This window comes from Pseudomonas sp. AC463 (genome assembly GCF_979253585.1).
Genome location: NZ_CEEDDZ010000005.1, coordinates 229033 through 285715 on the forward strand (window position 1 = coordinate 229033; position 56683 = coordinate 285715).

The following is a 56683-nucleotide window of genomic DNA, read 5'->3' on the forward strand; positions in this document are numbered from 1 at the left end:
GCCGCGCGTGCGCCGGGGTTGCCCGGGCTGGCTGTTTATCAGCGATGAGCTGCGCATCAATCGCCATGCCCAAGCCAATGCACAGACCAAGGCCCAGGCCGTGATCGACCTGCAGCAGCAACTGGGCAAAAAAGGTATCGACCTGCAAGTGGTGGTAGTGCCCGACAAGAGCCGCATTGCCGCCGCCCAACGCTGTGGCCTGTACCGCCCGGCGGTGCTCGACAGCCGCATCCAGGACTGGACCGCCGCCTTGCAAGCTGCCGGCGTCTCCGCCCTCGACCTGACCGACACCCTCAAGCCCCTGGGCGGCGAGGCGTACCTGCGCACCGACACCCACTGGAGCGAAATCGGCGCCAACGCCGGGGCCCAGGCCCTGGCACAGCGCATTGCGCAACGGGGTATCAAGGCCACGCCGGAGCAGACCTTCGAGATCACCCAAGCGCCGCTCGCCGTGCGCCCGGGCGACCTGGTGCGCCTGGCCGGCCTTGATTGGCTGTCGCCGAAATTGCAGCCGCCCGGCGAGTCCGTTGCGGCCAGCACTGCCCATGAAACCGGCGGCGTCACCAGCAACGCCGATGACCTGTTTGGCGACGCCGGCTTGCCCAACGTGGCGCTGATCGGTACGTCGTTCTCGCGTAATTCGAACTTTGTGGGCTTCCTGCAAAAGGCCCTGAACGCGCCGGTGGGTAATTTCAGCAAGGACGGTGGTGAGTTTTCTGGCGCGGCCAAGGCCTACTTCGAGAGCCCGGCGTTCAAGCAAACCCCGCCCAAGTTGTTGATTTGGGAGATTCCTGAGCGGGACCTGCAAACGCCATATGATGCGATCACGATTGGTCAGTAATTTGACGATTTGCCGCCTGTCTAAAAAATAGGCGGCAATTCCATCAAAATAATGACACCTCGCTTTTGCTGTCACAGAATGCGACAACAACAGACGCCTATAAAAGACTGCGGTAAGCCTTCTCCTTGCCGACCCTTCACGTCTTTGAGCTGCGTCGTGCGGAGTTCAGGCAATGAGCCTCACTGATGAGCTTTTTGAGTTATTCGGCAAGAACGTGACCCGCGACCCCCAGGGGTTGAATGCCCGGATGCATTTTTTCGGCAGCATTCCCGTCGACGACGGCACCCCCATCCAGCCGCAGCCCCCCAGTGCCAATGAACAGTCCCAGCCGGTGGACAAGGCGGCGCCGCGCCCTAAAGTGGTGGCGCTGGTGTCGATCAATGGCGGCGTGGGCCGCAGCACCCTGGCCACGGCGTTGAGCAGCGGCTTGCAGCGCCAGGGCGAATCGGTGTTGGCGGTGGAGCTGGATCCGCAAAACGCTTTGCGGCATCACTTCAGTGTCGGCCAGGACGTGCCGGGTCTGGGCCGCACCAGCCTTGAGAATGCGCAATGGGAGCACATCCAGCAGCCCGGTTTCGCCGGCTGCCAGGTGATCACCTTTGGCGACACCGATATCCAGCAACAAGAGAGCCTGCAGCGCTGGCTCCAGCGTCAGCCCGACTGGCTGGCGCAGCGCCTGTCCGCCTTGGGCCTGAGCGCGGGCCACACGGTGATCATCGACACCCCGGCCGGTAACAACGTCTATTTCCATCAGGCCTTGAGCGTCGCCGATGTGGTGCTGGTGGTGGCCCAGGCCGACGCCGCGTCTCTGGGCACCCTGGACCAACTGGATGTGCTGTTGGTGCCGCACCTTGACCGCGAACACCCGCCGCGTGTGCATTTTGTGATCAACCAATTGGACGAGAGCAATGCCTTCAACCTGGACATGGTTGAGGCCTTCAAGCAGCGTTTGGGCAGTGCTCCGCTGGAAGTGCATCACGACATGGCCATCAGTGAGGCCCTGGCCTTTGGCACCGACCCGTTGGACAACCGCGCGATGAGCCTGGCGGCAGACGATATCAATGACCTGTGCCGGTTGCTGAAGGCGCCGAGAAAGCTCTGTTAGGGCGCGGTTTATACGCTGAACGCCAGATGCTTATGCACAATCGGTTGGACGGGGGTGTCACCAAACGGCCATTTTGTGGAGCGGTTCTCATCACCACGCAACTGCTTGTTTTTCGTGTGTTTTATTTTGTGGTCGAAAAATGATCAGTGTGGCTTTCGGCCTGTAACGCAGACGGCTACAGGCTCTGTAAAGATTCCATCAACAGAGTTATCCACAGGCTTGGGTGCGACAATGTTGCCCTTTAATCGCGCTCGGCAAGCACCATCAAGTTGCGCGGCGTCAATGCCGGTTCGCAGAAGCTGCCCACCTCGACCCTGTAGCCCTTTTCGGCAAGAAACAATGCCCGATCCAGCACCAGCCATAGCTCCAGCGGGCGCCGAAATAGACCACGCAGCAATTCCAGGTTTCTGACCTCGGCCAACCGCTGCCAGCCCAACGCTTCCAGCGCCGCCCAATCCTGTTCACCTGTGGACAACCCTTTGCGGCTCGCCAGTTCCTGGCAGTAGACAGCGAAGGGCTTTTCCAGCCATCCGGCAGGCAGGGATGGCGTGGGCAGATATTCGTCGCAGCCGCGCAGTTGCCGTTGCAGGTGATCGAAACCCAGGCGGCGAGCCATGGAGGTGTCCCGTTGCAGACGCACGCGGTGGCCGGCGGTCACGGTTTCGCTGAGGGGCAGGCCGAGGTCATCGACGGACAGCTGCAAGCGTGAGGCGTGACCGGCAGTGGACATTGCCTGGTAGGTGTCGGCGTTGATCCGGTTGTAGCAGCACGGCGCCAGCGCCAGTTGCTTGCAGCCGGCGGCGCTGGCCAGTTGCAGCAGGCGCACATGCAGGTCGCCGCAGGCATGCAGGGCGACTGGCGTGTGTTCGGGGCTGATCGCCACATCCGCCATCACGTCCTGCAAGCGATGGGTGGCGGGCAGGTGGTGATGCTCGCTCAAGGCCTGGCCGGCAGCGACCAGCGCCGGGTCGTATTCCAGGCAGGTCAATTGTTGCCCGGGTTGCAGCAGGCGGCGGCCGAGGTGGCCCTTGCCGGCGCACCAGTCCAGCCAGTGCCCGGGCGGTTGCGCAAACTGCAGCGCGGCGCCGAAGGCTTCGATCTGCTGCCATTTGCGCCCGGGCACATCCACGTTCAGGCGATGGCGCGCGGGTGCCAGTGGTTGCGTGGGTAACTTATCCACAGCACTGAGATGCAACGCCTGGGCGGCCAGCTGTGGAAAAGGCGCGGGGGCCTGTAGTTCATGGGGTGTGTTGTGACTGGCTTCGGCTTCGGCCAACGAGCGTTGGCGCAGCCAGTGGGCGAGTTCAGGGTGTGCGCTTTCCCAGGGCAACTGCCGATGGGTAAAGGGCCGCGGTCGCCACAGCCCTTGGTGTTCGATCAGAAACGCATCCAGCGCCTGAAAGTGCGCCTCAACGTCCCTGACATTCATCGACGCGCAGCCAGCGTTCCAGCAGTTTGAAGCCGCGCACCAGGATGTAAGCCATCAACAGGTAGAACAGGCCGGCCGCGAAGAAGATCTCCACCGGCAGGTAGGTGCGCGCAATGATGGTCCGCGCCATGCCGGTCAGTTCCAGCAAGGTCACGGTACTGGCCAGGGCGCTGGCCTTGAGCATCAGGATCACTTCGTTGCTGTAGGCCGGCAGGCCGATGCGCGAGGCGCGCGGCAGGATGATGTAGAACAGGGTTTTGGGCTTGGACATGCCCAGGGCGCGCGCGGCCTCGATTTCACCCGGCGGGATGGCCTGGATCGCGCCGCGCAGGATCTCGGCGATGTAGGCGGCGGTGTGCAGGGTCATGGTGGCGGTGGCGCACCAGAACGGATCGCGCAGGTACGGCCACATAAAGCTGTTACGCACCGCGTCGAACTGCGCCAGGCCGTAGTAGACCAAAAACAACTGCACCAGCAGCGGCGTGCCACGGAAAAAGAAGATGTAGGCGTAGGGCAGGGCGCTGACGTACCAGCGGCGCGACGAGCGCGCGATGCCCAGCGGGATTGCCAGCAGCAGGCCGGCGATCACCGCGATGACCACCAGTTCCAGAGTCAGGGTCGCGCCCTGGGCCAGTTTCGGCAGCCATTTGATGATTACGGCCCAGTTCAGGCCCAGGTCGAAATGCGCCAGCCAGCTGTAGTCGCCGCTCATTGGGTGCTCCTTGCAAAGCCGCGGGCGGCGCGTTTTTCCAGGAAGTGCATGCTGGTCATCGCCAGGACCGTGAGGCCCAGGTACATGAAGGCCGCGACCATAAAGAAGGTGAACGGCTGCTTGGTGACCGTCACGCCGATCTGCGCGTGGCGCATGATTTCTTCCAGGCCGATCACCGACACCAGCGCGGTGTCTTTCATCAGGATCATGAACAGGTTGCCCAGGCCCGGCAGGGCGATGCGCCACATTTGCGGCATGATCAGCCGGGTGAAGATGCGAAACTTCGACAGGCCCAACGCCACACCGGCTTCACGGTGGCCCTTGGGAATGGCGAGGATCGCGCCACGAAAGACTTCCGTGGCATAGGCGCCAAAGCACAGGCCCAGGGCGATTACCCCGGCGGCAAAGGCGCTTAGAGAAAGGTCGGGGTTACCAAAAAACTCCCCCAGTGCACGCATCAGGTTGACGGTGCCGAAATAAATCAACAGGACCCACAGCAGCTCGGGAATCCCGCGCACGATGGTCGAGTAAGCGCCGCCAAGCCATTGCAACGGCTTGTACGGTGAGGTCTTGGCCAAGGCGCCGGCAAGGCCGAGCACCAGCCCCAGGCACAGGGCCGTGAGCGCCAGTTTGACGGTCATCAGCGCGCCGGCGGCGAGCGCCGGGCCGAATCCGTAGAGATCGAAATTCATGGTGTTTTCATATCGCGGCAGGCATTGCTGAAAGCCGGCGCGCTCAAGCGAGCGCGCCGGTCAGGCCGTTCAGATCATTCGATGCTGAACGGGAAGTACTTGTCGTTGATCTTCTTGTAGGTGCCGTCTGCCTTGATCTCTGCCAGGGCTTTGTTCAGGCGCTCGCGCAGCGGGTCGCCCTTGCGTACGGCGATACCGATCTTGTCGCTCTCTACAACCGGGTCACCCTTGAACTCGTAGGCGGAACCGTCTTTGCTCTTGAGCCATTCGTACTGCACGTACTTGTCGGCGAGGATGCCGTCCAGGCGCCCGGAGGTCAGGTCGAGGTAGGCGTTTTCCTGGGTGTCATACAGCTTGGCTTCGGTTTCCGGCAGCTTGTCTTCCAGGTAGGTGCCGGCCAGCGTCGCGCGTTGTGCACCGATGACCTTGCCTTTCAGGTAGGCGGCGTCGGGCTTGAAGTCGGCGGTGGCTTTTGGCGCGATGAACTGCAGCTTGTTGGAGTAGTACGGGTCGGTGAAGTCGACGGCCTGCTTGCGCTCGTCGGTGATCGACAGCGAGGACACCAGGAAGTCGAACTTCTTGGCGTTCAGGGCCGGGATGATGCCGTCCCAGTCGGACACATACACTTCGCACTTCTCGACTTTCATCTTGGCGCACAGGGCGTCGCCGATGTCTTTGTCGAAGCCCACCACGTTGCCGCTGGCGTCTTTATTGTTAAAGGGCGGGTAGGCCGCTTCGATCCCCATCTTCAAGGTTTCTGCCATGGCCGTGGCGCTGAACGCCATCGAGACGGCCGCGGCCAGAAGGAATTTTTTATAGTTCTGCATGCATGTTGCTCCGTTAGCGGTTGCTGGACATGAATTGTTTGCAGCGCGCCGAAAGCGGGTTTTCAAACACCTGCTGTGGCGATCCTTGCTCTTCGACCAGGCCCTGGTGCAGGAACACCACTTCACTGGACACCTGGCGGGCGAAGCCCATTTCATGGGTGACCAGCAGCATGGTGCGGCCTTCTTCGGCCAGCGCGCGGATCACATTAAGTACTTCCTGAACCATTTCCGGGTCAAGCGCGGAAGTGGGCTCGTCGAACAGGATGACCTTGGGCTGCATCGCCAGGGTGCGCGCAATGGCCGCCCGTTGTTGCTGGCCGCCGGACAATTGCGCGGGGTAGGCGTGGCGTTTGTCGCCGATGCCGACCTTGGCCAGCAGGGCTTCGGCCACTTCTATCGCCTCGGCCTTGCTCTGGCCGAGCACGCGGCGTGGCGCCTCGATGATGTTGTCGAGGATGCTCATGTGCGGCCACAGGTTAAAGTTTTGAAACACAAAACCGATTTCGCTGCGCAGGCGATTGATCTGCTTGCCGTCGGCGGCCATCAGTTCGCCGTTTTTTGCGGCCTTGAGCTTGAGTTCTTCGCCGGCTACCAGGATCTGGCCCTGATGTGGGTTTTCCAGCAGGTTGATGCAACGCAGGAACGTGGACTTGCCGGAACCGGAGGAACCCAGGATCGAGATCACGTCGCCGTCACGGGCGGTCAGCGAGATACCTTTAAGTACCTCCAGCTCACCATAGCGTTTATGCAAGTTGCGGATTTCAAGCGCGGGCGCGGCCTCGGCCATGGGGGGTCCTCATTGTGTTCGTTGCATGCTTGCTGTTGGGCCGCCTTCCTGGCGAGGCGCCAAGCTAGCATAGCGTCTTGATGGCAGCCAACAGCGCGGCCGGCGGTAAACGGGCGGTGTGCGGCAGGGTGTCGCATCGGCACAGTAGCGTGTCGCGCCATCAACAACCGAACAGCCGTTTGAACCCGAGAAACCGTAGGCTTCGCGTAAAAAAGGGCGCGATGGTGCCAGCTTTGGCCGGGTGTTGGAAGGGTTAAACGGGCAAACGGTACCTATCAGCCCTTTTATGGAGCGTCACGCACTTTTTGTGTGTGTTTTTGGTGCGCTCATCCGTCTTGAAAGTGGGTCGCACGGTAACGCTATAGCGGAATGCCATTGTTCTCAATGACTTGCGATTGTTGTCTAAACGTCCTACAGGCCGCGTCAATCGCGGCTCTGTAACATTTTGGCGCAAATCTTGCGTAAAAAATAAACAACGCCCCGTTGGTTTCTTTTCACGAGAAAGCTCCCAGGCCGGGCGGACCGTTTTCGCAATTCCTCGTAAAGGTGTGTCAATGAGTAGTACGCAAAGCTCCAATGACCTCGAACAGGGGCTCAAACCGCGTCACGTCACCATGCTGTCGATTGCCGGCGTTATCGGTGCCGGTTTGTTTGTTGGCTCCGGCCACGCGATTGCTGCCGCCGGCCCGGCCGTACTGCTGGCTTACGCCGCTGCGGGCACGCTGGTGGTGTTGGTGATGCGCATGCTGGCCGAAATGGCCGTGGCATCGCCGGACACCGGTTCGTTCTCCACCTACGCCGACCGCGCAATCGGCCACTGGGCCGGTTTCACCATCGGCTGGCTGTACTGGTGGTTCTGGGTGCTGGTGATTCCGCTGGAAGCCAACGCCGCTGCGACCATCCTGCATGCCTGGTTCCCGGATGTGGCCATCTGGGCGTTTACCCTGATCATCACCTTGCTGCTGACCGCGACCAACCTGTTCAGCGTGAAGAACTACGGTGAGTTCGAGTTCTGGTTTGCGTTGATCAAAGTCGTGGCGATCGTGGGCTTCGTGATCCTCGGCCTGGCCGCGATTTTCGGCTTCCTGCCGACCAGCCAGGTCAGCGGCGTTTCGCACCTGTTCGACACCCAGGGCTTTATGCCCAACGGCATGGGCGCGGTATTGGCCGCGATCCTGACCACCATGTTCTCGTTCATGGGCACCGAGATCGTCACCATTGCGGCGGCGGAATCGAAGAACCCGGGCCAGCAAATCACCAAGGCCACCAACTCGGTAATCTGGCGGATTGGTTTGTTCTACCTGCTGTCGATCTTCATCGTCGTGTCCCTGGTGCCATGGAACGATCCTACCCTGGCCGCGGTAGGTTCCTACCAGACCGTGCTGGAACGCATGGGCATCCCGAACGCCAAGCTGATCGTTGATCTGGTGGTATTGGTAGCCGTGACCAGCTGCCTGAACTCGGCGCTCTACACCGCTTCGCGCATGCTGTTCTCCCTCGGCCGTCGCGGTGACGCACCCGCTGTGGCCAAGCGCACCAACAAGAGCGGCACGCCTTACTGGGCGGTGTTGCTGTCGACTGGCGCAGCGTTCCTGGCGGTCTTCGCCAACTACGTGGCCCCGGCGGCGGTGTTTGAGTTCCTGCTGGCCAGCTCCGGCGCTATCGCGTTGCTGGTGTATCTGGTGATTGCGGTATCGCAACTGCGCATGCGCCAGAAGCGTACGGCGGCGGGCGAGAAGATTGTCTTCAAGATGTGGCTGTTCCCCGGCCTGACCTACGCGGTGATGGTGTTTATCGTCGGTACATTGACCATCATGCTGTTCCAGGAAGCGCACCGGGTCGAGATTATCGCGACTGGCGTGCTGAGCTTGCTGGTGGTGCTGGCGGGGTTGTATGTGTCGAGCCGTCGCAAGGCGCAGAGAGCGGGTGCTGCAGTCCTTAACTGACGGAACACGGTAAAAAAATGTGGGAGGGGGCTTGCCCCCGATTGCGGTGTGTCAGCGCCAGATGTGCTGGCTGATCCACCGCAATCGGGGGCAAGCCCCCTCCTACATTTGGTTCTATGTCAGTCTTCGGAGTTGGCCAGTGCCTGGGACGCTGCAACATAGTCCGCCTGGAACGCTGGCGATTCGATCCACGCCAGCGCCGCTGCTTCATCATCGCTGTCCGTGGCCCACTGCCGATACTCGATCAGGGCGGCCAGGATAAAGTCCGTGGCTTGCTCTTCGCCTTCCTGTTCCAGCACCAATGCCAACAGCGGGTGCTCCAGGAACGCCGCGCACAACGCCTGTTGGCTGGTTTCGCCGGCGGTGCGCATTTCGACGAACAGCTCGGTCAGGTCCACCGACTCCAGGTCAATACGGCTGTCATCGTCGGCGAACGCATCCGGCTTGCTGGCGACGGCGCGCTGAGTACGGTTCTGCTTGGCCTTGGCCTTCGCCCGGTGGGCACGTTTTTGCTGTTTGTTCGGCGAAGCCATGGGCTCACGTCCTTGGGTCAGGATCTGGATGGGGTATTGAAGCGCAGGTTGGGGGAAATCCCAAGGGTATCCGCTGCTAATTGGCCGTTTTGAAGCCATGCCAGTGCAATTGGCCATAGCCGATCCTGATATTCACTACGAAAAAACGCGAAATGCCCTACCTGTGTTTCACCAATATCCTCGGGGGCGATCCGTAGATGAGTGCGCTCGCAGCCGTCGAAATAGCCTAACAGCCGTTCAATCGCGGCCACGGTGCCGAAAGGGTCATCGGTGATGCTGATCGCGAGCATTTGCGCGTTTACGCGACTGAATGGCAACTCAGCCAGCGTGCGTGCGCTGGGTCGCGTCTCGTATCGGGCTGTCGGCGTGCTCCAGTCGCGCACCACGCCTGCTGGCGTGTCTTCCAGCCAGCCCAGGCGCTTGCCGGGGAAATACCCGCACAGTGCCGTCACCAGCGGCATCACCACATGCCATTTGGCAAACATCCGCCAGCGCCCGCTCGCCTCGTAGTCGCGCCAGTAGGCGAACTGCGCGCCCACTGTGACGATCCGTCGGATCAGCGCGCCGGATGCGCCCAGCCCCGCCGCGCACCCACCAAAGCTATGGCCGACCACGTCAATCGGCTGGCCTGGAAACTCCCGCTGCGCACGCTGCACGATCGCCTCGAAATCCAGCGTGCCCCAATCCGACCACGAGGCCTTGAACCCGCGCATTGAACCGCTGCGCGACTCGCCGATGCCGCGATAGTCGTAGGTGATCACGTCAAGGCCGTTGGCAAACAGGTAGTCGGCGAAGCGCGCGTAGTGGCGACAGCGTACGGAGGTGGCGGCGTTGATGATCACCACGGGGCGGTCGAGGTCGGTGCGCAGGTGGCGCCAGGTGAAGCCTCTTATCGCGTGGTTGTCGGCGGCGCGTTCGCTGAAGGGTTCGGGCGTGGGCCGGGTCGGCAGGTTCATGGTCAACTGAGTCCTTGCGCTTTTTTATGGGTGGCCCTGGAGGCGCACGCGCTTTTTTATAAGAAATCGAAACTAACAAATTTAGCCGACCGCATGTGCGTAGATTTTCACGATGCTCGACCTTATCGGCCTGGATGCTTAGGCTTACGAACCTTTGATCGATCTGAGCCAGTCCATGACCCGCGACACCCTTGAACATAACCAGATCGCTATCTACTTCAGCGCTGTCGTCTTGGCGGCCGTCTTCGGCATGCTGGCGCCCGCAGTGGCGCATACGTTCAGTGCACTGGTCACACCGGCTATCGCAGTGCTGATGTACGCAATGTTTCTGCAAATCCCGTTTCTGGACCTGCGCCAGGCCTTCGATAACAAGCGTTTCCTGTCGGCGTTGCTGCTGGCCAATTTCATCCTGGTGCCATTGCTGGTGTGGGTACTCACCCGTGGCCTGGTGGAGCGCCCGGCGTTGCTGGTGGGGGCTTTGCTGGTGTTGCTCACGCCGTGTATCGACTACGTGGTGGTGTTTACTCATATCGGCAAGGGCGATTCGCGGTTGATGCTGGCGGCGACGCCGTTGCTGTTGCTGCTGCAGTTGATGCTGTTGCCGGTGTACCTGGGGTTGATGCTGGGCGCGCAGTCCGAGGTGGTGGTGGAGGCGCGGCCGTTTGTCGAGGCGTTTCTGTTGCTGATTGTGGCGCCGATGGTGCTGGCGGTTTTGACCACATCCCTGGCGCGACGCTCAAGGATTGCCAGCGCATGGAACGACGCCTGGGCGTGGCTGCCGGTGCCGGCCATGGCGCTGGTGTTGTTTGTGGTGATCGCCTCGCAGATCACTTCGGTGGTGCGTGATTTCAACCTGCTGTTACCGGTCATTCCGGTGTATATCGGCTTCCTGTTGCTGGCGCCGCTGATGGGCGTGTTGGCCGCGCGGCTGTTCGCGCTGCCGGCATTGACGGCGCGGGCGGTGACGTTCAGCGCGGCGACGCGTAACTCGTTGGTAGTGCTGCCCCTGGCCCTGGCTTTGCCGGAAGATGTGCGCGGGTTGGCGGCGACCGCCGTGATCCTGCAAACCCTGGTCGAGCTGGTGGGCGAGTTGATCTACGTGCGGCTGATTCCGAAGTGGGTGTGGCCCGCAGGTCGGTAAAAGCGCGGATGTTCAGGTTTGTTCAGGCGTTATTCAGGGTCGCGCTCGGCACCATGAGTCGGCGCTCCCCACCTGACAGGTCTACCGATGGATCAACGCAGCCGTTTTCGCCTGGAGTCCCTGGGCATTTTCCTGTTTGCCTTGTTGCTGTTTACCTTGGGAATCTGGGATCAGCAGCCCCAAGGATTTGACGGCCGCTGGGCGCTGTTCCTGCAGGAAATGTTTCGCCATGGTGCGAGTTTTTTCCCCACCACCTACGGGCAGCCCTACGCGGATTACCCCGGTACCGCGACGTTCCTGAGTTTCATATGTGCCCGCCTGTTTGGCGCGCCTAACCATCTGGCCAATATCTTGCCCACGGCGCTGGCGTCCGCCGGGGTGGTGGCGCTGATCTATCGGTTGCTGGTTCCTTATGAGCGCCGCTGGGCACTGCTCACGGTGTTGCTCACGTTGCTCACTACTCAGCTGCTCGAAAAGTCGCGCTCGGTGTGCCTGGACCAGATGGTGGCGCTGCTCTGCGTCGGCAGTTTTTACCTGCTGCACAGTGGCCAGCAGCTCGGCTCGCGGCTGCGCCAGCTTGCGGTGTTCCCGTTGTTTGTCGTGGGCTTTGCGATTCGCGGGCCGCTGGGGTTGATTGAGGTCTGCGGCGTGGTGTGTGTGTATTGGGCGCTGGGCCGGCCTGGGGAGCGCGTCAAGCAGGTATTGATCCACGGCATCGTCGGCTTGATGTTATTGGCCGCCTGTTGGTGGCTGCTGGTAAAGCTGGCGCGCATCACTGGCGGTGATGGGTTTGCTGATGAGGTGTTCAAGATGCAAGTCGGCGGTCGCCTCGACGAAACCGGCGAGCCGTTCTATTTCTACCTCCAGCTGAGTCTGTACCGCTACTTTCCCGTGGTGCCGCTGGCGTTGGCCACCATGGTTACGCTGCGTCATCGCTGGGCTGAGCGCTTCGACGACACCGTGCAGCTTGTAGTGCGGCTCGGTGCCTGCGGCTTGATGATCCTGCTCGGGTTGTCGGTGCCGCACTTCAAACGCGCCTATTACATCCTGCCCATGGTGCCGATGTTTGCCGCCGTCGCCGCCTATGGGCTGCTCCAGGCGAAAAACTGGTTCGTCGGCGTGCGCCGATGCTACGAGGGGCTTGTCGCGGCGCTACCGGCGTTGTGTGTGGTTGTAGTCTTTGTCTGTCGGCATGGTTGGCAGAAACACGGTTACTGGCCTGGCGTTTCGTTGCCGCTGTTGATTGGCGCGCTGGTGGTGCTGCAAGTGGCGGCGTTGGTTGCCTGGCGCAAGGCAGGGCGGCTGGTATGGCTCAGCCTGGTCGCGCTGGCAGCGCAGTGGTTGCTGCTGATAGTGGTTGTGGAGCCGGGCAAGGACTTGCAGTTCGACACCCGGCAGTTTGTCGGCCAGGTAGAGGCGCTCCGCGTAGCACAGCCCGGGCCGCTGGTGTTTGTGAACCTCGGCCGGGACACCTGGGCCGTGCGCTACATGATGAATCTGGATCACGATGAGCAGCCGCTGTTTGTCAGCGCTGCCGAGGTTGCAGGGCTGGGCGTAGTGCCCCGACCGGCATGGGTCATCGTGTCGCGAAAGGAAACCGCGCTGCTGAAGGGAACGCCCCTGGAACATCTGGCTCCAAGCTTTGAAGGGCGTTTGAACGACAACCCAATGATGGTTTTTTTGCTGAATTGAATCAGCAACTTGCTGTATGTTCCCCGGCCAAGTGACCGATTGGTCATTTAAATTGCGCCGTTTTTAGTAACTGCCGTACTGGAAGCATTATGGATATGACAAAAAAGGACTTTAGTCGGCCCGGCTGTGGCCACGTAATTGGACGCTCACGATTTGGCTGGTTGAGCATCTGCTTCGACGGCGGGTGCAGCTACCCGGCAATGATCAACGTGCTGAGGGCGGTGTTCAAACGCTATGGGCGCCTGGTGCGGTTCGGCGAGCAGCTGTCGGCCCAGGGCTGGCTTGATCGGGTGGAGGAACGGGGTTTTCAGATCTCCGATCAGGAGCGGGTGGCGGTGGTGACGTTGATGTGGGATCGGGGCTGACGCTTTAAGCGTAGGCCTTGGTCATGCGTAGGGCTTATCCAGTTGCTCGGGAATGAAGCCCTCGTCGCGCAGTGACTTGATGACGCCTCGGATCAAATAGTTGTTGGAGAACCCGATTGTGTATTGCCGCGCGCCTGGACTGATGGGGAGTAACATGCCTTGGTCGACCAGCTTTTTTATCTGGTAGGTTCTTTGTGGTGCGGACAGATTCGGCAATGCCTCGGCGATATCGCTTGATTTGACCACTTTCAGCTGAATCGCCGTGATCAGCACTCTTTCTTCAAGTGGCGTTATCCATCCGCGCTCTTTTGCCAGTGAAATGGTTGGGGCGAGGATATGTTTGGTCAGGTAGCGGTAGTCGGTGAGCCTGCTGACTTTCTCCAGCTCGTCCCTGATGCCTCCCAAAACATATGTGCACCAAGCTTCAAGGCCATCTTTGGTGCCCGTATCTGCGGTAGAGAGCATTTGGTAATACTTGTCTCGATCAATGCAAAACACCGCCGTGGGGTTGAGCACTCGCCCCCCTGTACTCACGTTGAAACCGTATTTGAGTAGCAGTGCGTAGGTTAGAAGGCGTACGACACGGCCATTGCCGTTGCCGAAGGGGTGAACCCAGCCGAATCGATGATGCGCGAGTGCAACCTTCATCAAATCGTATTTTGGTGCATCCTGTTTGTTCACGAAGGCGACCAACTCTTGCATGTACCCCGGCACCATCACCGCCTCAGGGGGTAGGTGATCTGACTGGGCTATGCGTACTCCTGCCTCACGGTAGGCCCCTGGCGTACGATCCCCTTCGCGCTTGAGCCCTTCAACCGTTATCGAATGAAGTTCACGAATAGCAAATTCGGTCAGATCTGAGCCCGGTTGAACGACGCTTTCAACGTAGTCCATGGCTTTTTCGATATTTGCGATTTCGCGCAGTTGATCGGAGCCTTCGGCTGTCCCGTCAACTTTGCTTTCGATGTAGTCGGCCAGCGTCGTGTGGTTTCCCTCGATGCGGGCGGACCCCAGGCTTTCCAGGGTGTGGAATAGATCTTTCAGCTGGAAGAAGACCGCGGGCGGTGTATCGCCGCCTAGTTGCAGGCGCCGCAGATGCTCCAGCTCACTCAGCACGTCAACCAGCCCTGAGTCGAAGGAGGGGTTCAAAAGCTCCAGATCGTGGTGAAGAAACTCGGCCATAGTGAAAGATATCTCTAGCAGACTGAGGGGTTATCTCAAATTTTTCTGCATCGATGCCCGTAAATACTGGGCATGGTTCCTATATAGGAACTAGGTTATCTCAAAAGTCTCGTTGAGATAAGTACACATATGGGTACCGAGATTGCGGCGCGGCCGGCCAGGCTGGGTGCTTTACGGGAGACAAAATGGTGAGGCTAAAAAAGCAGGCAACAAAAAACCCGCACTAGGCGGGTTTTTTGTGTGTTTCAGATGACGTTTGCACCACCTGAAACTAATTAGTGGTGCCCAGAGACGGAATCGAACCGCCGACACGGGGATTTTCAATCCCCTGCTCTACCGACTGAGCTATCTGGGCAACGGGGCGCATTAAACGGGTTTTTCAGGGGGTCGTCAAGCAAGTTTTCAAAAAATATTTAATTATTACCGTCGCTTACGTGCCGACCCCGGTTTTTGATCAATTATTGAGCAGGCGGCACGTAGCCGTCGGCCTTGGCGTATTCCTCGCCGGAAAAGAACTTGTCCATCTCGCCCGCCAGGTATTTGCGATCTTCGGCGTTCATCATGTTCAGGCGCTTTTCGTTGATCAGCAGGGTCTGGTGTTTCAGCCAGTCGCCCCAGGCCTGGGCAGAGATATGCTCGAAAATGTCCTGGCCCTTGGCACCTGGGTACGGAGGGCGTTCCAGGCCTGGCAGTTCTTCTTTGTACTTGCGGCACATTACCGTGCGGGTCATGACGACACTCCTGCATTCAATACGTCGGCCGCGCGCTTCAGCAGTTTCTTGACCGGGGCGGCAAGGCCCAGGCGCGGCGGGGTGGCGAGGTTATACCAGAGCCAGTCGGCCTCGGCCACGTGATGGGCGGATTCCTCCACCTGCACCAGCCAGGGTTCGATGGCCAGTTGGAAGTGGCTGAAGGTGTGGACCAGCCCCGGCAGTTCCTGGTGTTTGCCCAGTTCGAGCGCGTGTTGGTGGGCGAGGTGTTCCAGGTCGGCGAAGTCGTCCAGCTCGGGCAAGCTCCACAAACCGCCCCACAGGCCGGTGGACGGGCGGCGATAAAGCAGGATCGCGCCCTCGGCATTCGCCAGCAGCGGCATCAACGTGCGCTTCTGCGGGATGGTCTTGCGCGGCTTGGGGATCGGGTAGCGCGTCTCCAGGCCGAGCATGTGGGCTTCGCAGCCTTTTTCCAGTGGGCACAGCAGGCAGCTGGGTTTGCTGCGGGTGCAGAGGGTGGCGCCCATGTCCATCATGGCCTGGGTGTAGGCGTTGACGCGATCATGGGGCGTGAAGCGCTCTGCCGTGGCCCACAGCTGTTTGGCCACCTTGGGCTCGCCTGGGTAGCCCTCTTGCGCGGTAAAACGCGCCAGGACACGCTTGACGTTGCCATCCAGGATCGGCGCGCGCAGGCCCATGCTCAGGCTGGCGATCGCGCCGGCGGTGGACAGGCCGATGCCGGGCAGTTCGGTGAGCTTTTCAACATCCTTGGGAAACTCGCCGCCGTATTCGGCTACGACAATCTTCGCGGTCTTCTGCAGGTTGCGCGCCCGGGTGTAGTAGCCCAGGCCGGTCCACAGGTGCAGCACTTCATCTTCCGGCGCGGCGGCCAGGGCTTCGACCGTCGGCAGCGAGGCCATGAACCGGTCGAAGTAATTGAGCACGGTGCTCACCTGGGTCTGCTGCAGCATGATCTCCGACACCCACACTCGGTACGGCGTGATGCCCTGTTGCCAAGGCAGGTCGTGGCGGCCGTGGCGGTCGTACCAATGGAGGACCGCCTCTGAAAACTGCTCGTTTCTCATCGCTTGAACAGGCCTTTCAAAGCATCTTTGAGCTGTGGGTTAACCTTGTCGAGTTTCTCTTCCAGCTTCTCGCTGAGCTTGTTGCCCGCCGCCTTGATCGCGACCTGGCTCAAGCCGTCCTTGTCCAGGCGGCAAGCCTTGGCGCCCAGCTCCAGCGGGCCACGGCAGCGCAGCGGGACTTCGATGTTCTGGAAGTTGGAGCCCACTTCACAGGCCGGGTCCGGCGTGTCGCGCTTATCGCCTTCGACGATGATGCCGACGCGGTAATCCATGCCCAGTACGCGCAGGTCGACGTCACCGTTGCCGTTGACCGTCAGCCCCGGGATGCGCACTTTCAGGTCGGGGTTGCTGGCCACGCCGTTACGGAAATTGAGGTTGCCGCGCAGTTCCTGGAAGGGTGTGTCCTTGCCTTGCGGCGTGCTGCTCAGGGTCTTGCGGTTGAGCAGGGCGATGCCGGTGCACAGTTGCTGTTCAAGGTTGGCGTTGAGCAACACGCCATTGTTGATCACAAAGCTGGCCGTGCCGTTGAGGCTGTCGATCAGCGCCTTCTGGCTGTTGCCACGGCCCGTGAGGTTGCTGTCGAGGGTGACCTGGCCTTTCACCGGCGGGGTTTGCCCCTGGGCTTGCAGGATGCGTTCGACCGGCACTTGCTTGATATGACTTTGCAGCGCCAATACCGGGATGTCCTGGCGCACATCGAGCGTGCCGTTGGCCTGGAGCGTGCCGTTGTAGAGGCCGCCGCTGAGGGTGTCGAGCTTGAGCTGACCGTCGATGCCGGAGGCTTTCAGCGCGGCATTCTGGATCGGCAATTTACTCAGGGTCAGTTGGCCGAAAGCCAGGTCGGCGTCTACATCGAGTTTGCGCAGGTGCGCCAGGGGCAGCAGCTTGTCGGTGCTCCAGGCGCCTTTGGTCGGTGCGTCCGGCAGCGGTGTGGTGCCACCGGCAGCCATCGCGCCGGCTTCGCTGTTCTGCACTTCGGCCTGGCGGGCGGCGGTTGCGCCCTTGGCGGATTCGGATTTGGCCGGCAGGTAGTTGTCGGCGTTGAAGGTGTCGCCCTTGAGCTGTACTCGCAGCGACTGCTTGGCGAAATCATCCACAGCCACGCGACCGGTGAAGGTGCTGCCGTCGAGTTTCAGGTTCAGGTCTTCCAGGGCCAGGCTGGTCGGCGTGCCCTTGAGGCGGCTGACCAGCTCGACCTTGCTCAGGCTACCCTCGGCCATCGGCGGCAGGGGGCTGCCGACGCTGTCGAGGAACTTGGCCAGGTCAAACTGGGCGATGGACAGCGCGCCGCTGAGCTGCGGGGTCTTGTCCAGGTCATTGACCTTCAGTTCACCCAAGGCGCGCAGCTGGTTGGCCGAGAGTTTCAGGTTGGTCCACTCGGCAATGTTCGCCGCCTGGTCCACCAGCAACTGGCCCTGGGTCGAGAAGGTCACGGTCTTGCCTTGCAGCGGCTCGCCCGTGGCCTCGCCGGTAATCTTCATGTCTTCGAACTGGTAGCGCTTGAGCGCGCGCTGGATGCGCAGGTTGCCGTTGACCTCGGTCTTCACGCGCATCACCGGCTGGTTACTGCCGAAGAATGCGGTGAGTTTCACCGGAATGCTCGCGCCTTCGTGCACGGCGCCAGCGCTCAGCTGGATGCTCTCGGCGCTGAATTGCTTGCCGGTCTGCTCGTCGTTGTATTCGACGCGGGCGTTGTTGACCGTCAGGCTGTCGATATCCAGGCGGATGGGCTGGGCCGGTTTTTCCGGTTTGACCTCGGGTGCCGGCTCGGCCGGGGCCGGCGTGCCGTCAGTGGTGGCTTGCGTCACGTTTTTGCCGATGTCTTCCCAGTTGCCATGGCCCTGTTTGTCGCGGTTGAGGCGCAGGTTCAGGCCTTCGACGCGCACGTCGCTCATCTGTACTTCACGGCGCAGCAGCGGCAGTACGCGCACCGACAGGCCGAGCATCTGCAGATCGGCGAACGGTTGGGTCGGGGTGGTCAGGGTTGCCACGCTGGCTTCGTGCAGTTCCAGGCCGAGCCAGGGGAACAGGCTCCAGCCGATATCGCCATTGAGCGTCAGCTCGATGTGGGCCTTGTCGCGGGCTATCTGGCGAATCTCTTCTTTGTAGTCGTTGGGATCGAAAAGGTGGGTCAGGGCAAAGCCCAGAGCCACAATGATCAGCAACAGCCCGAGAAGTACCAGACCCAGGATTTTGCCGAACGCTTTCATGGGCGAGTCCTTGTATGTCGATTTCAAAATTTAGCCGCAGAGTATAACGCGCCGACGGTCGGCGTCAGTTCGCCGATCGTTACATTGTATCCAGGGGCGTGGGAACAGGATTTTGGCGTCAGAAAAAACCGATTTACTGAAAAAAGTGATATCAGTTTGGTTTTTCTGTCATCCGCAGGTGCTAATCTCTGCGTGTTCGTCCGCCTTCTGCGACCTATCGTCGCGCCAAAATGGAGCTTCACTCAACAACAACGGCCAACGCTCTGCGTGCAAGGCCGAGGGAGAGAGCGCCTGACGGACGCATACTAATAACTGGGGGAAACACCAATGAGCACTAGCACTGCGGCCGGCCATAGCGCCGCGCAGCCTGCGTTCCTGTCCAAGGAACGTATTATCGCCAAGCCCGGGTTCAACCGCTGGCTGGTTCCACCGGCCGCCCTGGCCATTCACCTCTGCATCGGCATGGCCTATGGCTTTTCGGTGTTCTGGTTGCCGCTGTCCAAGGCTCTGGGTATCACCAAGCCGGTTGCCTGTGCGCCGGACATGAGCTTTATCGCGCAAGTCTTCTCGTCCCAATGCGACTGGCCCATCTCCATGCTGGGCTGGATCTACACCCTGTTCTTCATCTTCCTGGGCTGCTCGGCAGCCATCTGGGGCGGCTGGCTGGAACATGCCGGGCCGCGCAAGGCCGGCGTTGTATCGGCGCTGTGCTGGTGTGGCGGCCTGTTGATCTCGGCGTTGGGTATCTATACCCACCAGATCTGGCTGATGTGGATCGGTTCCGGGGTCATTGGCGGTATCGGCCTGGGCCTGGGCTATATCTCGCCCGTGTCGACCCTGATCAAGTGGTTCCCGGACAAGCGTGGCATGGCCACCGGTATGGCGATCATGGGTTTCGGCGGCGGCGCGATGGTCGGTGCCCCCCTGGCCGCAGCGTTGATGGGTCACTTCGGCTCGCCAACCAGCGTGGGCGTGTGGCAGAGCTTCCTGGTGATGGCCGCGATCTACTTCGTGTTCATGATCGGCGGTGCACTTTCGTACCGCGTTCCGCCAACCGGCTGGAAGCCTGAGGGCTGGACCGCGCCGGCGAAAAAAGCCAGCAATGCGATGATCACTCACCGTCACGTGCACGTGAACGTGGCGTGGAAAACCCCGCAATTCCGTCTGGTATGGCTGGTGCTGTGCCTGAACGTGTCGGCCGGTATCGGCATCCTCGGCATGGCTTCGCCACTGCTGCAGGAAGTGTTCGGCGGCAAGTTGCTGGGTGTGGACGTGCCGTTCGGCCAACTGGACGCCGGCCAACTGGCCTCCATCGCGGCCATCGCTGCAGGTTTCACCGGGCTGTTGAGTCTGTTCAACATCGGTGGGCGGTTCTTCTGGGCGTCGTTCTCCGACTACCTGGGGCGTAAAAACACCTACTTCGTGTTCTTCGCCCTGGGCTTTGCCCTGTATGCGCTGATCCCGAACCTGGGGCACCTGGGCAATGTGGCGCTGTTCGTGGCTGCGTTCTGCATCATCCTGTCGATGTACGGCGGTGGTTTTGCGACGGTGCCTGCCTATCTGGCCGACTTGTTCGGTACGCAGATGGTCGGCGCGATCCATGGTCGACTGCTGACTGCATGGGCGGCGGCGGGCGTATTGGGCCCGGTGCTGGTGAACTACCTGCGTGAATATCAGCTGAGCATCGGCGTTGAACGCGCCGCAGCCTATGACATCACCTTGTACATTCTCGCCGGCTTGCTGGTGCTGGGTTTCATCTGCAACCTGCTGGTGCGTCCGGTGGCCGACAAGTACTTCATGACCGACGCCGAACTGGCAGCCGAACAGGCGCTGGGCCACGACAAAGGTGCTGATGCCTCCACTTCCCTGGAATGGAAAGCCGCCCCTGGCAGCAAGCCATTGGCGATTGCCGCCTGGCTGGTGGTGGGTATTCCGTTGGCGTGGGGTGTGTGGGTGACCCTGCAGAAAACGGCGGTATTGTTCCACTAATAGCGCATGAACCTTGTTGGAGGGGGCAAGCCCCCTCCAACAATGGCTGTACAGAGTGTTCAGAACTGGGTTCGCAGTTGTATGCACATGTCTATCTCCGACACTCCATCAGTCTTATCCCCTTCGATGTTTCTGTTTAGCGCCCGCGCCCCTATAATGGCTGCCTTTTTCGCCCAATGATTTTGCGGAGCTGGTGATGGCCGAACGTAAGGCGTCCGTCGAGCGCGACACTCTGGAAACCCAGATCAAAGCCTCGATCAACCTGGATGGCACCGGAAAGGCCCGATTTGATATCGGTGTACCTTTTCTTGAGCACATGCTGGACCAGATCGCCCGTCACGGGCTGATCGACCTGGATATCGTCAGCAAGGGCGACCTGCATATCGACGACCACCACACGGTGGAAGACGTAGGCATCACCCTCGGCCAGGCCTTCGCCAAGGCCATCGGCGACAAAAAAGGCATCCGTCGCTACGGCCACGCCTATGTCCCGCTGGACGAAGCGCTGTCGCGTGTGGTCATCGACTTCTCCGGCCGCCCAGGCCTGCAGATGCACGTGCCCTACACCCGCGCCACCGTGGGCGGCTTCGACGTTGACCTGTTCCAGGAATTCTTCCAGGGTTTCGTCAACCACGCCCTGGTCAGCCTGCACATCGACAACCTGCGTGGCACCAACACCCACCACCAGATCGAAACCGTGTTCAAGGCTTTCGGCCGCGCACTGCGCATGGCCGTAGAGCTGGATGACCGCATGGCCGGGCAAATGCCGTCGACCAAGGGCGTCCTGTAATGCAGACGGTCGCGGTTATCGACTACGGCATGGGTAACCTGCACTCGGTGGCCAAGGCCCTTGAGCACGTAGGCGCCGGCAAGGTGCTGATCACCAGCGATGCCAATGTGATTCGCGAAGCCGACCGGGTTGTGTTTCCGGGTGTTGGCGCGATTCGCGATTGCATGGCCGAGATCCGCCGCCTGGGCTTTGACAGCCTGGTGCGCGAAGTCAGCCAGGATCGCCCGTTTCTCGGGATCTGCGTGGGCATGCAAGCCTTGCTCGACAGCAGTGAAGAGAACGACGGCGTCGACTGCATCGGCCTGTTCCCGGGCCAGGTGAAGTTCTTTGGCAAGGACCTGCATGAAGACGGCGAACACCTGAAAGTCCCGCACATGGGCTGGAACGAAGTTCGCCAGGCCGTGGATCACCCGTTGTGGCACGAAGTGCCGGACATGGCGCGTTTCTACTTCGTGCACAGCTACTACATCGCCGCCGGTAACCCGCGCCAGGTGGTGGGTTGCGGGCACTACGGCGTCGACTTCGCGGCCGCGCTGGCCGAAGGCTCGCGGTTTGCCGTGCAGTTCCACCCGGAGAAGAGCCATACCCATGGCCTGCAGTTGCTGCAGAACTTCGCCGCCTGGGACGGGCGTTGGTAAATGGCCAAGAAGCCGAAGCTGCCGATCCTGAACCTCACGCCCGAACAGGAGCGTGAGGCTGGCGACAAGATCAAGCGGTTCATGGAGGATCGCTTCGAACTCAAGCTGGGTTCGTTCGAGGTGGCCGAGATTCTTGAGCTGTTCACCCTTGAAGTGGCTCCGCACTATTACAACAGGGCGATTTTCGACACGCAGACGCTCCTTAAAGAAAGGTTCGAAAGCATCGAAATTGACCTGTGGTCGCTTGAGAAACCCTGATTTCCCAAGCATTGCTGAATATCGAATAAGGTTTGCCAGATGCTGATTATCCCCGCTATCGATCTCAAGGACGGCGCCTGCGTACGTCTGCGCCAAGGCCGTATGGAAGACTCCACCGTGTTCTCCGATGACCCGGTGAGCATGGCTGCCAAATGGGTGGAAGGGGGCTGCCGTCGTCTGCATCTGGTGGACTTGAACGGCGCCTTCGAAGGCCAGCCAGTCAACGGCGAAGTGGTCACCGCGATTGCCAAGCGCTACCCGAACCTGCCGATCCAGATCGGCGGCGGCATCCGCTCCCTGGAAACCATCGAGCACTACGTCAAGGCTGGCGTGAGCTACGTGATCATCGGCACCAAGGCGGTGAAAGACCCGGCGTTCGTCGCCGAAGCCTGCCGTGCGTTCCCTGGCAAGGTCATCGTCGGCCTGGACGCCAAAGACGGTTTTGTCGCCACCGACGGCTGGGCTGAAATCAGCACCGTGCAGGTGATCGACCTGGCCAAGCAGTTCGAAGCTGACGGCGTGTCCGCCATCGTTTATACCGACATCGCCAAAGACGGCATGATGCAGGGCTGCAACGTACCCTTCACCGCTGCGCTGGCGGCGGCCACGAAGATTCCGGTCATCGCGTCCGGCGGCATTCACAACCTGGGCGACATCAAGTCGCTGCTGGACGCCAAGGCGCCTGGCATCATCGGCGCCATCACCGGCCGCGCGATCTATGAAGGCACCCTCGACGTTGCGGAAGCTCAAGCTTTCTGCGACTCGTACAAAGGCTGAGGACTGACCATGGCGCTGGCCAAACGCATCATCCCTTGCCTGGACGTGGACAACGGCCGGGTCGTCAAAGGTGTGAAGTTCGAGAACATCCGTGATGCCGGCGACCCGGTGGAAATCGCCCGTCGCTACGATGAGCAGGGGGCCGACGAGATTACCTTCCTCGACATCACCGCCAGCGTCGACGGCCGCGACACCACCTTGCATACCGTCGAGCGGATGGCCAGCCAGGTGTTTATCCCGCTGACCGTGGGCGGCGGCGTGCGCACCGTGCAAGACATCCGCAACCTGCTCAATGCCGGCGCGGACAAGGTCTCGATCAACACCGCCGCGGTGTTCAACCCGGAGTTTGTCGGCGAAGCCGCGCAGCATTTCGGTTCGCAATGCATCGTGGTCGCTATCGATGCCAAGAAGGTTTCCGGCCCGGGCGAAACCCCGCGCTGGGAAATCTTCACCCATGGCGGTCGCAAGCCGACCGGCCTGGACGCGGTGGAGTGGGCGATGAAGATGGAAGGCCTGGGCGCCGGTGAAATCCTGCTGACCAGCATGGATCAGGACGGCATGAAAAACGGCTTCGACCTCGGCGTGACCCGCGCCATCAGCGACGCGCTGGGTATTCCGGTGATCGCTTCGGGCGGTGTCGGCAACCTGCAACACCTGGCCGACGGCGTGATCGAAGGCCACGCCAGCGCGGTGCTGGCGGCGAGCATTTTCCACTTTGGCGAATACACGGTTCCCGAGGCCAAGGCCTACATGGCGGCGCGCGGTATCGTCGTTCGTTAAACGTTGCTGGACACCATGGCAGGCGCGCGGCACTCTCTGCGCTTGCCATGGATTCCGGTAGCCTTCATGTACAAGACCCTGCTGCTTGCCCTCGCCACGACCTCCCTGCTGTTGGCAGGTTCGGCTCACGCCGAAGAACCGTCTGACGCCGCCCTGGTGTTGCTGACGGAAAATTTCCCGCCTTACAACATGGCCAAGAACGGCAAGAATTTCGCCAAGGAAGAAAACATCGAAGGCATCGCCGTGGACATCGTCCGCGAGACCTTCAAGCGTGCCGGCATTTCCTACAACCTGACTCTGCGTTTCCCTTGGGAGCGAATCTACAAACTCGCCCTGGAAAAACCCGGTTACGGCGTATTCGTGATGGCGCGCCTGCCGGATCGCGAAGCGCTGTTCAAATGGGTCGGCCCAATCGGCCCGGATGACTGGGTGATGCTGGCCAAGGCCGACAGCAAGATCCAGCTCAACGACCTTGAGCATGCGCGCCGCTACAAGATCGGCGCGTATAAAGGCGATGCCATCGCCGAAACCCTGGAGAAACAGGGCCTCAACCCCCTGGTGGTGCTGCGCGACCAGGACAACGCGCAAAAGCTGATGGATGGCCAGATCGACCTGTGGGCCACCGGCGACCCGGCGGGCCGTTATCTGGCACGCCAGGTCGGGGTGACCGGGCTCAAGACCGTGCTGCGCTTCAACAGTGCCGAGCTGTACCTGGCGCTGAACAAGAATGTGCCGGATGAGACCGTGGCCAAACTGCAGGCCGCCCTCGATCAGTTAAAGAAAGAGGGAATCGTCGCTGATATCACTGGGCGCTATCTCTAGGGCGGCATCCACCTCCGGAACCTGGACGGGTAATTCATCCGGCGTCACGGGTTCCAATGCCGGCAGCAGGGAGGCAAGCTCATTGTCGGTTGTGGCTTCGGCCGGCAGCGATTCCCGAAAGTGCACCTGCTCTGCGTTGACGTAGCTGACGGTGGTTGCCAATTGGCTGCCATCGGCGCGCAGCAATTTGTATTCGCTGCGGATCACATAGGCCGCAACGGTTTTGTTGGCTGGAATGTAGGCGGCGATGTCGGCGAAAGCTGTCTGGGACCAGCCCTTGGACGATTTACCCGTGTGCACCAGTTCGCTGTTGAACCTCGCCGAGAAATGCGACTTCGCGAGGTGCGACCGCATCGACCAGGCATGTGCCAGTACGATGCCCGTGCTCAGGGAGAGTGTCAGCGACTCGTTGCCGATTTCGCCTTTGGCGGTGCGCCAGTTGTAGGTTTGGTTGGTGTCGGCTGCGTTGACGCCCACGCCGACCTGTTGATATTGATCGCTGCGTTCCAGCCGATAGGTCGGCGACAACTTCAACTGCTCAGTCGGCTTCAGCTCCCAGTCTCGCACTGCAAACCACGGCAGTTCGCAACAGTGGACCGTTGCGTCGGCAGGCGTTTCGGTCGGTTCCGCGCCGGGCCGGGGGGCGGGTGGTGGCGGCATGTCACTCAGCAGCAGCGGCAGTTCGACTCTTAGCGAGTGAACCAGGCCGGGTGTTTGCAATCTTGCGTAGCCCCCCACGCCGAAGAATGTTCCGGGGGAGAGATAGGCTTCTCCAGGCTGTGCTTCGGGCGGGACGATATCCCAGGCGCTGAAATCCATGAGCGCGCCGCTGCCCTTGTCGCTCCAGATGACCTCGGCCAAGTGTGAAGCGATGACCAGGTCGGCCCTGACACAGCGAATGGTGGTGAGAGGAGGGCTGTCGTAACCCACGCTGCAGACGTTGCCCATTGCCACGTAGCCGGCTGGCGGGATCGGCCTCCACACCGAGATTTCGGCGGCGCCTTTGGAACCTTTGTTATTCCACACGGCGGCCAGGCGCTCGGGCGGGCGCAGGGCGGTGCCGTTGACGGCGTTGGCATCGCTGACCACCGCGATAATCCGGCGGTTGTTGATCTGGCTGTAGCCCTCAACGGCAATATCACCCAACGAAAAATAGTTGTTCAGGTGGTTGGCGGAGGTTTCAGGGCGCCAGAAGCTGGCGGACATATGCGCGCCAGAGCCTTTGTCATTCCAGAGCAGATGGAATTCGGTGGTGAAGTTGATCAGCAGGTCTTTGAATTGAAGCGAGTTCATAGCGATGCTCTCCAGTTGGTTCAAGGGCCAACTATCGAGCAGTTGGCGCAGGGCCAAGCGGTAGCTATATAGGGCGCAACAAACTAGCGGTAGGTGCCATTTTTGCCGTGGCCGGCCATTGCCTGGTTGCTGCGCAGGCCGATCATCGACTTGATATCGATCCACTCGACGCCCTGGGCTTTGAGCTTGGGCAGTTCGCGCTCCAGTACCGCAAGGGTTTGCGGGTACGGGTGGCCGATCATCACCGCCGAACCCTGCTTGTGGGCCAGCTTGATCGCGGTTTGCAGTTGGGTGGTGATCGCCGCTTCGGTGCGCTCGTCATCGAGGAAGACATCGCGCGAGACACTGGCCAAGCCGATTTTCTGCGCTTCGGCAGCGGCGACCGTTTTGGCGCTGGTGCGGCTGTCGACGAAGAACTTGTGGCGCCGTTGCAATTCGCCCATCAACCAGGCCATGGCCTCGGGTTGCGCGGTCATGCGGCTGCCCATGTGGTTGTTGATGCCGGCGGTGAAGGGCACGGCATTGAAGGCCGCGTCCAGGCGCTTGCCCAGCTCTTCGATGGACAGCTCAGGGTGCCAGGCGAACGGGCCGGTGGCCGGGTCCATGGGCATGTGCAGGATCACTATCTTGCCGGCCTTGTGGGCCTCGCGAGCGAACTGCGCGGCGTGGGGCGTGTCGGGCATGATCGCCGTGGTCACCGGGCCGGGCAGGGCGAGTACGCGCCGATCCCGGGGCAGGTTTTGCCCCAGGTCGTCGATGATCAAGGTGAGGTAGGCTTTGCGTGGCTCGCCGGCAGGGGCCGCGTGGGCGACCCCTGCCAGGCTGCACAGCAGGGCGATGATCAGGGCAAAACGCATATCAACGGCTGCGTGTGATGCTCAGGCCTTTGAGCAGGCTCAGCGCCTGGGCCAGCTGGTAGTCGTCGTCCTGCGGCATCGGCTTGGCTTTGGCGCCGCTGCCGGTCGGCTGGTCGGCACCGCCGTTGCCATTGCCCAGGTGACCTTGCAGGTCCGCCTCTTTGTAGTATTCGCTGTCGATCTCGTTGGTGATCTTGGCCTTGCGCACTTCGATGTCCGGCACGATACCCTGGGCCTGGATCGATCGGCCGTTCGGCGTGTAGTACAGCGCAGTGGTGATCTTCAGTGCGCGATCGTTGTTCAGCGGCAGCACGGTTTGCACCGAGCCTTTGCCGAAGCTGGTGGTGCCCATCAGCACGCCGCGTTTCTGGTCTTGCAGGGCGCCGGCGACGATTTCCGAAGCCGAGGCGCTGCCGCCGTTGATCAGTACGGCCAGCGGCACGTTTTCGCTGAGGTCGTTGCCTGTGGCCGAGAAACGCAACTCGGAGTTGGCGATACGGCCCTTGGTGTAGACGATCAGGCCTTTGGTGATGAAGTGGTCGACCACTTCCACCGCCGATTGCAGTACGCCGCCCGGGTTGTTGCGCAGGTCGAGCACGATGCCGCTGAGCTTCTTGCCGTTGTCCTTGCGCAGCTTGGCCAGGGCCTTGGCCACTTCGTCGCCGGTCTTGACCTGGAACTGAGTGATGCGGATGTAGCCGTAGCCCGACTCCAGCAGCTGGCTCTTCACGCTCTTGACCACGATGGTCGCGCGGGTCAGCGTCACGTCGAACGGGTTGCCGCCGTCGCGCACCAGGGTCAGGGTGATTTTCTGGCCGATCTTGCCGCGCATCTTGTCGACGGCTTCGGTCATGGTCTGGCCACGGGTCGGCTGGCCGTTGATCTTGACGATAAAGTCGCCAGCCTGGATACCGGCCTTGGATGCCGGGGTGTCATCGATCGGCGAGACGACCTTGATGTTGCCGTCTTCGGCGCCCACTTCGATGCCCAGGCCGCCGAACTCGCCGCTGGTGCTTTCCTGCAGCTCGGCAAAATCTTCCGGGCCCAGGTAGGCGGAGTGCGGGTCGAGGTTGCTGAGCATGCCCTTGATCGCGTTTTCCAGCAGGGTCTTGTCGTCTACGGGTTCGACATAGGCTGCCTTGATCCGGTCCATGACCTCGGCAAAGGTACGCAGCTCGTCCAGCGGCAACGGCGCCTTGGTGGTCGCGGCGGTGGCGGCAGGTGCAGCCGGGGCGGCCTGGTCGGCAAAAGCCAGCGGCGCGCCGATCACCAGGGCGATCGTCAGGGCCAGCGAAGTGAGGCGGGACAAATGCAGCATGTCGAACGAACTCCTAATGTAGATGCGGCCCTATCCTTGGGAACGGCACCATTGTGCGGGATCGCTCGGGCGACCCTGCTGACGAATAGCGAAGTACAGCGCCGGAGTGTCCTGGCCACCACTGTTACCCACAGTGGAGATGGATTCACCGGCTTTTACAACATCACCTGCCGACTTGAGTAAAGTCTGATTGTGGCCGTAAAGACTCAAATAGCCATTACCGTGGTCAAGAATCACCAGCAAACCGGCGCCCCGCAACCAATCGGCAAACACCACGCGCCCACCGTGGACGGCGTGGACCTGGCTGCCGGCGGAGGCGCTGATCATCACTCCGTCCCACTTGGCGCGGGTGTCATCGCCACGGGTTTCACCGAAGCGTGCCAGTAGTCGACCATCAACTGGCCATGGAAGTTTGCCGCGGGCTGAAGCAAAAGGGCCACCAAACGACTCGCCGGCGCTGGAAACCAGCGGGCCGGGTGCTGAATGCACCGGTTTGCGCGGTGCCGGCGCATCGCTGGTGGCTGCCAGTTCGGCCTCACGCTGGCGCTTTTTTTCGGCTTCCTGCTGGGCGATCAGCGCTTTTTGCCGCGCTTCTTCAGCCTCGCGTGCCTGGCGGGCCAGGGTTTCTTCGATAGTCTTGAGGACTTTGCCCAGGTCAGCCTGGTCCTGCTCGCGGGCCTGCAGCTTGGCGTCGCGGGCCTTTACGTCGTCATTGAGCTTGGCCAGGGCCAGCTGGCGCTCCTTGCGCACCTTGTCGAGTTCGTCGCGCTGGGTGTCGAGGGCGCTTTTCTGGTCTTGTAGCTGAGATTGCTGGTTGGCGATTTCCTGTTCGACATTGACCAGCTGGCGCAGGGTCTCGTTGAAGCTTTTCAATTGCTCCAGGCGGGCTTTGCTCAGGTAGTCGTAGTAGGTCAGGGTGCGCGCGAATTTCTCGGGGTTCTGCTGGTTGAGCAGCAGCTTGAGGTATTCCTGGCGGCCGCTCTGGTAAGCGGCGCGGGCCTGGATCGCGATCAGGCGTTGCTGTTCAACGCGTGCGCTCTGGAGTTTTTTTTTCTCAGCGTCGAGTCGCTCCAGTTCCGACTCGCTCTTCTTTAATTCTTTTTGTAGCTCCTGGACCTGCTTCTCCAGCTTGCCCATCTCGGTTTCCGTACCGCGCAGGTCTTTTTGCACGCCGGATTTTTCTTCCTGGAGCTTGCCGAGCAGTTTTTTCAGCTCGGTAATGTCCTGACGCGTAGCGTCCAACTGTTGTTGGGTTTGTGCGCGCTCATCGGCAAACGCCGGTTGGAGCAGGCAGACAAGAGCAAGGGTAATCAAGGCGCGAAGCATAGAGGCGGGCGACACCAGGGAAATGGACGGCCTAGTATGCCCGCCAACTGCGGCAAAAAAAACGCCCAATTCGGGCTGGAAGGCAAGATAGGTTCCGAGTGGCGCCGGTATGGCAATAGGACATCTTCTAAACACTGGAGATCCAATGTGGGAGGGGGCTTGCTCCCGATGGCGGTGTGTCAGCTAAATATAGGCTGGCTGAGCCACTGCTATCGGGGGCAAGCCCCCTCCCACATTGTTTCGCGGCGTTTTTTAGATCAAACCAGGATCGAAGTCCCGGTCATCTCCACCGGCTTCTCCAGCCCCATCAGCATCAGCATGGTCGGCGCTACGTCCGCCAGCACGCCGCCGTCACGCACCTTGAAATCACGCTTGCCGACATAGATGAACGGCACCGGCTCGGTGGTGTGGGCGGTGTGGGCCTGGCCGGTGGATTCGTCGGACATCTGCTCGCAGTTGCCGTGGTCGGCAGTGATCAGCGCTTCGCCGCCGACCTTTTCCAGGGCGTCGACGATGCGGCCGACGCACAGGTCCAGGCATTCCACGGCCTTGGTGGCCGCTTCGAGGTTGCCGCTGTGGCCGACCATGTCGCCGTTGGCGTAGTTGACTACGATCACGTCGTAACGCTGGTGTTCGATGGCGTCGACGATCTTGTCGGTGACTTCCGGCGCGCTCATTTCCGGCTGCAGGTCGTAGGTGGCGACCTTTGGCGACGGGATCAGGATGCGTTCTTCGCCCGGGAACGGTTCTTCACGTCCGCCGGAGAAGAAGAAGGTCACGTGGGCGTATTTCTCGGTTTCGGCGATGCGCAGCTGGGTCTTGCCGTTTTTGGCCAGGTAGTCGCCCAGCACGTTGTCCAGGCTGCCGGCGGCGAAAGCGGCGGGGGCCGGGATGCTGGCGGCGTACTGGGTCAGGCCCACGTACTGGACCTTTGGCTGGCGCGCGCGCTCGAATTCCTTGAAGCCGTCTTCGACAAACACGCGGCTCAGCTCGCGGGCGCGGTCGGCGCGGAAGTTCATGAACACTACGGCGTCGCCGTCTTCAACCTTCACCGGCTCACCGATGGTGGTGGCCTTGACGAATTCATCGCTCTCGCCACGGGCGTAGGCGGCTTGCAGGCCTTCCTGGGCGGTGGCGGCATTGAATTCGGCCTGGCCGTCGACGATCAGGTTGTAGGCCTGGGACACGCGGTCCCAGCGGTTGTCGCGGTCCATGGCGAAGTAACGGCCAACGATGCTGGCGATGCGGCCCTTGCCGAGGGCGGCGAAGGTGGTGTCCAGCAGCTCGATGGAGGATTGCGCGCTTTTCGGCGGGGTGTCGCGGCCGTCGAGGAAGGCGTGCAGGTAGATCTTGTCGGCGCCGCGCTTGAAGGCCAGTTCGGCCATGGCGACCAGGTGGTCCTGGTGGCTGTGCACGCCACCGTCCGACAGCAGGCCCATGAAGTGCACGGCCTTGCCGGCGGCGACTGCTTTATCCACCGCTGCGCAGATGGTCGGGTTCTCGAAGAACTCGCCGTCGCGGATCGATTTGGTCACGCGGGTGAAGTCCTGATAGACCACTCGTCCGGCGCCGAGATTCATGTGGCCGACTTCCGAGTTGCCCATCTGGCCGTCCGGCAGGCCCACATCCATGCCGGAGCCGGAGATCAGGCCGTTGGGTACGCTGGCGACAAGGCGGTCGAGGACCGGCTTCCTGGCCGCGTACACCGCGTTGTCGTGGTGGCTTTCACTGTGTCCGAAGCCATCGAGAATTATCAGGACCAAAGGTTTAGGCGTGGTAGTCATAGATCCTCTCGCGGCGGTAATAAGGAAGACAATTGAAAAGGGAGTGGCAGTTTAAAGCGAAGTTCCGACCACGTCACCGCTTTACGGGGGTTGGCCCCCCCTGACGGCTGTGTATACTTACCGCCATTTTAACGCCCTGGAACCTCCTTGATGGTTGATCACCTGATTGCATTTGCCACTGCCCACTACCTGCTCGCGGGTGCCTTCGTCATCCTGCTGGCGCTGCTGATCGCTCACGAATTGAGCCGCGGTGGCCGCAGCCTGAGCACGTCGGAGCTGACCGCACTGGTCAACAAGGATGAGGCCGTTGTCGTGGACATTCGCCCGGCCAAGGATTTTGCCGCCGGCCATATCGTCGGCGCCCTGAACATCCCACAGGACAAGCTGATCGCGCGCTTGCCCGAGCTGGAAAAGCACAAGGCCAAGACCATCATTCTGGTCGACGCCCAAGGCCAGCACGCCGGCACCCACGCCCGCGAAATGCTCAAGGCCGGTTTCACCGCCGCCAAACTGTCCGGCGGTATCGGCAGCTGGAAGGCCGATAACCTGCCGCTGGTGAAGTGATATGAGCCAGGTTGTCGTGTATTCCAGCGATTGGTGCCCTTACTGCATGCGGGCCAAGGCCTTGCTGGAGAAAAAGGGCGTTGCCTTCGAAGAGATCAAGGTCGACGGCAAACCCCAGGTGCGCGCCGAAATGGCCCAGAAGGCGGGACGCACATCCGTGCCGCAGATCTGGATCGGCGCCAGGCACATCGGTGGTTGCGACGACCTGTTCGCCCTGGAGCGCGCCGGAAAGCTCGATGCGCTGCTGCTCGTCTGACTCCTAAACCCTAAAAGACCCCAAGATCAAGAAGGATCTGCGATGACTGACCAACAGAACACCGAAGCAGCGCAAGACCAAGGCCCACAGTTCTCGCTGCAGCGGATCTACGTGCGTGACCTGTCGTTCGAAGCGCCGAAAAGCCCGGCCATCTTCCGCCAGGAATGGACCCCAAGCGTTGCGCTGGACCTGAACACCCGTCAAAAAGCTCTGGAAGGCGACTTCCACGAAGTCGTGCTGACCCTGTCGGTCACCGTCAAGAATGGCGAAGAAGTGGCCTTCATCGCTGAAGTGCAACAGGCCGGTATCTTCCTGATCCAGGGCCTGGACGATGCGTCCATGAGCCACACCCTGGGCGCGTTCTGCCCGAACATCCTGTTCCCGTATGCCCGTGAGACCCTGGACAGCCTGGTGACCCGTGGCTCGTTCCCGGCACTGATGCTGGCTCCGGTGAACTTCGATGCCCTGTACGCTCAAGAGCTGCAGCGCATGCAACAGGAAGGCTCGTCGACCGTTCAATAAGTCGATGCGTTAAAAATGTGGGAGGGGGCTTGCCCCCGATAGCGGTGGATCAGTCACTTAGATGTCGACTGACACTCCGCCATCGGGGGCAAGCCCCCTCCCACATTTGTTATGTGTGTTACTTGAAACCGAGTTGGCGCCAGCCTTCGTAGACGGCGACGGCTACGGTGTTGGACAGGTTCAGGCTGCGGCAGCCCTCGCGCATCGGCAAACGCAGGCGATGGCCGTCTGGCAGGGCGTCGAGGACCTCGGCGGGCAGGCCACGGCTTTCCGGGCCGAACAGGAAGGCGTCGCCCTCGGCAAAACTGGCATCATGGAACGGCCGCGAACCCTTGGTGGTGAACGCGAACAGCCGTGGGTGGCCCAGGCTTTCCAGGCAGCTGGCGAGGTCAGCGTGGCGCTGGAGCGTGGCGTATTCGTGATAGTCCAGCCCGGCACGGCGCAGGCGCTTGTCGTCCATGTCAAAGCCCAAAGGCTCGATCAAATGCAGGTGGCAGCCACTGTTGGCGCACAGCCTGATAACGTTGCCGGTATTCGGCGGAATTTCTGGTTGAAAAAGGATGACGTGAAACATGCACGGCTCCGAAGGTAAAGATGCGCTGCATTCTACCCCCGAAGAGGACCCAAGACCGAAGCTAATGCCGAGGGTCATGGGCTCATTGGCGATTGTCGGCCTGATGGTGGGCCTGATGATCGGCCGCCTCACCACCCCGGACCCGGTTGAGCTGCAACAGGTCGAGACGGCGGTGGATGGCGTGGTGGTGTGGTTCAACAGTGAACCCAAGCTGCACGGCGAGCTTGTCGACGGCACCGTGGCGCTGCTGTTCGATGCGCAAGGCAAGGCTGCCAATGGGCAAATCAAGGTCAATGGCAAGGATGTGAACTGGCGCGTGCGCAAGACCGATGGCGGCTTGCTGCTGAACCTGGTGGCGGCGCGGCCGTTGCGTGGGGAGTGGAGGGGCGAGGAGGCCGATGGCCGCTGGCGGCTTGCGATCCATCTCCAAGAGCAATAAAAGAGGGAGTTCCCGGCCTGCCTGTACCAGGGCTCCCAAAACGGGGTGAAGCCAGAGGCTTCGGTGTTAAAGAGGGAATCCCCGGCCTGCCTGTACCGAGGTTCCCCAAAGCGGTGTGGAGCGCGACGCGATTCGCATCAAGCACCCCGGGTGTAAAGAGGGGATTCTCGGCCTGCCTGTACCAAGGTCCCCGAAACTGGGTTGTACAAGGGTTATTGCAGGGCGCGTGCCAGAATTTGCAATTTATGCCAAAAAATTTCGCCAGAAAGCGCAAAGCCCCGGGATACGGGGCTTTGGTGTTTTTTGGATTTGATGTTTTCTCGATTGCGCAGGTGTTTCAGGCGTTGGGTCAGTGCCCGATGCTAGTTCATGGTGCATTGAAGCAGTGCACAGTGCTTAAGCGCTGCGGAGATCCAAAACTATAGAAGATCCAAATGTGGGAGGGGGCTTGCCCCTCCCACATTAGATTTCACATCCGGTTTTCAGTGGATTGAGACTTAGGCGTCATCGCCCTCATCATCATCCCCACCATCGACCTTCATCCCCAGCTCCTTGATCTTGCGAGTCAGGGTGTTGCGGCCCCAGCCCAGCAGCACGGCGGCATCGCGGCGGCGGCCGGCGGTGTGCTTCAGGGCGGTTTCGATCATGATCCGCTCGAAGGCGGGCACGGCGCTGTCCAGCAGGTTGGACTGGCCGCGTGCCAGGGCCTGGTCGGCCCATTGGCGCAGGGCCTGTTCCCAGTTGGTCACCGGGGCCGAATCCTGCGGCAGGCTCAGCAGCTCCGGCGGCAGGTCGCTGATGTGCACCTCACGCCCGGACGCCATCACGGTGATCCAGCGGCAAGTGTTCTCCAGTTGGCGCACGTTGCCGGGCCACGGCAGGTTCTTCAGGTATTCCTCGGTCTCGCTTTTCAGCAGCTTGGGCTCGACGGCCAGCTCCTGGGCGGCGCGACTGAGGAAGTGGCGGGCCAGGGTCGGGATGTCTTCGCGACGGTCCGACATGCGCGGGATGTGGATGCGGATCACGTTGAGGCGGTGAAACAAGTCCTCACGGAACTTGCCAGCGTGTACCAGGGTTTCGAGGTTCTGGTGGGTGGCCGCGATGATGCGCACGTCGACCTTGACCGGCGTGTGCCCGCCAACACGGTAGAACTCGCCGTCGGCCAATACGCGCAGCAGGCGGGTCTGGGTGTCGGCCGGCATGTCGCCGATTTCATCGAGGAACAGCGTGCCGCCGTCCGCCTGTTCAAAACGCCCGCGACGCAGGTTGGCCGCGCCGGTGAACGCGCCTTTCTCATGGCCGAACAGCTCGGACTCCATCAGGTCCTTGGGGATCGCCGCCATGTTCAGCGCAATGAACGGCGAGGCCGCCCGTGGGCTGTGACGGTGCAAGGCGTGGGCGACCAGCTCTTTACCGGTACCCGATTCGCCGTTGATCAGCACGGTGATGTTGGAGTGGCTCAAGCGCCCGATGGCGCGAAACACTTCCTGCATCGCCGGCGCTTCGCCGATGATTTCCGGGGTGCGGGTCAGGGCCGGAGGGGCTTCCTGGTTCTGTTGTTCCTGGGCGTGCTGGTTGGCGCGTTTTACCAGCGCCACCGCCTCGTCCACGTCGAACGGCTTGGGCAGGTATTCAAAGGCGCCGCCCTGGTAGGACGCGACAGCGCTGTCCAGGTCCGAGTGCGCGGTCATGATGATCACCGGCAGGCGCGGGTGCTGCTCGCGGATCCGCGCCAGCAGGTCCAGGCCACTGGCGCCGGGCATGCGGATGTCAGAGATGATCACGTCGGGCTGCTGGCGGGCCAGGCGGCTCATCACCCCGTCGGCGCTGTCGAAGCTCTGGGTGGTCATGCCTTCCTGTTGCAAGGCTTTCTCGAGGACCCAGCGGATAGAACGGTCGTCATCGACGATCCAGACAGTTTCACTACGGCTCATGTCGATGGGGCTCCTTGTTCCAGAGGCAGAAAGATCGAGAACGTGGTGTGGCCGGGATGGCTCTCACATTCGATCAGACCCTGGTGCTGGCTGATGATGTTCTGGGTAATGGCCAGGCCCAGCCCGGTACCGTCCGGGCGGCCGCTGACCATGGGAAAGAAGATGGTTTCCTGGAGTTCCGCAGGAATGCCCGGGCCGTTGTCGATGATCTCGACCTTGGTGACCAGGCGGTGGCGCACGTGACCGATGGTGAACTGGCGCAGGGCGCGGGTGCGCAGGCTGATGCGGCCCAGGCGCAGCTCGTTCTGGCTGCTGATGGCCTGCATGGCGTTGCGCACGATATTGAGCACCGCCTGGATCATCTGTTCGCGGTCGATCAATACGTCGGGAATACTCGGGTCGTAGTCGCGCACCAGGGTGATGCAGCCTTGGCTTTCGGCCTCGACCAGCTGGCAAACGCGCTCCAGTACCTCATGCACGTTAGTCATCGCCAGCGAGGGCAGCTTGTTGGAGCCGAGCATGCGGTCCACCAGGTTGCGCAGGCGATCGGCCTCTTCAATGATGACGTTGGTGTAGTCCTTGAGGTGCTCTTCGGGCAGCTCGCGGGCCAGCAACTGCGCCGCGCCGCGAATGCCGCCCAGCGGGTTCTTGATCTCATGGGCGAGGCCGCGCACCAGCATCTTGCTGGTTTCCTGCTTGGACAGCTGCGCTTCTTCTTTGGTGATGCGCAGCAGGCGGTCGCGGGGGTGCACTTCGAGCAACAGCAACGTGGCACCGTTGCTCAGGATCGGGGTCACGGCGTAGTCGACGGTCAGCGTCTGGCCGGTCAGGGCCGTGAGCATCGCCTCGCGCTTGGTAAACGGGTGTGCCTGCTCCACTGCCTGGCGCAACGAGCTCAAGGCTTCGGCCGACTCGGTGAACAGCTCGCTGATGAACTGCCCATGGCTGCGCTGGCCGCTGATGGCCAGGAGCATCTCCGCTGCCGGGTTCATGTACTCAAGACGCAGGTCGTCGTTGAGCAGGATGGTTGCGGTAGTCAGGTTGTCGAGTAGCAAACGGTGCAGTGCATCGCTGATGGTCATCAGGACCTCTTTTGGAGCAAGGCGCGGGCTTGAGGCACACGCTGATACAAGGAAAATGCAAAAACCAAACCAAGGCTCCGAAAAGAAGCGTTAAACCCCTGAAATAGGGGTTTTAGGCTCGAAACTGTGGCGTTCTGCCAGCTTACACGGGAAGTTTCGAACCAAAATGGTGTGGGTCGGTGGGAAGGGTGCAGGCTATCGCACCAATATAGTGCGGTTTTGTGAAGGTTGTTCAGGAACCTGTACACAAGCACCTGAACGTAGGCAATTCAAATGTAGGAGCGGGCGTTAGCCTTTGTAGATACACAGCTCGGCGGTGGCGCGGATCATTGCGAGCTGGCGCAGCGGGTCGTTCAGCGGCTCATGCACCGCTTCGGCCAGCCACTGCGCGCACTGCGGGTCGGTGCGCTGTGGGGTGAAGTCCGCCAATTGCTGCAGCAGGCGTTTTTGCAACTGGTCCAACTGCGGGCGGATTTGCTTCACCAGGTCCGGGCGCGGATCGTCAGGCGCCTTGCCCTGGAACTGCCAGTCGGAGAGGTGGGTGTACTGCACCAGTTTGTTCGCTTCAATCTGCGCGGAGAAAAACTGCTCGGCGGCGGCAGGGGCCAATTTGTAGCTCGGTGCCTGGGCGACGACGCTGGCGATCACTTCTTGTTCGCGCGTTTTGTCCTCTACGGGCTTGTGGCTGTCCCATTTGCTCAGGGCCACTTGGTCGGCGATTTCCAGGCGCTCGGCGATGCTGTTAAGCAGTGGGGCTAGGGTGGTGGGAGGTGCAGCGGATGCGTAGGCGCTGAAGAGCAGCAGGGCGGACACAAGGCAATGTTTCAACGGTGATCTCCTGGTGGGAGGGGGCTTGCCCTTTCCCACATTTTGGATTGGGTTTGCAGATCAAGAGCAGTGTCAATCTGGCGCTACCTTACGTTGTGCGTTTGCCTTGGGTGAATCCCGGGCAAAAAAAGACCTCCCGAAGGAGGTCTTTTTTGTCACGCCACGTTAAGCAGCGCTACTGGATCAGCAGCTGTAGTACAGCTCGTATTCCAGTGGGTGTACGAAGGTGCGAACCTTGATTTCTTCTTCGCTTTTCAGGCCGATGTAAGCGTCGATGAAGTCGTCGCTGAACACGCCGCCTTTGGTCAGGAACGCACGGCCTTTGTCCAGCTCTTCCAGGGCTTCTTTCAGGCTGCCGCACACTTGTGGGATCTCTTTGGCCTCTTCAGGCGGCAGGTCGTACAAGTTTTTGTCGGCGGCGTCGCCAGGGTGGATCTTGTTCTGGATACCGTCCAGGCCGGCCATTACCAAGGCAGCGAAGGCCAGGTACGGGTTGGCTGCCGGATCCGGGAAGCGAGCTTCGATACGGCGAGCGCGAGGGCTGGACACGTAAGGAATACGGATCGAGGCGGAACGGTTGCGAGCCGAGTAGGCCAGCATTACTGGCGCTTCGAAACCTGGGACCAGACGCTTGTAGGAGTTGGTCGACGGGTTGGTGAAGCCGTTCAGGGCCTTACCGTGCTTGATGATACCGCCGATGAAGTACAGGGCGGTGTCGGACAGGCCGGCATAACCTTCGCCAGCAAACGTGTTCTTGCCATCTTTGGCGATGGACAGGTGAACGTGCATACCCGAACCGTTATCGCCGTACAGCGGCTTAGGCATGAAGGTAGCGGTACGGCCGTAAGCAACGGCAGTGTTGTGTACGCAGTACTTCAGGGTCTGAACTTCGTCAGCCTTGGCCACCAGGGTGTTGAACTTCACACCGATTTCGTTCTGGCCGGCAGTGGCCACTTCGTGGTGGTGCACTTCGATGACCAGGCCCATGTCTTCCATGGCGTTGCACATGGAGGTACGGATTTCGTGGTCGTGGTCGAACGGCGGAACCGGGAAGTAGCCACCTTTGATGCCTGGACGGTGGCCATGGTTGCCGCCTTCCACGTCCTGGTCGGACATCCACGAACCTTGTTCGGAGTAGATCTTGAACATGGAGCCGGAGATGTCGGACTTGAACTTGACTTGGTCGAAGATGAAGAATTCTGGCTCCGGACCTACGAATACGGTGTCACCGATACCGGTGGACTTCAGGTATTCCTCGGCACGCTTGGCGATCGCACGTGGGTCGCGGTCGTAGCCTTGCATGGTCGACGGCTCGATCACGTCGCACACCAGGATCAGGGTGGCTTCTTCGGTGAACGGGTCCAGCACGGCAGTGCTGTCGTCCGGCATCAGGATCATGTCGGAGGCTTCGATGCCTTTCCAGCCGGCAATGGAGGAACCGTCGAACATTTTGCCTTCTTCGAAGAAAGCATCATCCAGCGCATCGCGAGCCGGCATGGTCACGTGGTGCTGAGTGCCTTTGGTGTCCGTGAAGCGCAGATCAATCCATTTAACGTCATGATCTTTGATGAGTTGAACCGACTTCGACATAGTGTCCTCCGGGTGGCTTCGGGCTGGGGTAGTGGAGTTAGCCCTTAGAATGTGGGTGATGCCGGCGCGGATAGTCCGCCATGGCAACCTGCCTCACAAGAGAGCAAATTGCATGCCAGTGCGCCAACATGGGTTTTTTGCTCCAAAAACGCCCCTATAAAGGTGCATTGCGACAAAAGCGCAAAAATAGCGCACCGCAATGTGGCGTAAACGCGTGTAAATGCACTGCTTTAGTGCGCATCGAGGTCTGTGCATATTAACTGGTTAAACCTTGAGCGATTTCCGCTATAATCCGCGCCCCCCTTTTTCAGCAGGCCCGGCGCGCGCTGTTTCCATGAAATTAATCGTTAAAGTCTTCCCCGAAATCACCATCAAGAGCCGACCGGTACGGACGCGTTTCATCCGTCAGTTGGCCAAGAACATCCGTGCCGTGCTCCGTGACCTGGACCCGGCTGTGGTGGTGAATGGCGTGTGGGACAACCTCGAGCTGGAAACCCGCATCACCGACGCCAAAGCCTTGAAGGACATGACCGAGCGCCTGAGCTGCATGCCGGGCATCGCGCATTTCCTGCAGGTGGATGAGTACCCGCTGGGCGACTTCGACGACATCACCGAGAAGTGCAAACAGCACTTCGGCAGTGAGATCGAGGGCAAGATTTTTTCGGTGCGCTGCAAGCGTGCCGGCAAGCACACGTTCAGCTCCATGGACGTCGAGAAATACGTCGGCAGCAAGTTGCGTCGCGAGTGCGGTGCCGCCGGAATTTCCTTGAAAGCGCCGCAAATTGAAGTGCGCATGGAAATTCGCGACCAACGGTTGTTTGTGATCCACAGCCAGCACAACAGCATCGGCGGCTACCCGCTGGGCGCCCTGGAACAGACCCTGGTGCTTATGTCCGGCGGTTTCGATTCCACGGTGGCGGCCTACCAGATCATGCGCCGCGGCCTGATGAGCCACTTCTGCTTCTTTAACCTGGGCGGGCGTGCACACGAATTGGGCGTGATGGAAGTCGCGCACTTTATCTGGAAGAAGTACGGCAGCTCCCAACGCGTGCTATTTGTGAGCGTACCGTTCGAGGAAGTGCTGGGCGAAATTCTCGGCAAAGTCGATAACAGTCATATGGGCGTGGTATTGAAGCGTATGATGTTGCGCGCTGCGTCCCGAATCGCCGATCAATTGCAGATTGACGCGTTGGTGACCGGTGAAGCGATCTCCCAGGTATCGAGCCAGACGCTGCCGAACCTGTCGCTGATTGATTGCGTCACCGAGAAGCTGGTCTTGCGCCCGCTGATCGCCAGCCACAAACAGGACATCATCGACCTGGCAGAAGAAATCGGCACCGCCGACTTTGCCAAGCATATGCCTGAGTACTGCGGGGTCATTTCGGTGAACCCCAAGACCCACGCCAAGCGCAACCGCGTGGAATATGAAGAACAACAGTTTGATATGGCGATTCTGGAGCGTGCGCTCGAGAACGCCAAACTGGTCCCGATCGATCGCGTAATCGACGAATTGGGCCAGGATGTGCAGATCGAAGAAGTCAGCGAAGCCCTGGCCGGCCAGATCGTCGTCGACATCCGTCACCCGGATGCCGCCGAAGATGAGCCGCTGGAAATCACTGGCATCGACGTGCAAACGCTGCCGTTCTACGCACTGAACGCGCGTTTCAAGGAACTGGATAACAGCCGTCAGTACCTGCTGTATTGCGACAAAGGCGTGATGAGTCGCCTGCATGCCCACCATTTGCTCAGTGAGGGGTATGCCAATGTGCGCGTTTATCGACCGAGCTAAGAGCCCGGGGCTGTTTGCCTGTGGCCTGCGTCACCGGCCCCCCGACTCTGCCGTCAAGCTGTAACGGCAAGGCCTGACTCTACTGTTAATCGCTGCCACGACCTGTCAGCACACCGAATCCTCTGATCGAGATACACAAGTGATCGAAAATCTACGTAACATCGCCATCATTGCTCACGTTGACCACGGTAAAACCACCCTGGTAGACAAACTCCTGCGTCAATCCGGCACCCTGGAGCGCAACGAGCTCAACGACGAGCGCGTGATGGACTCCAACGACCAGGAAAAAGAGCGCGGTATTACCATCCTGGCTAAAAACACCGCTATCAACTGGAACGGCTACCACATCAACATCGTGGACACCCCGGGCCACGCCGACTTCGGCGGCGAAGTTGAACGCGTAATGTCGATGGTTGACTCCGTTCTGCTGCTGGTTGACGCTCAAGACGGCCCTATGCCGCAAACCCGTTTCGTGACCAAGAAGGCTTTCGAAGCCGGCCTGCGTCCGATCGTGTGCATCAACAAGGTTGACCGTCCAGGCGCGCGTCCGGACTGGGTTCTGGACCAGATCTTCGACCTGTTCGACAACCTCGGTGCTACCGAAGAACAGCTGGACTTCAAAGTCGTCTACGCCTCGGCCCTGAACGGCATTGCCGGTCTGGAACACACCGACATGGCTGAAGACATGACCCCGCTGTACCAGTCGATCGTCGACAACGTACCGGCTCCTAAAGTTGACCGTGACGGCCCGTTCCAGATGCAAATCTCGGCACTGGACTACAACAGCTTCCTGGGTGTTATCGGCGTTGGCCGTATCGCTCGTGGTAGCGTCAAGCCGAACACCCCGGTTGTTGCTATCGGCGCCGACGGCAAGAAGCGTAACGGTCGTATCCTGAAGCTGATGGGTCACCACGGCCTGCACCGCATCGACGTTGAAGAAGCTTTCGCCGGCGACATCGTGTGCGTGAGCGGTATGGACTCGCTGTTCATCTCCGACACCCTGTGCCAGCCAGACAACGTTGAGGCCATGAAGCCTCTGACCGTTGACGAGCCAACCGTTTCCATGACCTTCCAGGTAAACGACTCGCCTTTCTGCGGTAAAGAAGGCAAGTTCGTGACTTCCCGTAACATCAAGGAACGTCTGGACAAAGAGCTGCTGTACAACGTTGCACTGCGCGTTGAAGAAGGCGACTCGGCTGACAAGTTCAAGGTTTCCGGCCGTGGTGAGCTGCACCTCTCGGTACTGATCGAAACCATGCGTCGCGAAGGCTTCGAAATGGGCGTTGGTCGTCCGGAAGTGATCATCCGTCAGGTTGACGGCGTGAAGCAGGAACCGTTCGAAAACGTCACCATCGACACCCCTGAAGAATCCCAGGGCAAGGTCATGGAAGAGATGGGCCTGCGTAAGGGCGACCTGACCAACATGGTGCCGGATGGCAAAGGCCGTGTGCGTCTGGAATACAACATCCCTGCTCGTGGTCTGATCGGTTTCCGTAACCAGTTCCTGACCCTGACCAACGGTGCTGGCATCCTGACCTCGATCTTCGATCGCTACGACACCATGAAGTCCGGCGACATGTCCGGCCGTCAGAACGGTGTTCTGGTATCGGTAGAAACCGGCAAGGCACTGACCTACTCCCTGGAAACCCTCCAGGCGCGTGGCAAGCTGTTCGTTGAACACGGTCAAGAGATCTACAACGGTCAGATCGTTGGTCTGAACAGCCGTGACAACGACATGGGCGTCAACCCAACCAAAGGCAAGAAGCTCGACAACATGCGTGCTTCGGGCAAAGACGAAACCATCGCTCTGGTACCACCTGTTCGCTTCACCCTGGAACAGGCCCTGGAATTCATCCAGGACGACGAGCTGTGCGAAGTTACGCCTAAGTCGATCCGCCTGCGTAAGAAGATCCTGGACGAAGGCGAGCGTACCCGCGCTGCCAAGAAAGCCAAGAACTGAGTTAACTCAGGCTGAATGAAAAACGCCCCCGGTCGAAAGGCCGGGGGCGTTTTTTTGTGCCTGCAGATTAAGTGGTGACGGTGCTGGCCTCATCGGGAGCAAGTCGAATCGTCGCACCGCCCCTCCCACATTTGACTGTGTTCACGCTTCAAAATGTGGGAGGGGGCTTGCTCCCGATAGGGCCAGTTATAGCCCCACAAAATTTGGATCAAAACTTATCAAGCGTCTTGAACTTGGTCTCGCGCACCACTTCCTTCGGCTTATACGCGCAATACCCCGGCCGCGGCCCGATTTTCGGGTGGTTGCGGCAGGTATCCGGGCGCTTGTCATAAATAGTGCAGAAGCGGGTCTTACGATCCAGGTACAGGCAGTCGTTGTTGCTCATGCGCTGCAGGGTAAAGATCTCGGATTTGTTGTTGTAGCGCTCGACGATGCCTTCCTTCTGCAACCGCTTGGCGATGTTCTTCGGCGGGTCGCCACGCTCGAACTCATCGACGATGCCAATGCGGATCAGGTCCTTGATCTTCACCTCGACCGGCAGCGTGCAGCAGCTGGACACGCAGCCGCCGCACATGTGGGCGGAATATTTCTGCCAGGTCTCTAGACGGTCGAGTTCCGCGGCGGCGATCAGTTGAGGCTTCATCAGGGTTCCAAGGTGGGGCTGTATCCGGGCGCGCGATCATACCGGGATTGGTGGTTTTTTGAACAATATTTTCAGAATTTCCGCTTGAACGGTGCATGTGGGAAAAGCAGGCACGGCCAATGCATCAAAACCACTTAAAAGTTCATGCGTCGAAAATGCGTTAAAAAACTGCCGAACCAGAGCGGTCACCGTCTGTCAGACCGTCTAGGCTCTAGCAACTCCTTCTATCTCGCCCGAGGTCGCAATTGATGTCTCAGGAACCACTTGCACGAGAAGCAGAGGTAGCCGCATTTCGCGATGCCGTCTTGACCAAACTCACCTACGCGGTGGGCAAGGACCCGGATCACGCCTTTGACCATGACTGGTTTGAAGCCATTGCCCTGGCCGCCCGCGACCAGATGGTCGATCACTGGATGGACCACACGCGGCGTATTTACCGCAAAGGCCAGAAGCGGGTGTATTACCTCTCCCTGGAATTCCTCATCGGCCGTTTGCTCTACGACAGCCTGAGCAACCTCGGCGTGCTGGAAATTGCCCGCGAGGCCTTGTCCGAGTTGGGCGTGGACCTCGAGCGCATCCGCCTGCTGGAGCCCGACGCGGCGCTCGGCAACGGTGGCCTCGGCCGCCTGGCGGCGTGCTTCATGGAAAGCATGTCGACCCTGGGCATCGCCGGCCACGGGTATGGCATTCGTTATGAGCACGGCCTGTTCCGTCAGGCGATTGTCGATGGCTGGCAACAGGAGCAAACCGAACGCTGGCTGGATTTCGGCAACCCGTGGGAGTTCGAACGCGCTGAAGTGATCTACCCGATCGGCTTTGGCGGCAGCGTCGAAACCCTGCCGGATGCCTCCGGCAAGCTGATCCAGGTGTGGACGCCAAATGAAACCGTGCGCGCCGTCGCCTATGACACCCCGGTGGTCGGCTGGCGCGGTGCCAGCGTCAACACCCTGCGCCTTTGGCGTGCACGCGCCGTCGAGGACCTGCACCTGGAGCGCTTCAACGCCGGTGACCACTTGGGCGCCGTGGCTGAAGTGGCTCGCGCCGAAAGCATCTCCCGAGTGCTTTACCCGGCCGACAGCACCGAAGCGGGGCAGGAACTGCGCCTGCGCCAGGAATACTTCTTCGTCTCCGCCTCGCTGCAAGACCTGCTGCGCCGCCACAAAAACATGCACGGCTCGGTATTGAGCCTGGGCGAGCACGCAGCGATCCAGCTCAACGACACCCACCCGTCGATTGCCGTGGCCGAGTTGATGCGCCAATTGGTCGATCTGCACGACATCCCATGGGAAGCAGCGTGGGACGTCACCGTCGAAACCCTTTCCTACACCAACCACACCCTGCTGCCCGAGGCGTTGGAAACCTGGCCTGTAGGCCTGATGGAACGCATGCTGCCGCGGCACATGCAGATCATCTACCTGATCAATGCCCAGCACATCGACTCGCTGCGCGCCAAGGGCATCCACGACTTCGACGTGCTGCGCGCCGTGTCGCTGATCGAAGAAGACAACGGCCGTCGCGTGCGCATGGGTAACCTGGCGTTCCTCGGTTCCCATAGCGTCAACGGCGTGTCCGGCCTGCACACCCAACTGATGCGCAGCACCGTGTTCTCCGAACTGCACAAGCTCTACCCGGAGCGCATCAACAACAAAACCAACGGCATCACCTTCCGCCGCTGGCTGTACCAGGCCAATCCCAAGCTCACCGAGATGCTGGTGGACGCCCTGGGGCCGGACATTCTCGACACCATGGAAACCCGCCTTACGGAGCTGGAAACCTTCGCCGAGAAACAGACCTTCCGCAAAGCCTTCGCCGACCAGCGCCTGCACAGCAAGCGGGCACTGGCCGAGATCATCCATGAGCGCCTGGGCATTTCGGTGAACCCGGCGGCGATGTTCGACGTGCAGGTCAAACGGATTCACGAATACAAACGCCAACTGCTCAACCTGCTGCACACCGTGGCGCTGTACCAGGCGATCCGTGCCGAGCCGGGCACCGACTGGGTGCCACGCGTGAAGATTTTCTCCGGCAAGGCCGCGGCCAGCTATCACCAGGCCAAGCTGATCATCAAGCTGACCAACGACATCGCCCGCACCGTCAACAACGACCCGACCGTGCGCGGTTTGCTCAAGGTGGTGTTCCTGCCCAACTACAACGTGAGCCTGGCCGAAAGCATCATCCCGGCGGCTGACTTGTCGGAGCAGATCTCCACTGCCGGCTTTGAGGCCTCGGGCACCAGCAACATGAAGTTCGGCCTCAACGGCGCGCTGACCATCGGCACCATGGACGGCGCCAACGTAGAGATGCACGAGCGCGTTGGCGCCGAACACATGTTTATCTTTGGCCTCAGCGCGCAGCAGGTGGAAGCCCGCAAGCACGCCGGGGAGTTCAACGCCGGGCCGGATATCGCCGCCTCCCATCGCCTCAACGATGTGCTGCAAGCGATCCGTGGCGGGGTGTTCTCGCCGGATGACCCAGGCCGCTATGTGGGCCTGATCGACGGCCTGATCGACTACGACCGCTTCCTGGTGTGCGCCGACTTCGATTCCTACTGGGATGCCCAGGCACGGGTCGAAGCGCATTGGCATGACTCCAAGGCATGGTGGCGCTCGGCGGTGCTGAATACCGCGCGGATGGGGTGGTTCAGCTCGGACCGCACAATCCGCGAGTACGCGACCGAAATCTGGAAAGCCCTCGATTAAACACCGTTGTTCCAAATGTGGGAGGGGGCTTGCCCCCGATAGCGGAGTACCAGTTTGCAGATATGTAGACTGGTGCACTGCCATCGGGGGCAAGCCCCCTCCCACATTGGCCTCGCGTCGATATACTAGGCCCCGGTTTGCCCGCCTCGGGCTGGACAGGGATATCGACCATGCAATGGATTTTCACGCTGATTGGCCTGGTGCTCGGCTGGACGCTCGATGAGTCGTTCTACGATGCCGGCATCGGTGCGCTGCTGGGCCTGGGCATTGGCCAGGCGATTCGCCTGTCCAAGCTGGCGACTCAGGCAGACCAGCAGGCGCGTCAGTTGGAAACCACGCAAAAGGCGTTGATCGCGTTAGGTGATCGCCTGCGGCAGCTGGAAGTGCCCGCGCCGCCGAGCAATGCCATCGTCGAAACCCCTGAGCCCACACCCGTTGCCAAAGCGCCCGAGCTTGTCTGGGAGTTGCCTGTCGAACTCGCCCCTGTCGCAATGGTTGCCGAACCCAGCCAGCCGCTGCCGGCTGCCGTGTGGGCGCCCGCTCCAACCCCTCAACCGAAAGAACCCGCCATCCCCCGTGGCCCCAACCTGATCGAACGCGCCATCAGCGGCGCGCGCAATTGGCTGTTCGGCGGCAACACCGTGCTGCGGGTCGGCGTGGTGCTGTTGTTCCTCGGCCTGGCGTTCCTGTTGCGCTACGCCACCGAAGGGATGGTGGTGCCGATTGAATTGCGTTACGCCGGCGTTGCGGCGGCGGCCCTTGGTCTGCTCGGCCTGGGCTGGTGGCTGCGGTTGCGCAACAGCAACTACGGCCTGATGCTGCAAGGCACCGGGATCGCGGTGTTGTACCTCACGGTGTTTGCCGCGATGCGCCTGCACCCGTTGATCGACCCCGGCGCGGCGCTCGGCCTGCTGGTGGCGGTCACGCTGTTTTCGGCGATCCTGGCGATTACCCAGGATGCTTTGGGGTTGGCCTGTGCTGCCGCGCTCGGTGGTTTTGCCGCGCCGATCCTCACGTCCACCGGCGCCGGCAACCATGTGGCGCTGTTCAGCTACTTTGCCTTGCTCAATGCAGGGATTCTCGCCATCGCCTGGTTCAAGGCCTGGCGCCTGCTCAACCTGATCGGTTTTGTCGGCACCTTCGGCATCGGTTTTGCCTGGGGCATGCGCTCGTACACGCCGGAACTGTTGTGGAGCACCGAGCCGTTCCTGATTCTGTTTTTCCTGATGTACCTGGCCATCGGCCTGTTGTTCGCCCGGCGCAAACTGCTGGAAATGGGCGACGCGCCCGAGGGCCGTGCCGCGCTGCTGCGCTGGTCGGCATCCAAGGGTGATTATGTCGACGGCAGCATGCTGTTCGGCCCGCCGCTGGTGGGCTTTGGCTTGCAGTTCGCGCTGGTGCAGCACCTGGAATTTGCCGCCGCGTTCAGCGCCTTGGGCCTGGGGATTATCTACATGGGCCTGGCCCGCGTCCTCAGTGGCGGGCGTGCTTTGCTGCTGGCGGAAACCTGCCTGGCGCTGGGGGTGATCTTTGCCAGCCTGGCGATTCCGTTGGGCCTGGATGCACGCTGGACTGCCGCCGCCTGGGCGGTGGAGGGCGCGGGAATCTTCTGGCTCGGCCTGCGTCAGCAGCGTCCGTTGGCGCGGGCGTTTGGCCTGTTATTGCAGCTGGGTTCGGCGCTGGCGTTTCTCAGCGAATTGCGCGTCGGCGAACTCACGTTGCTCGAGGGCGCGCCGTTGGGCGCGTTGTTGCTCGGTGCGGCGTTGTTGTTCAGCTTCGACCAGTTGCGCAAGGCGTCCGCCGAGCAGGCATTGGATTGGGAGCGCAAAGGCCTGCCCGTGCTGGCGAGCCTGGGCCTGAGCTGTTTGTACCTGCTGGCGCCGCTGCTGTTGCTGACCCAGGGCACGGCCATCAGTTGGGCGATCGCCGGTCTGGTAACACTGTTTGTTGGCCTGCGCATCGGCTCGCGGACCTTCCTGTTTACTGCCTTCGCCGTGCAACTGCTGGGCGGCGCGTTGTTCCTGTTGCGCTTGCAGGGCGGTGACGGCGCGGCGGTGTTCAATGCCGGTTGGACTGGGTTGCTGACCGCTTCGCTGATCGGCCTGGCGCTGGTCGGCGGCATGCTGCTGGCGGCACGCGACGATATGGTGCGCGGCGATGTGCGCCTGCTGCGCGGGTTGTCGGTGGTCTTGCTGGCCGGGCTGGTGCTGATCAACCTCGCGGTGCTGTTCGTACTGCCGTGGGAAAGCGCGAGCGGCGTGTGGGCGGCCAGTGGGTTGTTGATCATCTGGCTGAGCCTGTACCTGCAACAGCGCGTCAGCTTTGTGTTCGGGTTGCTGCTGCAAGTGGTCGGCGGCGCCTCGTTCCTGGTGGCGGTGCCGGAGCTGCTGGGTCCGTTGAACGCCGAGGGTTTGCGCCCGCTGGCCCACAGCGGGTTCTGGACGCCGATGGTATTGGGCCTGGCCGCGCTGGTCGGCGCCTGGCGCTTGCAGCGTGAACCCCATGCGCCGGTGTTTGCCGTGTTGAAACTGCAGCGCCTGTCCGACGTACTGTTGGTGTGGGGCGCAGGCTGGTGGACGTTGGCCTTGGCGGGTGAAGTGTTGCGCTTTATCCCCAAAGAGTTGCTGGGCGAATGCCTGCTGGGCCTCACGGCGGTAAGCGTGGCGATGTGGGCGCTGGGCGCGGTTCGACTGCGCTGGGCCTCGCTGGGTGCGCTGTGCACCCTGCTGATGCCGGCGGTGGGCGTGGCGTTGCTAGTGTCTGCCAGCGCCTACTACCACCCGGCTGCGCACTTCGGCTGGTTGGCCTGGCTGGCGGTGTTTATCGTGCATTTCTTCTCGCTGCGACGTTTGGCGGCCGTGGTTCCGGGCAGGGCACTGAGCATCGCCCATGTGCTCGGTTGCTGGATGCTGATCGGCATTCTCGCACTGGAGCTACGTTACGGCCTGCTGCGGCTGTCGGCCGAATACAACGCCTGGCGCTGGCTGGGCTGGGCGATTCTGCCAAGCCTGTACCTGGTGCTGGCCGCTGCGCCGCGCACCTGGCCGTGGCCGGTGTCGGCGTATCCACGGGAATATCGCGTGTGGGCTGCGCTGCCGTTGGCGGTGCTGATGCTCGGGTGGTTCTGGCTGGCAACTATATTCAGCGACGGCACGGCCAAGCCGTTGCCCTATGTGCCGCTGGTTAACCCGCTGGACCTGGGCCTGCTGTTTGCGCTGCTGGGTGTGTACCTGCTGTCGCGCAGTGTGGCGCCGCAACGCGGGCCGCGTGCGGAGCTGCTCGCCCAGGGCGTCGCAGGCATTTCGTTGTTCGCGTTTTTTACCGCGCTGGTGATGCGCACTGCCCACCATTGGGGCGGCGTGCCGTTCCAGCTGGATGCGTTGCTTGAATCGATGCTGGTGCAGGCCGGCCTGTCGATTGTGTGGACCCTCATCGCGTTGGGCCTGATGATCGGCGGCCACCTGCGCCATCGTCGCGAAGTGTGGCTGATCGGTGCGGCGTTGATTGCGGTGGTGGTGGCCAAGCTGTTCTTTGTCGAGCTGAGCAACCGTGGCGGCCTGGCGCGGATCGTGTCGTTTATCGGCGTAGGCGGGCTGTTGCTGGTGGTGGGTTACTTTGCCCCGCTGCCGCCCAAGCGCGCCGAACCTGTGGTGGAAACTGAAGGAGCATCCTCTTGATCGGTAAGTTGAGCGTGGTTGTGCTGGGCCTGTGTGCGACGGGTGCGGTGTGGGCCCAGGAAGCGCCTGGCGACTTCACTTCCCAGGTGCCGCTGGCGGTGAGTGGCAGCGGGCCGTGGTATCGGCTGGAGTTGCCCTTGGCCGTGCAGTTGAGCGCGCGCCAGGCTGACCTCAGCGACGTGCGTGTATTCAACGCTGCCGGCGAGCCGCAGGCCTATGCGCTGTCGCGTCAGACGGCCCAGCGCACCGAAAGCCGCAACGTCACCGAGGTCAAGTGGTTCCCGCTGTATGCCGCCGACACCCAGCAAAGCCTGCCCGGTGTGGTGATGAAAGCCACCACCGAAGGCACCCTGGTGGAAATCAAACCGGCCACTGCGCCCAAGCCCGGCAAGCAAGTGCTGCGTGGCTGGGTGCTGGACGCCAGTGCGATCAAGGCGCCGTTGCAGCAACTGAGCCTCGACTGGAGCCACGAGCAGGAGGGCTTCCAGCGTTTCAGCATCGAAGCCAGCGATGACTTGCAGCACTGGCAATCCTGGGGCGATGGGCAAGTGGCGCGCCTGTCGTTTGCCGATGAGCGGGTGGAGCAACATGACGTCAGCCTGCCCGGGCGCTCGGCGCGCTACCTGCGTCTGGTGTGGCAAGGGCAGGCGGCGCCGTTGCTGACCTCGGCCAAACTGGCCAGCGCATCCAGCAGCAGCCTGCCGATGCCGCTGGTGTGGTCGCAGCCGCTGGCCGGTACGCGGCTCAAGGCGGGGGAGTACAGCTGGCAGTTGCCTGCGGGGCTGAATCTTGAGCGGCTGCGGGTTGAGCTGAAACAGCCGAACACGCTGGCGCCGGTGACGTTATCCGGGCGCCGGGACAGCAAGCAGGCCTGGCAGCCATTGAGCAATGGTTTGCTGTATCGCCTGAGCCAGAACGGCCAGGACGTAGTGCAGGATGAGTTGCAGCTGCCAGGGCAGGTCGTCACTGAACTCAAGTTGCAGGTGGACGAGCGGGGCGGTGGCCTGGGCGTTGACGCGCCGGCCCTGCGCTTTGCGGTGCGCGCCACGCAGTTGGTGTTCCTGGCGCGCGGTGAACCGCCGTTTACCCTGGCGTTGGGCAATGCCACCGTGAAGGCGGCGAACCTGCCGCTGGCGACCTTGATCCCCGGCTACAGCGCCGAGCGTCTTAACAGTGTCGGCCAGGCCAAGGTCGTGGGCGAGGTGGCGGCCAAGGCGCCTGTCGCCGTGGTGGCATCGGAGGCAGGTGCCGACTGGAAGAAACTCGGTCTATGGGCCGTGCTCCTGCTGGGTGTGGCGGCGCTGGGGGCCATGGCCTACAGTCTGTTGCGCAAACCGCAGGGCAAACCGTGAACTCTATTGGCGTTAAATCCTCTGATTAGAGGAAATCAGCCCCGACTCGCGCTAAACTGCGCGGGTTTTTAGCCCCCCATTCTCCGGAGCCTTCCATGTCCCGCGTTACCTTGAGTCGCTATTTGATTGAGCAGACCCGCAGCAACAACACGCCTGCCGATCTGCGCTTCCTTATCGAAGTGGTGGCGCGTGCCTGCAAGGAAATCAGCCACGCCGTGTCCAAAGGCGCGCTGGGTGGTGTCCTGGGCAGCATGGGCACAGAAAACGTGCAGGGCGAAGTGCAGAAGAAACTCGACGTGATCTCCAACGAGATCCTGCTCGAAGCCAACGAATGGGGCGGCCACTTGGCCGGCATGGCGTCCGAAGAAATGGACAATGCCTACCAGATCCCGGGCAAATACCCGAAAGGCGCCTACCTGCTGGTGTTCGACCCACTGGACGGCTCGTCCAACATCGACATCAACGCCCCGGTCGGCACCATCTTCTCGGTACTGCGTTGCCCGAACGAATACCTGAGCCAGAACGAAGCGCTGAACGAAAAGGCCTTCCTGCAGCCAGGTACCGAGCAGGTCGCTGCCGGTTACGCGATCTACGGCCCGCAGACCATGCTGGTGCTGACCCTGGGCGATGGCGTCAAAGGCTTCACCCTGGACCGCGAAATGGGCAGCTTCGTGCTCACCCACGAAGACATCACCATTCCTGCGTCGACCCAGGAATTTGCGATCAACATGTCCAACCAGCGTCACTGGGAAGAGCCGGTGACCCGCTACGTGGGCGAACTGATGGCCGGTGAAGAAGGCCCGTTGAAGAAGAACTTCAACATGCGCTGGGTGGCTGCGATGGTTGCCGACGTGCACCGCATCCTGACCCGTGGTGGCCTGTTCATGTACCCACGCGACAGCCGCGAGCCGTCCAAGCCGGGCAAGCTGCGCTTGATGTACGAAGCCAACCCGATGTCGTTCCTGGTTGAGCAGGCGGGCGGCGCGTCCACCGACGGCCACCAGCGCATCCTCGACATTCAGCCGGAAGGCCTGCACCAGCGTGTGGCTGTGTTCCTGGGCTCGAAGGAAGAAGTTGAGCGCGTAACGGCCTACCACAAGAAGTGACCCGTTGCGATAAGTGACCGGCGTTGTTGTGAGCCGGTTCACCCTTAAAGAAGCCCCGAAACGTTTCAGCGTTTTCGGGGCTTTTTTGTTTTTGTTCGTCGGGAACCAGACACCTCTTTTCCCTTCTAAGCTTCTGGCAGATACCCATGCTGCGTTGTCCCTCCAGGAGTTTTTCCATGTCGTTACGCCGTCTCGCTTTGCTGGCTTTTTGCGTGCTGTTGGCCGCTTGCAGCAAGGTCAACCAAGAAAACTACGCGAAGCTTTCGGCTGGCATGGCCAAGGCCGAGGTGGAATCGTTGCTGGGTAACCCGACCGATTGTTCCGGCGCGCTGGGTATGTCCAGCTGCACCTGGGGCGATAAAAACAGCTTTATCAGCGTTCAATATGCCGGTGACAAGGTTCTGATGTTTTCCGGGCAAGGCCTGAAGTAAACCGGGGCGAGAGCCTGCGGGAGAAGAAGAATGATGCGTTTTGTTTTGTTTCTTTGTGCCAGCCTGTTATTGGCGGGCTGTGCCAGCCATTCTGGCGATGATCTACAACCCAAGACCGCGAGCAACGTCAACCTCAAGCGTTACCAGGGCACCTGGTATGAGTTGGCCCGATTGCCGATGTATTTCCAGCGCAACTGCGCGCAGTCCGAAGCCCGTTACACCTTGTTGCCCGACGGCGACATGTCGGTGTTCAACCGCTGCCTGACCACCGAATGGAAGTGGGAAGAAGCCAAGGGCACGGCCACGCCGCAAGTGCCGGGCAAGACCGACAAGCTCTGGGTCGAATTCAATAACTGGTTCACGGCGCTGCTGCCAGGCGTTGCCAAGGGCGATTACTGGGTGCTGTACGTCAGCGATGATTACAAGACCGCGATCGTCGGCAGCCCGAGCCGGCGTTATATGTGGATTTTGTCGCGAACACCGACGGTGAGCGCCGACACCCGCGAAGACCTGCTGAGCAGGGCGCGGCAGCAGGGGTATGACACCACGCGGTTGATCTTCCGCACGTCAGACAAGCAGATGGCGAAGACTTCGCAGTAACCCTGGAGCACCACTGTTAGAAATGTGGGAGGGGGGGCTTGCCCCCTCCCACATTTTTTAACCGAGTAGATCCCTCAAGACCTGCGTAAACGCCCGGCCGCTGTCTTCTTCTCCGGCATGCTGCCCATCCCGCACCACCCATTTCCCGTTCACCAACACATCGCGCACTTGCCGATCGCCCCCGGCAAACAGCCAGCGATTGAGAATCCCATCCTCGGTTGCAGTCGCCAGGTACGGATCGTTGCCATCCAACACAATCCAATCCGCCCGCTTGCCCACTTCCAATCGACCAATCTTCTGGCCCAACGCCTGCGCGCCGCCGTCCAGCGCGGCATCGAACAACGTGCGCCCGACCATCGGCTGATCGCTGCGATACAGGCGATTGCGCCGCTGGTCGCGCAGGCGCTGGCCGTATTCCAGCCAGCGCAACTCCTCCACCACGCTCAGCGACACATGGCTGTCGGAACCGATACCCATGCGCCCACCTTGGGCGAGGAAATCCACCGCCGGGAAAATCCCGTCGCCCAGGTTGGCCTCGGTGGTCAGGCACAAACCGGCAATCGCACGGCTCCTGGCCATGCGCGTGACCTCGTCGGCATCCGCATGAGTGGCGTGCACCAGGCACCAGCGCTCATCCACTTCAACATTGTCATACAGCCATTGCAGGGGGCGCTTGCCGCTCCAGGCCAGGCAATCGTCGACTTCTTTTTGCTGCTCGGCGATATGGATGTGCACCGGGCAAGCCTTGTCACTGGCGGCCAGTACATCCGTGATCTGCTGCGGCGTGACGGCGCGCAGGGAGTGAAAACACAGGCCCAACTGCTGCGCCGGTTGCGCCGCGAGGATCGGTTGCAAGCGCGCTTGCAGGTCCAGGTAATTTTCCGTGCTGTTGATAAACCGCCGCTGGCCCTCATTGGGTGCCTGGCCGCCGAACCCTGCGTGGGTGTAGAGCACCGGCAGCAAGGTCAGGCCAATCCCGCTGCTGGCCGCCGCCTGGCTGATCTGGCGCGACAGCTCCGTACGGTCGGCGTAAGGCTGGCCGTTCGCGTCGTGGTGCACGTAGTGAAATTCGGCCACCGACGTGTAGCCGGCCTTGAGCATTTCGATATACAGCTGGCGCGCGATGACCTGCAATTGGTCCGGGCTGATCTTGCCGACCATGCGGTACATCAGGTCGCGCCAGGTCCAGAAACTGTCATTCGGGTTGCCGGCCACTTCGGCCAAGCCCGCCATCGCGCGCTGGAACGCATGGGAGTGCAGGTTCGGCATGCCCGCCAAAACCGGGCCTCTCAGCCGTTCGGCGCCATCTGCACTGGCATTCGGCTCAACGTGGGTCAGCAGCCCATCGGCGCTGACTTCAAAGCGTACATCGTTGGCCCATCCATTAGGCAGCAGTGCGCGTTCGGCAAAGAAAGCGGACATGATCAGAACACCCCGGTCGTGTGTTTATTTGTATATACATATACAGACGTTTGCCTGCTCGGTAAACTCCGGCAATCTATGCATCTTTTCCCCCTGCAAGGATTCCCTGTGCCGACTCCGCCTGCCAAGTCTTCGCTGGCTGCCCACATGGACGAAAGTCCGGCGCCCTTGTATGCCCGCGTCAAACAGATGATCAGCCAGCAGATCCTCAACGGCAACTGGCCGCCCCATTACCGCGTGCCGTCGGAGAGCGAACTGGTCAGCCAGCTGGGCTTCAGCCGCATGACCATCAACCGCGCCCTGCGCGAGCTCACCGCCGAAGGATTGCTGGTGCGCATGCAGGGCGTCGGCACTTTCGTCGCCGAGCCCAAGAGCCAGTCGGCGCTGTTTGAAGTGCACAACATTGCCGATGAGATTGCCTCGCGCGGCCACCGGCACACCTGCCAGGTGATCCACCTGGGCGAAGAGGCCGCCGGCTCCGAACGTGCCGTGGCCCTGGAAATGCGCGAAGGCGGGCGGGTGTTCCACTCGCTGATCGTGCATTTTGAAAACGACATTCCTGTGCAAATCGAAGACCGCTTCGTCAATGCGCTGGTCGCGCCGGAATACCTGCAACAGGATTTCACCCAGCAAACCCCGTATGCCTACCTCAACCAGGTCGCGCCGCTGACCGAAGGCGAGCACGTGGTTGAAGCGATTCTCGCCGACGCCGCCGAGTGCAAGCTGTTGCAGATCGAACCCAACGAGCCGTGCCTGTTGATTCGCCGACGCACCTGGTCGGGCCGCCAGCCGGTGACCGCCGCGCGTTTGATCCACCCCGGTTCCCGTCATAGCCTGGAAGGACGTTTCAGCAAATGAGTGCAGTGACAGTCTGGCGCGCCGCCGATTACGTGCGCATGCCGTGGAAAAATGGCAGCGGCAGCACTGAAGAAATCAGCCGTGATGCGGGCGACGGCCTGGACGGTTTTGGCTGGCGCCTGTCGATTGCCGACATCGCCGAATCGGGCGGTTTTTCCACCTTCGCCGGCTACCAGCGCGTGATCACCGTGATCAAAGGCGCGGGCATGGTGTTGACCGTGGATGGCGAAGAGCAGCGCGGCCTGTTGCCGCTGCAGCCGTTCGCATTCAAGGGTGACAGCCAGGTGTCGTGCCGCTTGATCACCGGGCCGATCCGCGACTTCAACCTGATCTACTCGCCGCAGCGTTACCACGCGCGGTTGCAGTGGGTGGATGGCGAGCAGCGGTTTTTCAGCTCGGCGCAGACGGTGCTGGTGTTCAGCGTGGCGGATGAGGTGAAGGTGCTGGGCGAGAAGCTTGGGCATCATGATTGCCTGCAGGTGGACGGTAACACTGGGCTTTTGGATCTCTCGGTATCCGGCCGCTGCTGCTTGATCGAACTGACCGCACGCGGTTAAAAAATGTGGGAGGGGGCTTGCCCCCGATGACGGTATGTCAGTGGCAAATGTGCTAGCTGACACACTGCTATCGGGGGCAAGCCCCCTCCCACATTGCTCTCCACTGTTCATAAAATCTGTTTCCAGTCTGCGCACCAATTTGTTACCGAATGCCCCAGCGTGGCGCAAAGCCAGGCTGTCGTGACAAACAGCTCTCGCTCCAAAACATCCCCAGAAGAAATTTCATCAAGCCTCGAAGCCTTAATTTCCAAGGCCTGGGCGCGCCTTCGAAAAAAATCTCAATACATGTCCAGCAAAGTTGGCCGCTTGATTGCATATGCTTGTACATACAAGTAAAGATGTGTGCGTAAGACTCTGCTTCGCATGCTTCGCACCATCCATGTTCGCGCATCGATCGCCGAGGAGTCCTAGCTGTGACCAAGCCTACCAAGTACCGTGACGTCGAAATCCGTGCTGCCCACGGTAACAAGCTCACCGCCAAAAGCTGGCTGACTGAAGCGCCGCTGCGCATGCTGATGAACAACCTCGACCCGCAAGTGGCCGAGAACCCGAAAGAATTGGTGGTGTACGGCGGTATCGGCCGTGCCGCGCGCAACTGGGAGTGCTACGACCAGATCGTCGAAAGCCTCACCAACCTGAACGACGACGAGACCCTGCTGGTGCAATCCGGCAAGCCGGTCGGCGTGTTCAAGACCCACAGCAATGCCCCGCGCGTGCTGATTGCCAACTCCAACCTGGTGCCGCACTGGGCCAGTTGGGAACACTTCAACGAACTGGATGCCAAGGGCCTGGCCATGTACGGCCAGATGACCGCCGGCAGCTGGATTTACATCGGCAGCCAGGGCATCGTCCAGGGTACTTACGAGACGTTTGTTGAAGCCGGTCGCCAGCATTACGATTCGAACCTCAAAGGCCGCTGGGTCCTCACCGCCGGCCTCGGCGGCATGGGCGGCGC

The 56683-nt window shown here is 61.1% G+C and carries 51 protein-coding genes and 1 tRNA gene (2 of these 52 running past the window's edge); 28 read left to right on the forward strand and 24 right to left on the reverse strand.

Annotated elements, in window-relative coordinates; genetic code table 11:
* Both AC0IYH_RS08290 and bcsQ read left to right on the forward strand, forming a co-directional pair.
* A protein-coding gene (locus AC0IYH_RS08290; RefSeq protein WP_471833806.1) for an alginate O-acetyltransferase AlgX-related protein crosses the window boundary here: on the forward strand, window positions 1-841 show its 3' portion. It extends 284 nt beyond the left edge of the window; only the last 841 of its 1125 coding nucleotides appear in the window; its start codon lies beyond the left edge, outside the window; the stop codon is at window positions 839-841.
* A 172-nt stretch (window positions 842-1013) separates the two neighbouring features.
* Complete coding sequence (bcsQ, locus tag AC0IYH_RS08295; protein ID WP_471833808.1) at window positions 1014-1946, forward strand: cellulose biosynthesis protein BcsQ; 933 nt, start codon at window positions 1014-1016, stop codon at window positions 1944-1946.
* Window positions 1947-2187: 241 nt separating this feature from the next.
* Here the strand turns inward: bcsQ and AC0IYH_RS08300 are convergent, their stop codons facing one another.
* From AC0IYH_RS08300 to AC0IYH_RS08320, 5 genes are all read right to left on the reverse strand, one after another.
* Window positions 2188-3375, reverse strand: a complete 1188-nt coding sequence (locus tag AC0IYH_RS08300) for a methyltransferase (RefSeq protein WP_471833810.1) — start codon at window positions 3373-3375, stop codon at window positions 2188-2190.
* On the reverse strand, window positions 3356-4045 hold the full coding sequence (locus AC0IYH_RS08305) for an ABC transporter permease (RefSeq protein ID WP_471833890.1): 690 nt from the start codon (window positions 4043-4045) through the stop codon (window positions 3356-3358). The genes AC0IYH_RS08300 and AC0IYH_RS08305 overlap by 20 nt, the downstream gene beginning before the upstream one ends.
* 38 nt (window positions 4046-4083) lie before the next feature.
* Window positions 4084-4779 (reverse strand): ABC transporter permease, encoded by a 696-nt coding sequence (locus AC0IYH_RS08310; RefSeq protein WP_005783890.1) that lies wholly within the window; start codon window positions 4777-4779, stop codon window positions 4084-4086.
* Between the two features lie 74 nt (window positions 4780-4853).
* Window positions 4854-5606: an ABC transporter substrate-binding protein gene (locus AC0IYH_RS08315; protein WP_122774903.1), complete on the reverse strand. Its 753-nt coding sequence runs from the start codon at window positions 5604-5606 to the stop codon at window positions 4854-4856.
* Window positions 5607-5619: 13 nt separating this feature from the next.
* Complete coding sequence (locus AC0IYH_RS08320) at window positions 5620-6393, reverse strand: ABC transporter ATP-binding protein (RefSeq protein ID WP_101265554.1); 774 nt, start codon at window positions 6391-6393, stop codon at window positions 5620-5622.
* Window positions 6394-6947: 554 nt separating this feature from the next.
* On the opposite strand from AC0IYH_RS08320, the gene gabP reads away from it, so the two are divergent.
* Window positions 6948-8339, forward strand: a complete 1392-nt coding sequence (gabP, locus tag AC0IYH_RS08325; RefSeq protein ID WP_122774902.1) for a GABA permease — start codon at window positions 6948-6950, stop codon at window positions 8337-8339.
* A 119-nt stretch (window positions 8340-8458) separates the two neighbouring features.
* On the opposite strand, the gene AC0IYH_RS08330 is transcribed toward gabP, so the two are convergent.
* Together AC0IYH_RS08330 and AC0IYH_RS08335 are read right to left on the reverse strand one after the other, a co-directional pair.
* The gene (locus AC0IYH_RS08330; RefSeq protein WP_116627518.1) at window positions 8459-8872 is read right to left on the reverse strand and encodes a hypothetical protein; all 414 of its coding nucleotides are present in this window, start codon (window positions 8870-8872) and stop codon (window positions 8459-8461) included.
* Between the two features lie 17 nt (window positions 8873-8889).
* A complete protein-coding gene (locus AC0IYH_RS08335; RefSeq protein WP_471833813.1) occupies window positions 8890-9828 on the reverse strand; it encodes an alpha/beta hydrolase family protein in 939 nt (312 codons plus the stop codon).
* A gap of 175 nt (window positions 9829-10003) precedes the next feature.
* Between AC0IYH_RS08335 and AC0IYH_RS08340 the strand changes: the two genes are divergently transcribed.
* The 3 genes from AC0IYH_RS08340 to AC0IYH_RS08350 all read left to right on the forward strand — a co-directional run bounded on the left by AC0IYH_RS08340 (window position 10004) and on the right by AC0IYH_RS08350 (window position 13026).
* Entirely contained in the window at window positions 10004-10969 is a 966-nt protein-coding gene (locus AC0IYH_RS08340; RefSeq protein WP_471833815.1) for an arsenic resistance protein, read from the forward strand.
* A gap of 87 nt (window positions 10970-11056) precedes the next feature.
* Window positions 11057-12661: an ArnT family glycosyltransferase gene (locus tag AC0IYH_RS08345; RefSeq protein ID WP_471833817.1), complete on the forward strand. Its 1605-nt coding sequence runs from the start codon at window positions 11057-11059 to the stop codon at window positions 12659-12661.
* 161 nt (window positions 12662-12822) lie between these two features.
* The gene (locus tag AC0IYH_RS08350) at window positions 12823-13026 is read left to right on the forward strand and encodes a hypothetical protein (RefSeq protein ID WP_471833818.1); all 204 of its coding nucleotides are present in this window, start codon (window positions 12823-12825) and stop codon (window positions 13024-13026) included.
* Between the two features lie 21 nt (window positions 13027-13047).
* Here AC0IYH_RS08350 and AC0IYH_RS08355 read toward each other — a convergent pair whose 3' ends face one another.
* The 5 genes from AC0IYH_RS08355 to AC0IYH_RS08375 all read right to left on the reverse strand — a co-directional run bounded on the left by AC0IYH_RS08355 (window position 13048) and on the right by AC0IYH_RS08375 (window position 18213).
* On the reverse strand, window positions 13048-14208 hold the full coding sequence (locus AC0IYH_RS08355; RefSeq protein ID WP_471833819.1) for a Fic family protein: 1161 nt from the start codon (window positions 14206-14208) through the stop codon (window positions 13048-13050).
* 279 nt (window positions 14209-14487) lie between these two features.
* Window positions 14488-14563: transfer RNA gene (locus AC0IYH_RS08360), tRNA-Phe, on the reverse strand.
* 103 nt (window positions 14564-14666) lie between these two features.
* Window positions 14667-14939: an oxidative damage protection protein gene (locus AC0IYH_RS08365; RefSeq protein WP_025859455.1), complete on the reverse strand. Its 273-nt coding sequence runs from the start codon at window positions 14937-14939 to the stop codon at window positions 14667-14669.
* Window positions 14936-16003 (reverse strand): A/G-specific adenine glycosylase, encoded by a 1068-nt coding sequence (gene mutY, locus AC0IYH_RS08370; protein WP_116627512.1) that lies wholly within the window; start codon window positions 16001-16003, stop codon window positions 14936-14938. The genes AC0IYH_RS08365 and mutY overlap by 4 nt, the downstream gene beginning before the upstream one ends.
* Window positions 16000-18213, reverse strand: a complete 2214-nt coding sequence (locus AC0IYH_RS08375) for an AsmA family protein (RefSeq protein ID WP_471833821.1) — start codon at window positions 18211-18213, stop codon at window positions 16000-16002. The genes mutY and AC0IYH_RS08375 overlap by 4 nt, the downstream gene beginning before the upstream one ends.
* Before the next feature lie 327 nt (window positions 18214-18540).
* Here AC0IYH_RS08375 and AC0IYH_RS08380 point away from each other — a divergent pair, with 327 nt between their 5' ends.
* The 7 genes from AC0IYH_RS08380 to AC0IYH_RS08410 all read left to right on the forward strand — a co-directional run bounded on the left by AC0IYH_RS08380 (window position 18541) and on the right by AC0IYH_RS08410 (window position 24267).
* The gene (locus AC0IYH_RS08380) at window positions 18541-20202 is read left to right on the forward strand and encodes an OFA family MFS transporter (RefSeq protein WP_116627510.1); all 1662 of its coding nucleotides are present in this window, start codon (window positions 18541-18543) and stop codon (window positions 20200-20202) included.
* Window positions 20203-20398: 196 nt separating this feature from the next.
* Window positions 20399-20992, forward strand: a complete 594-nt coding sequence (gene hisB / locus AC0IYH_RS08385) for an imidazoleglycerol-phosphate dehydratase HisB (protein ID WP_003218037.1) — start codon at window positions 20399-20401, stop codon at window positions 20990-20992.
* The gene (gene hisH / locus AC0IYH_RS08390; protein ID WP_471833824.1) at window positions 20992-21630 is read left to right on the forward strand and encodes an imidazole glycerol phosphate synthase subunit HisH; all 639 of its coding nucleotides are present in this window, start codon (window positions 20992-20994) and stop codon (window positions 21628-21630) included. The genes hisB and hisH overlap by 1 nt, the downstream gene beginning before the upstream one ends.
* A complete protein-coding gene (locus AC0IYH_RS08395) occupies window positions 21631-21888 on the forward strand; it encodes a DUF2164 domain-containing protein (protein WP_116627508.1) in 258 nt (85 codons plus the stop codon).
* A 39-nt stretch (window positions 21889-21927) separates the two neighbouring features.
* Window positions 21928-22665 (forward strand): 1-(5-phosphoribosyl)-5-[(5-phosphoribosylamino)methylideneamino]imidazole-4-carboxamide isomerase, encoded by a 738-nt coding sequence (hisA, locus tag AC0IYH_RS08400; RefSeq protein WP_008041005.1) that lies wholly within the window; start codon window positions 21928-21930, stop codon window positions 22663-22665.
* A gap of 9 nt (window positions 22666-22674) precedes the next feature.
* Complete coding sequence (gene hisF, locus AC0IYH_RS08405; RefSeq protein ID WP_003171107.1) at window positions 22675-23445, forward strand: imidazole glycerol phosphate synthase subunit HisF; 771 nt, start codon at window positions 22675-22677, stop codon at window positions 23443-23445.
* Window positions 23446-23511: 66 nt separating this feature from the next.
* Window positions 23512-24267: a substrate-binding periplasmic protein gene (locus tag AC0IYH_RS08410; RefSeq protein ID WP_471833827.1), complete on the forward strand. Its 756-nt coding sequence runs from the start codon at window positions 23512-23514 to the stop codon at window positions 24265-24267.
* Here AC0IYH_RS08410 and AC0IYH_RS08415 read toward each other — a convergent pair.
* From AC0IYH_RS08415 to gpmI, 5 genes are all read right to left on the reverse strand, one after another.
* Window positions 24220-25725, reverse strand: a complete 1506-nt coding sequence (locus AC0IYH_RS08415; RefSeq protein ID WP_471833829.1) for a Vps62-related protein — start codon at window positions 25723-25725, stop codon at window positions 24220-24222. The two genes, AC0IYH_RS08410 and AC0IYH_RS08415, sit on opposite strands and share 48 nt — an antisense overlap.
* The gene (locus AC0IYH_RS08420) at window positions 25644-26417 is read right to left on the reverse strand and encodes a divergent polysaccharide deacetylase family protein (protein WP_122774894.1); all 774 of its coding nucleotides are present in this window, start codon (window positions 26415-26417) and stop codon (window positions 25644-25646) included. The genes AC0IYH_RS08415 and AC0IYH_RS08420 overlap by 82 nt, the downstream gene beginning before the upstream one ends.
* A gap of 1 nt (window position 26418) precedes the next feature.
* Complete coding sequence (locus AC0IYH_RS08425) at window positions 26419-27735, reverse strand: S41 family peptidase (protein WP_116627504.1); 1317 nt, start codon at window positions 27733-27735, stop codon at window positions 26419-26421.
* A 30-nt stretch (window positions 27736-27765) separates the two neighbouring features.
* Complete coding sequence (locus AC0IYH_RS08430; protein WP_471833832.1) at window positions 27766-29061, reverse strand: murein hydrolase activator EnvC family protein; 1296 nt, start codon at window positions 29059-29061, stop codon at window positions 27766-27768.
* Window positions 29062-29318: 257 nt separating this feature from the next.
* Window positions 29319-30845, reverse strand: a complete 1527-nt coding sequence (gene gpmI / locus AC0IYH_RS08435; protein WP_471833833.1) for a 2,3-bisphosphoglycerate-independent phosphoglycerate mutase — start codon at window positions 30843-30845, stop codon at window positions 29319-29321.
* Window positions 30846-30995: 150 nt separating this feature from the next.
* Between gpmI and AC0IYH_RS08440 the strand changes: the two genes are divergently transcribed.
* The 3 genes from AC0IYH_RS08440 to secB are packed head-to-tail and all read left to right on the forward strand — an operon-like array spanning window position 30996 to window position 32187.
* On the forward strand, window positions 30996-31409 hold the full coding sequence (locus AC0IYH_RS08440) for a rhodanese-like domain-containing protein (protein WP_116627501.1): 414 nt from the start codon (window positions 30996-30998) through the stop codon (window positions 31407-31409).
* A 1-nt stretch (window position 31410) separates the two neighbouring features.
* A complete protein-coding gene (grxC, locus tag AC0IYH_RS08445) occupies window positions 31411-31665 on the forward strand; it encodes a glutaredoxin 3 (protein WP_033896917.1) in 255 nt (84 codons plus the stop codon).
* Between the two features lie 42 nt (window positions 31666-31707).
* On the forward strand, window positions 31708-32187 hold the full coding sequence (gene secB / locus AC0IYH_RS08450) for a protein-export chaperone SecB (RefSeq protein ID WP_116627500.1): 480 nt from the start codon (window positions 31708-31710) through the stop codon (window positions 32185-32187).
* Between the two features lie 118 nt (window positions 32188-32305).
* Here the strand turns inward: secB and AC0IYH_RS08455 are convergent, their stop codons facing one another.
* Window positions 32306-32761 (reverse strand): tRNA (cytidine(34)-2'-O)-methyltransferase, encoded by a 456-nt coding sequence (locus AC0IYH_RS08455; RefSeq protein WP_010563141.1) that lies wholly within the window; start codon window positions 32759-32761, stop codon window positions 32306-32308.
* Here AC0IYH_RS08455 and AC0IYH_RS08460 point away from each other — a divergent pair.
* The gene (locus AC0IYH_RS08460; RefSeq protein WP_116627499.1) at window positions 32760-33200 is read left to right on the forward strand and encodes a hypothetical protein; all 441 of its coding nucleotides are present in this window, start codon (window positions 32760-32762) and stop codon (window positions 33198-33200) included. The genes AC0IYH_RS08455 and AC0IYH_RS08460 overlap by 2 nt on opposite strands.
* Before the next feature lie 497 nt (window positions 33201-33697).
* Here the strand turns inward: AC0IYH_RS08460 and ntrC are convergent, their stop codons facing one another.
* The 4 genes from ntrC to glnA form a co-directional block, all read right to left on the reverse strand.
* Entirely contained in the window at window positions 33698-35134 is a 1437-nt protein-coding gene (gene ntrC / locus AC0IYH_RS08465; protein ID WP_048723367.1) for a nitrogen regulation protein NR(I), read from the reverse strand.
* Entirely contained in the window at window positions 35131-36216 is a 1086-nt protein-coding gene (gene glnL / locus AC0IYH_RS08470; RefSeq protein WP_056860661.1) for a nitrogen regulation protein NR(II), read from the reverse strand. The genes ntrC and glnL overlap by 4 nt, the downstream gene beginning before the upstream one ends.
* A gap of 288 nt (window positions 36217-36504) precedes the next feature.
* Window positions 36505-37044, reverse strand: a complete 540-nt coding sequence (locus tag AC0IYH_RS08475) for a chorismate mutase (RefSeq protein WP_471833836.1) — start codon at window positions 37042-37044, stop codon at window positions 36505-36507.
* A 183-nt stretch (window positions 37045-37227) separates the two neighbouring features.
* Window positions 37228-38634, reverse strand: a complete 1407-nt coding sequence (gene glnA, locus AC0IYH_RS08480) for a type I glutamate--ammonia ligase (RefSeq protein ID WP_032890148.1) — start codon at window positions 38632-38634, stop codon at window positions 37228-37230.
* 334 nt (window positions 38635-38968) lie between these two features.
* Between glnA and thiI the strand changes: the two genes are divergently transcribed.
* Together thiI and typA are read left to right on the forward strand one after the other, a co-directional pair.
* Window positions 38969-40423, forward strand: a complete 1455-nt coding sequence (thiI, locus tag AC0IYH_RS08485) for a tRNA uracil 4-sulfurtransferase ThiI (RefSeq protein ID WP_471833838.1) — start codon at window positions 38969-38971, stop codon at window positions 40421-40423.
* Window positions 40424-40562: 139 nt separating this feature from the next.
* Window positions 40563-42383 (forward strand): translational GTPase TypA, encoded by a 1821-nt coding sequence (gene typA, locus AC0IYH_RS08490; protein WP_032890153.1) that lies wholly within the window; start codon window positions 40563-40565, stop codon window positions 42381-42383.
* A 208-nt stretch (window positions 42384-42591) separates the two neighbouring features.
* Here typA and AC0IYH_RS08495 read toward each other — a convergent pair whose 3' ends face one another.
* Window positions 42592-43026: a YkgJ family cysteine cluster protein gene (locus tag AC0IYH_RS08495; RefSeq protein ID WP_024072902.1), complete on the reverse strand. Its 435-nt coding sequence runs from the start codon at window positions 43024-43026 to the stop codon at window positions 42592-42594.
* Window positions 43027-43274: 248 nt separating this feature from the next.
* On the opposite strand from AC0IYH_RS08495, the gene AC0IYH_RS08500 reads away from it, so the two are divergent.
* The 6 genes from AC0IYH_RS08500 to AC0IYH_RS08525 all read left to right on the forward strand — a co-directional run bounded on the left by AC0IYH_RS08500 (window position 43275) and on the right by AC0IYH_RS08525 (window position 52891).
* Window positions 43275-45725, forward strand: a complete 2451-nt coding sequence (locus AC0IYH_RS08500) for a glycogen/starch/alpha-glucan phosphorylase (protein ID WP_116627493.1) — start codon at window positions 43275-43277, stop codon at window positions 45723-45725.
* A gap of 170 nt (window positions 45726-45895) precedes the next feature.
* Window positions 45896-49402, forward strand: a complete 3507-nt coding sequence (locus tag AC0IYH_RS08505) for a DUF2339 domain-containing protein (RefSeq protein WP_471833841.1) — start codon at window positions 45896-45898, stop codon at window positions 49400-49402.
* Window positions 49402-50754 (forward strand): DUF3999 domain-containing protein, encoded by a 1353-nt coding sequence (locus tag AC0IYH_RS08510; protein ID WP_471833892.1) that lies wholly within the window; start codon window positions 49402-49404, stop codon window positions 50752-50754. The genes AC0IYH_RS08505 and AC0IYH_RS08510 overlap by 1 nt, the downstream gene beginning before the upstream one ends.
* 95 nt (window positions 50755-50849) lie before the next feature.
* Window positions 50850-51860, forward strand: a complete 1011-nt coding sequence (locus tag AC0IYH_RS08515; protein WP_003237460.1) for a class 1 fructose-bisphosphatase — start codon at window positions 50850-50852, stop codon at window positions 51858-51860.
* Window positions 51861-52036: 176 nt separating this feature from the next.
* Window positions 52037-52291 (forward strand): hypothetical protein, encoded by a 255-nt coding sequence (locus tag AC0IYH_RS08520; protein ID WP_116627491.1) that lies wholly within the window; start codon window positions 52037-52039, stop codon window positions 52289-52291.
* A 30-nt stretch (window positions 52292-52321) separates the two neighbouring features.
* On the forward strand, window positions 52322-52891 hold the full coding sequence (locus AC0IYH_RS08525; RefSeq protein ID WP_116627490.1) for a lipocalin family protein: 570 nt from the start codon (window positions 52322-52324) through the stop codon (window positions 52889-52891).
* A gap of 57 nt (window positions 52892-52948) precedes the next feature.
* Here the strand turns inward: AC0IYH_RS08525 and AC0IYH_RS08530 are convergent, their stop codons facing one another.
* The gene (locus tag AC0IYH_RS08530; RefSeq protein WP_471833844.1) at window positions 52949-54313 is read right to left on the reverse strand and encodes a formimidoylglutamate deiminase; all 1365 of its coding nucleotides are present in this window, start codon (window positions 54311-54313) and stop codon (window positions 52949-52951) included.
* 147 nt (window positions 54314-54460) lie between these two features.
* On the opposite strand from AC0IYH_RS08530, the gene hutC reads away from it, so the two are divergent.
* The 3 genes from hutC to hutU form a co-directional block, all read left to right on the forward strand.
* Complete coding sequence (hutC, locus tag AC0IYH_RS08535) at window positions 54461-55171, forward strand: histidine utilization repressor (protein ID WP_241092364.1); 711 nt, start codon at window positions 54461-54463, stop codon at window positions 55169-55171.
* A complete protein-coding gene (locus AC0IYH_RS08540) occupies window positions 55168-55728 on the forward strand; it encodes a HutD/Ves family protein (RefSeq protein WP_471833846.1) in 561 nt (186 codons plus the stop codon). The genes hutC and AC0IYH_RS08540 overlap by 4 nt, the downstream gene beginning before the upstream one ends.
* Window positions 55729-56141: 413 nt before the next feature.
* A protein-coding gene (gene hutU / locus AC0IYH_RS08545; protein ID WP_471833848.1) for a urocanate hydratase crosses the window boundary here: on the forward strand, window positions 56142-56683 show its 5' portion. It continues 1129 nt past the right edge of the window; the window shows 542 of its 1671 coding nt (coding positions 1-542); its start codon is at window positions 56142-56144; its stop codon lies beyond the right edge, outside the window.

Excerpts from the sequence above, each read along its gene's own strand:
- bcsQ (WP_471833808.1), top strand. The coding sequence starts at position 1,014 with ATGAGCCTCACTGATGAGCTTTTTGAGTTATTCGGCAAGAACGTGACC.
- AC0IYH_RS08300 (WP_471833810.1), bottom strand. The coding sequence starts at position 3,375 with ATGAATGTCAGGGACGTTGAGGCGCACTTTCAGGCGCTGGATGCGTTT.
- AC0IYH_RS08310 (WP_005783890.1), bottom strand. The coding sequence starts at position 4,779 with ATGAATTTCGATCTCTACGGATTCGGCCCGGCGCTCGCCGCCGGCGCG.
- AC0IYH_RS08315 (WP_122774903.1), bottom strand. The coding sequence starts at position 5,606 with ATGCAGAACTATAAAAAATTCCTTCTGGCCGCGGCCGTCTCGATGGCG.
- AC0IYH_RS08320 (WP_101265554.1), bottom strand. The coding sequence starts at position 6,393 with ATGGCCGAGGCCGCGCCCGCGCTTGAAATCCGCAACTTGCATAAACGC.
- gabP (WP_122774902.1), top strand. The coding sequence starts at position 6,948 with ATGAGTAGTACGCAAAGCTCCAATGACCTCGAACAGGGGCTCAAACCG.
- AC0IYH_RS08330 (WP_116627518.1), bottom strand. The coding sequence starts at position 8,872 with ATGGCTTCGCCGAACAAACAGCAAAAACGTGCCCACCGGGCGAAGGCC.
- AC0IYH_RS08335 (WP_471833813.1), bottom strand. The coding sequence starts at position 9,828 with ATGAACCTGCCGACCCGGCCCACGCCCGAACCCTTCAGCGAACGCGCC.
- AC0IYH_RS08340 (WP_471833815.1), top strand. The coding sequence starts at position 10,004 with ATGACCCGCGACACCCTTGAACATAACCAGATCGCTATCTACTTCAGC.
- AC0IYH_RS08345 (WP_471833817.1), top strand. The coding sequence starts at position 11,057 with ATGGATCAACGCAGCCGTTTTCGCCTGGAGTCCCTGGGCATTTTCCTG.
- AC0IYH_RS08355 (WP_471833819.1), bottom strand. The coding sequence starts at position 14,208 with ATGGCCGAGTTTCTTCACCACGATCTGGAGCTTTTGAACCCCTCCTTC.
- AC0IYH_RS08365 (WP_025859455.1), bottom strand. The coding sequence starts at position 14,939 with ATGACCCGCACGGTAATGTGCCGCAAGTACAAAGAAGAACTGCCAGGC.
- mutY (WP_116627512.1), bottom strand. The coding sequence starts at position 16,003 with ATGAGAAACGAGCAGTTTTCAGAGGCGGTCCTCCATTGGTACGACCGC.
- AC0IYH_RS08375 (WP_471833821.1), bottom strand. The coding sequence starts at position 18,213 with ATGAAAGCGTTCGGCAAAATCCTGGGTCTGGTACTTCTCGGGCTGTTG.
- AC0IYH_RS08380 (WP_116627510.1), top strand. The coding sequence starts at position 18,541 with ATGAGCACTAGCACTGCGGCCGGCCATAGCGCCGCGCAGCCTGCGTTC.
- hisB (WP_003218037.1), top strand. The coding sequence starts at position 20,399 with ATGGCCGAACGTAAGGCGTCCGTCGAGCGCGACACTCTGGAAACCCAG.
- hisH (WP_471833824.1), top strand. The coding sequence starts at position 20,992 with ATGCAGACGGTCGCGGTTATCGACTACGGCATGGGTAACCTGCACTCG.
- AC0IYH_RS08395 (WP_116627508.1), top strand. The coding sequence starts at position 21,631 with ATGGCCAAGAAGCCGAAGCTGCCGATCCTGAACCTCACGCCCGAACAG.
- hisA (WP_008041005.1), top strand. The coding sequence starts at position 21,928 with ATGCTGATTATCCCCGCTATCGATCTCAAGGACGGCGCCTGCGTACGT.
- hisF (WP_003171107.1), top strand. The coding sequence starts at position 22,675 with ATGGCGCTGGCCAAACGCATCATCCCTTGCCTGGACGTGGACAACGGC.
- AC0IYH_RS08410 (WP_471833827.1), top strand. The coding sequence starts at position 23,512 with ATGTACAAGACCCTGCTGCTTGCCCTCGCCACGACCTCCCTGCTGTTG.
- AC0IYH_RS08420 (WP_122774894.1), bottom strand. The coding sequence starts at position 26,417 with ATGCGTTTTGCCCTGATCATCGCCCTGCTGTGCAGCCTGGCAGGGGTC.
- AC0IYH_RS08425 (WP_116627504.1), bottom strand. The coding sequence starts at position 27,735 with ATGCTGCATTTGTCCCGCCTCACTTCGCTGGCCCTGACGATCGCCCTG.
- AC0IYH_RS08430 (WP_471833832.1), bottom strand. The coding sequence starts at position 29,061 with ATGCTTCGCGCCTTGATTACCCTTGCTCTTGTCTGCCTGCTCCAACCG.
- gpmI (WP_471833833.1), bottom strand. The coding sequence starts at position 30,845 with ATGACTACCACGCCTAAACCTTTGGTCCTGATAATTCTCGATGGCTTC.
- AC0IYH_RS08440 (WP_116627501.1), top strand. The coding sequence starts at position 30,996 with ATGGTTGATCACCTGATTGCATTTGCCACTGCCCACTACCTGCTCGCG.
- grxC (WP_033896917.1), top strand. The coding sequence starts at position 31,411 with ATGAGCCAGGTTGTCGTGTATTCCAGCGATTGGTGCCCTTACTGCATG.
- secB (WP_116627500.1), top strand. The coding sequence starts at position 31,708 with ATGACTGACCAACAGAACACCGAAGCAGCGCAAGACCAAGGCCCACAG.
- AC0IYH_RS08460 (WP_116627499.1), top strand. The coding sequence starts at position 32,760 with ATGCACGGCTCCGAAGGTAAAGATGCGCTGCATTCTACCCCCGAAGAG.
- AC0IYH_RS08455 (WP_010563141.1), bottom strand. The coding sequence starts at position 32,761 with ATGTTTCACGTCATCCTTTTTCAACCAGAAATTCCGCCGAATACCGGC.
- ntrC (WP_048723367.1), bottom strand. The coding sequence starts at position 35,134 with ATGAGCCGTAGTGAAACTGTCTGGATCGTCGATGACGACCGTTCTATC.
- glnL (WP_056860661.1), bottom strand. The coding sequence starts at position 36,216 with ATGACCATCAGCGATGCACTGCACCGTTTGCTACTCGACAACCTGACT.
- glnA (WP_032890148.1), bottom strand. The coding sequence starts at position 38,634 with ATGTCGAAGTCGGTTCAACTCATCAAAGATCATGACGTTAAATGGATT.
- thiI (WP_471833838.1), top strand. The coding sequence starts at position 38,969 with ATGAAATTAATCGTTAAAGTCTTCCCCGAAATCACCATCAAGAGCCGA.
- AC0IYH_RS08495 (WP_024072902.1), bottom strand. The coding sequence starts at position 43,026 with ATGAAGCCTCAACTGATCGCCGCCGCGGAACTCGACCGTCTAGAGACC.
- AC0IYH_RS08500 (WP_116627493.1), top strand. The coding sequence starts at position 43,275 with ATGTCTCAGGAACCACTTGCACGAGAAGCAGAGGTAGCCGCATTTCGC.
- AC0IYH_RS08505 (WP_471833841.1), top strand. The coding sequence starts at position 45,896 with ATGCAATGGATTTTCACGCTGATTGGCCTGGTGCTCGGCTGGACGCTC.
- AC0IYH_RS08515 (WP_003237460.1), top strand. The coding sequence starts at position 50,850 with ATGTCCCGCGTTACCTTGAGTCGCTATTTGATTGAGCAGACCCGCAGC.
- AC0IYH_RS08520 (WP_116627491.1), top strand. The coding sequence starts at position 52,037 with ATGTCGTTACGCCGTCTCGCTTTGCTGGCTTTTTGCGTGCTGTTGGCC.
- AC0IYH_RS08525 (WP_116627490.1), top strand. The coding sequence starts at position 52,322 with ATGATGCGTTTTGTTTTGTTTCTTTGTGCCAGCCTGTTATTGGCGGGC.
- AC0IYH_RS08530 (WP_471833844.1), bottom strand. The coding sequence starts at position 54,313 with ATGTCCGCTTTCTTTGCCGAACGCGCACTGCTGCCTAATGGATGGGCC.
- hutC (WP_241092364.1), top strand. The coding sequence starts at position 54,461 with ATGGACGAAAGTCCGGCGCCCTTGTATGCCCGCGTCAAACAGATGATC.
- AC0IYH_RS08540 (WP_471833846.1), top strand. The coding sequence starts at position 55,168 with ATGAGTGCAGTGACAGTCTGGCGCGCCGCCGATTACGTGCGCATGCCG.